The organism is Candidatus Sericytochromatia bacterium (genome assembly GCA_035285325.1).
GTDB lineage: Bacteria > Cyanobacteriota > Sericytochromatia > S15B-MN24 > JAQBPE01 > JAYKJB01.
The window spans coordinates 1-46,542 of record JAYKJB010000098.1 but is presented as its reverse complement, the minus strand read 5'-3'; the positions used below and the strand labels follow the sequence as shown (position 1 = coordinate 46,542).

The window sequence follows — 46,542 nt, the reverse complement described above, 5'->3', positions numbered from 1 at the left end:
GGTCGCGCGTGACGTCTCGCAACAGGGTGAGTCGTTCCTCCTGGGTGAAAAGGCCGCGTTTGCTGGTGTTCACCAGAATGGCGACGATCACCTCATCGAACAAACGACTCGCGCGTTCCAGAATGTCGAGGTGTCCGTTGGTGATCGGGTCAAAACTGCCGGGGTAAATCGCGCGGACCAATGGGACCTCCTCGCCATCAAGCGGGCAAGCGACAACCTGAGATGCTCCATTGTAGAGTTGACGCTCGCGGGGGGCAACGCTCGACCTGCCTGACCCGTGAGGCTTGAGGGCCAGCGGCCGGTTGGGCTCTCCGCCGGTTGCCAAATGCGGCGGCGCTGCTCATAATGGACCCGTCTTCCCTTGTGTGATCAGGGGGGGCAGTGCCGCACCAATTGTCGACCAAGAAGAAGGTCCAGTCATGGCAGACACCGCAGGAACCGCTCCGACATCGACCAGCGATGACATCACTCGCCGCAAATTTCTGAACCAGGCCATCAACGTGGTGGGCGCCGGTATCACCGCGATACTGGCTGTGCCCCTTACCGCTTACTTTCTGGACCCGGCGGTTCGCTCCTCGGCCAGCAAGAAGAACTGGGTCAAGCTGGGCCCGGCCAGCGATCTGACGGCGTCTCCCAAGGCGTTCAATTTCCAGACCGTGCGCACGGAAGGCTTCATGAAGCAAAACGTGAACGCCACCGCCTACGCGTTCATGGACGACGCGGGCCAACCACAAGCGCTGAGCAATACCTGCACCCATCTGGGCTGTCCTGCCGGTTGGGACGAAGCCAAGGGCAAGTTTTTCTGCCCGTGCCACGGGGGCGTTTACACCAAGGATGGAACGAACGTGGCCGGACCTCCTCCTCGCCCGCTTCCCCGTTTCGAGGCGAAGGTTGAAAACGGGGACGTCTACATCAACGCGTAATGCCGATGCCGCGATTTCCCTCGTCAAACGGACGAGATGCGGCCCATCTGTTGAACCAAGCCGGGGGCCTGACCGACTCAGGCCCCCGGCTTGATGAAGCGCCACCGCTTCCGAGGGGCACGTGACCCAGCCACTGCAAACGGTCAAAGGGACCAAAGACATTCTCCCGCACGAGACGCCACGGTGGCGGTTCGTGGAGTCTCGTGCGCAGGATGTTCTGGCGCGCTACGGCTATCGCGAAATCAGAACCCCGATTTATGAGGCGACGGAGCTCTTCGCCCGCGGCATCGGGGAGACCACGGACATCGTGGGCAAGGAGATGTTCAGCTTCGATGACCGAGGTGGTCGTCACGTCACCTTGCGGCCGGAAAACACGGCGGGCGTGGTGCGGGCTTACATTCAACACAAACTTTACACCCAACCCGCCCCACAGAAATATTGGTATTTCGGTCCCATGTTCCGAGCGGAGAACGTGCAGGCGGGACGTCAAAGGCAGTTTCACCAGCTCGGTGTCGAGTGTCTGGCCGCTCCCGATCCTTGTTGGGATGCCGAGTCGATCGCGATGGCGGCTCATTTCCTGGCTGAATTGGGTCTGAAGCCGCTGGATGCTTGGCAGCTTCAGGTCAATTCCGTGGGCTGCGACGGTTGTCGGCCAGCTTACCGGGACGCCCTTCAGCTTTTTTTGCGCTCTTGTCAGGCGGACCTGTGTCCGGACTGCCGGGTACGCACCGAGCGAAACCCGCTTCGCGTATTGGATTGTAAGGTGCCAGCCTGCCGCTCGCAGCTCCATCAGGCACCTCTGGTGGACACGGCCTGGTGCAATGATTGTCGTCAGGCATTTGCCCAGGTGGAGGAATTTCTCACCGCGGCGGGGGTCCCCTTCACCCACAACCCGCGCCTGGTCCGGGGCTTGGATTATTACAGCCGGACGGTTTTCGAATTCATCGCGTGCGGCGACCGATTGGGGGCCCAGAGCACCTTGTGCGCCGGGGGGCGCTATGATGCGCTGGTCGCGGACCTGGGTGGCCCCGCGAGCCCCGCAGTGGGATGGGCACTCGGCGTTGAACGGTTGTTGCTCGTTCTGGGAACGGAACTGCCCGGTGCCCAGCCTCCCGTCGCCGTGTTGGTCACGCCGCCGGGCACCCCGTTCAGCGAGACCTTCCGCTTGGCCTGCAGCCTTCGGTCCTGGGGCCTATCGGTGGAGATGGCGCCCGGTGGAAAATTGGAACGCCAGTTCAAACTGGCAGAGCGCTTGGGCGTTCCCTTCGCCCTGGTGGTGGGAGAAGCCGAGCTTGCCGCGGGTGAGGTCATTCTGAAAAATCTGACGACCCGCTCTCAGCAGCGAGTGCTGATCTCACGAGACGCGTTGCGCGCGGCCCTCACCTCATCGCTTCAGGAGGTCCAGTGATGCGCTCCAAGAAATTTGTGGTCGTGGCGGGGAACATCGGCAGCGGCAAGACGACGCTGACCCGATACCTCTCCAGGCACCTGGGCTTTACCCCGAGTTTCGAATCGGTGGAGGGGAATCCCTACCTGGCTGACTTTTACGATGACATGCCGCGCTGGAGTTTCCCCCTCCAGATTTATTTCTTGGGCAAACGCTTCGAGAGCCACCGACAGATCGTCGAAGGCCAGGAAAGTGTGATTCAGGATCGTTCGGTCTACGAGGACTGTGCCATCTTTGCGGAGAACCTTCGCCGAACGGGGCAAATGACGGAACGTGATTACGACAATTACCGTCAAATTTACGAGATCATGGGCAAGTTTTTTCGGCCGCCTGACTTGGTCGTCTACCTCAAGGCCAGTCTCGGCACCTTGCAAAAGCGTATCGCGATGCGGGGGAGAGATTATGAGGCGGCCATTCCCAGCGACTATCTGGCGCAGCTGAACACCCTCTATGATGACTGGATCGACAATTGGCGCCTGTCGCCCGTGGTGACGCTCCCAGCCGATGAGCTCGATTTTGTGCATAGCAGCCTGGACTGTTGTAACATCTTCGATCTGGTGGAGTCGGCCTTGGACCTTCCTCCAACGCTACCCGGACTGTTCCCTCGTCCCGAACGCGCCAGCATCTGACGGAAGCCGGGACAGTCCCTTGTCGAACGTGATTTAGCAGGACATCTGCTGGTTTTGTTCTCTGTTCACCGAGGTTTCTACGATGCTTGGCCTTTCGCTCGATGGCATATCGCTTGACGCGGTGCTCAAGATCGTCGTGATTGACCTGGTTCTGTCGGGCGACAATGCCGTCGTGATTGCCATGGCGGTCAAGTCATTGCCCCCGTCCATCGCGCGTCGGGCTGCGGTGATCGGCGCGGCCGGTGCTGTCGGTTTGCGGGTGATTTTTGCTGCGTTGGCCGCGTTTCTCCTGGCGGTGCCCTACCTGCAGGCCATTGGTGGCCTGGTACTGTTCTGGATCGCCTTCAAACTTCTGACAGAGGAGGAAGAGGCTGAAGAGCGGCATGGTGAGATCCAGAGTTTCTGGGAAGCGGTGCGTATCATCATCCTCGCCGATGTGGTCATGAGCCTCGACAACATCTTGGCGGTCGGCGGGGCTTCGCACGGCAACATCACGCTGTTGCTGTTCGGTCTGGCGTTGAGTATTCCGATCGTGCTGTTTGGCAGTCAGATTCTGACGGGCATGCTCCGCCGCTGGCCCTTGTTGGCCTATGTGGGGGCGGGGGTGCTGGCCTGGACGGCCGCCGAGATGGTGGTGCACGACAAGAAGGTCGGCCCCTTGCTGATCGCGACGGGAATACCCTATCTGGACTATGGCCTGGCTTTCCTGGCCACGGCGATGGTGCTCTTGGGGGGCTACTGGGTTACTCGCCGCCGGCCGGAAGCGGTGGAGACTTCCCAGGAGTCGGCGCTGGAGGCGGCCTCATCGGACCGCTGAGGGGACGAGACCGCACGGGCGTGCCAAGGCGCTGAATCTGTTCACCACCAACTCAGGTGGAACCGGTCGAAGGCCCTCACGGCCGCGATGATGCAGCGTTCATAGAAATCGGGTTTGACCACTGGGGTGCCTCGCTGGGTCCAGTCTCGCTCAAACATGGCTTCCAGTTCACTGGACACCGAGGGACTCAGCAGGTCGAGGTTGGTTTCGCGGAAGGTGCGGAACGCCTGATAGGTGTAGTTGGTCGAGCCCACCAGCGCCCGCTCTCCGTCGATCAGCGCCAGTTTCATATGTAACTCCTGGTCTTCCACCTGGGGCACGTACCATTTGATGGGGACTCCCGCATCTCTCAGGATATTGGCCGTCAACAGGTTCGGAGTGCCGTACAGTTTCAAGCTTTTGAAGGCATCCAGGTACTTGTGGTAGTTAGCGTTCTTATCTGCCAGTACCCGCACATCCACGTTGCGTTTGTAGGCTGCGACCAAGGCCTGCGCCACCTCCACATCCCCAAACTCAAAGATGGCCACATGCACGCTGCGTTTGGCGCCCTGGATGGCTTCAATCAGGACTTTCTTGGTGTCCTGGATATCGATGTCTGTCTTGGTCACGCGCGCCTGTCCGTTGGATACGTTTGCGGGCACGTCCAGGAGCCCAAAAAATGAAGGGGTTTTGGGGGTTTTGCTGGGCTTCGGGGTCGGTTCGGCAGGAAAGGTGGGCGGCAGACTTCCGCGCAGCCCCCAGGTGGCCGCATGAATGCCCGCCAGTTCGGCGGCGGCGGCACCCGTGACCCGGAGATAGACATCGTGGTTCATCACCCCGAGGTCTATCAGGTTCATCGTGCCCAGCATGGCCACCCGCTGGTCCACGATCACGAACTTGTTGTGGTCGATCTGGAAGCGGTTGGCCAGGGGATGCCCCGCGCGCCGGGGGAGATAGCCGATCGGGTAACTCTTGACCGAGATGCCGTTGGCCAACAGGTAGCGGACGACGGGCACGATCTGCTGGTGGGCTGAGCCGGCCAGTCCGTAGCCGGGGTCGTGCAGAATGCGGATATCGAGTCCTTCTCGTCCCTTGTTCACGAGCAACTCGGCCAATTTGCGCCCCTCGTTGCCGCCGAGCAGGAAAAGGTCCATCCAGACCGATTTCTGGGCTTGCTGGATCGTTTGGAAGACGGCGGGGAGGATTTGCCCGGCATCGATGAAAACATCGGCCTGGGTAGGGGCGAACGCCAGTGGATGGGCCACCTGATAATCTCCTGGGGCCAGCGGTAAGGGACGACTTTCGACCCCTTCAACCGGCCTGCGGGCTGCCGCGATGGCTGACATCGAGCGCCACACATCCTGGAAGACCTGCAGTTTCTCGCCGCGAGAGAGGCGACCGTCTCTGTCTTGGTCGAGTCCCTCAAAAGTCGCCTGACTCAGACCGCTCTGTGCGACGGTGACGGGAGGCCCTGCCAACACTCCCTGCAGTTCACCCAGCGCGGCCCGTTGCGCTTCCATCTCGCCCGTCGGGGAGCCACCCGCCTGCGGGGCGAGCGAACGATGGGGGCTGCTGGGATGGCTGCAGCCTGCCAACAGCAGGCCACAGATGAGGGCAAGGGAGAGGACCTGGCGGGTTGTGCGGGGCATGGGCGGTGGGGCTCCCCAGGTTTGGCAGGACTGCATGAGTTATACGCGTCCGGCCCTTGCCCCTGTCCTTTCTTTGAATTGTTTAAGCATTAATTAACCACTTGTTAACCATTTTGGGCGGCTCGTGGTAAGCAGGGGGGCCCTCCCAAGCGATGAGATCGGAAGGCCCCTTCACGGTCGGTTGACGTCGCGCGACGGGTCACTGATTCTCTGAACGTCGCGGTCGGGGCATCGCCCCCCCTGTCAGGCTCTGCCTGCGCCTCGCCTCCGGGAGGCGGGCGACCTCATCGGCGGGCCCGAGGCACCGAACGTGGAGGATGATGAAATCTTAACCATCAATCTCGAAAGAACTTGGTGGGGAGACTCATGATCCCATTATGTCGGCGTTCGTGGCCATTCGTGTCGTCGGCCCCCTTGCTCCAGTTTGTAACGGGATGTGTCCTGTCCAACCTTTGATCTGATCCGATCAGCAACCGGCCTGATCAACCAGATCCTTCCATTTCGCCTTGGGTTAGGCGCGAGACTTGAGTCGACCAAGGCGTCTGCGATCTGGATCACCGAATCAACGTTATGTTCACCTTCATGATGCTCGTGACGATTGGGCGGGGATTGCGTTCGCTCGGTGGCTCCCGTATAATCCTCCCTCGTTCCTCAGGGTTGGAAAACAAGGCGCCACCAGTGTTTCGCTGTGTTGATAGCTGCCTCGGACCCCTTGCCTGACGCCGGAGATTCACCTTGTTGAAGCTCCGGCGATGTTGTCCCATCCCCTCCCCCCACACCCCACGCGTGAGGAGAACCGCAAGATTATGTTGAGCAAGAACGCGGTTACAGTTCTTGAGAAGCGCTATTTGCTGAAAGACCAGCAAGGCAAGTTGTCTGAGACCCCGGAAGGCCTGTTCCGGCGCGTGGCCCGGGCCCTGGCCGAGCCAGACCGCAACTACGGGGCCTCCGACGCCGAGGTCGATGCCACCGCGGAAGCCTTTTTCAAGCTTACTTCCGAGCTTGATTTCCTGCCCAATTCACCGACCCTGGCGAATGCTGGAACCCGCACGGGGCAACTATCTGCTTGCTTCGTCTTGCCGGTCCCGGATGACCTGGCGGGAATCTTCGAGAGCATCAAGCACGCAGCCCTGATCCACCAGACCGGAGGGGGCACCGGCTTCTCCTTCTCGCGTCTGCGGCCGAAAAACGACCTGGTGCAGAGCACCAAGGGTGTCTCGTCGGGCCCGGTTTCTTTCATGGATGTTTTCAATGCTGCGACCGAGAGCATCAAGCAGGGTGGCATGCGGCGCGGCGCCAACATGGGGATCCTGCGGGTCGACCACCCGGACATCATGGACTTCGTGGCTCACAAGGAAGACCTGACCAAGCTGACCAACTTCAACATCTCGGTGGCCGTCACGGATGCCTTCATGCAGGCTGTGGAAGCTGGAACGCCTTACGATCTCTTCAACCCGCGCAGTGGCGAAGTGGTGGCTCAGTTGGATGCCCGCCACGTGTTCAAGCAAGTCGTGCAAAGGGCTTGGAGCACCGGTGAACCGGGCATCGTCTTCATTGATCGGATGAACGAATACTGCCCCGTGCCCTGGATGGGCCGCTACGAAGCGACCAATCCGTGCGGCGAGCAGCCTCTGATTCCTTACGAGTCGTGCAACCTGGGCTCGGTCAATCTCGAACGCTTTGTGGTGGATTCACCGGCGGGCCCGGTGGTCGACTGGGCGCGCTTGCGCACCGTGATTCACGGCGCGACCCACATGCTCGACAACGTCATCGACGCCAACCGTTACCCGATCGCCGAGATCCGGGACGTCACCCACGCCACCCGAAAGATTGGGTTGGGCGTGATGGGCTTCGCCCGGATGTTGTTCAAGCTGGGGATTGGCTATGGATCCGAAGAGAGTTTGCGGGTCGCGGAACAACTCATGAGCTTCATCGACTTCGAGTCGAAGGTCATGAGTCTCCAACTCGCCAAGAAGCGGGGGGCCTTCCCGGCTCGGGCTGGCCACGAAGCCGAGAGCAATGCGATCTTCAAGCGCATGTTCGAAGAACGTCAGGCCCGCAAACAACGCCATCCCGAGGCCGATTACGCTTCACTCTGGTCTGAAGTGGAAACCTTTGGCTTGCGTAACTCGACCACGACGACGGTGGCGCCAACCGGTACGCTGTCCATCATTGCGGACACCTCCGGTGGATGCGAACCGGTGTTTGCGCTGGCCTTCAAACGCTGGCAGGCCGACACGCACATGGTGGACGTGGATGGGGTGTTCCAGGAATATGCCAAGGCTCAGGGCTTCTACAGTCAGGCCTTGATGGAGGCCATCGACGCGAATCACGGTAGTCTGGTCGACCTGGTCGGCTTCGACGTTCCGCCGGACGCCGTTCGCATCTATCGCACCGCCCACGACATCTCCCCGTCCGAGCACGTCTTGATCCAGGCGGCCTTCCAGCATTACAACGACTCCGCGACCTCGAAGACCATTAACTTCGCGGAGGAAGCCACCCAAGAGGACGTGGAGACGGCCTATTTGCTCGCCTATCAGACGGGTTGCAAGGGCATCACGGTGTACCGTAACAACTCTCGGCAGTTCCAGCCCCTTTCGGTCTCTCAGGCGCCCGCTACGCCGGCTGCGACGTCTTCCCCCACCGCGTCGGATGCGGTGGCCGCCGCCAAGCCACGCCCTCGCCCTGAGGATTTGTACGGATACACTCGCACGACTCAGACCGGTGACGGCAAGCTTTACACGACGGTCAACTACGACGAGTATGGCATTCGCGAGGTGGTGACCAACATCGGTCGCAGCGGCGGTACCCTGTTCAGTCTCTCCGAGGCAATCGGGCGTTTGATCAGCCTCGCCTTGCAGCACAATGTCCCGGTGGATGAAATCTCACGCAGCCTGATCGGAATCCGCGGGGCAAATCCCTACGGATTTGGGGCGAACCAGGTCCTGAGCATTCCGGACGCCATCGGCAAGGTGCTGAAGGACAGCCCCCGGAATCTCGGCCAAGTGCTGGCGGCGCAGCCCGCTGTCTTGCCTGTGACCTCAAGCGCTGCGGTGGTGGCCAAGGCCGGCGCCGATCGTTATGGCATCGACGCGGTCCGGATTTATGGCGAAAGCCCGGAGTGTCCGGAGTGTGGCAGCGGGCTGGAATTCGGCGAAGGTTGTGTCACCTGCCGCAGCTGCGGCTACTCCAAGTGCGGCTGAAGCCTGAATTCGCCCCTTTTTGACACAAAAACCCCCTCTGCGTTTCGCGGAGGGGGTTTTCATAAAGGCTGTCTGCGCCTTGATCACACCGATCAAGAGGCGGAAAAATCAGGGTTCATCTGCACATGAAAGGCTTGCATCCCCGCAAGCCCCATGCTAACTTGATCTGCGTTAGGGATGAGGGCTGTATGCCCGGCAGGGTCTCACTGACAGCCTGCTCGCCTGCCGCCCGGTCAGAAGGAGTAAGGAATTGAACAAGGAAGAACTCGTCAACGCCGTTGCCGCCAAGACCAAGCTGTCCAAGAAGGACACCGAGTCCACCATCAATGCCACCATTGATGCCGTGACGGCCGCGTTGGCCAAGGGCGACAAGGTGACGCTGGTTGGTTTCGGCACCTTCCAGGTGCGCGAGCGCGCCGCCCGCGAAGGCCGTAACCCCCGCACGGGTGCTGTCCTGAAGATCTCTGCCAAGAAGGCGCCCGCCTTCACGGCCGGCAAGGGTCTGAAGGAAACCGTTGCTGGTGCCAAGAAGAAGGCTGCAGCGGGCAAGAAGTAAGCCTTCGGCTCGGACGATATTTCAAGGACGGCCTCCCCTCGGGGAGGCCGTCTGCTTTTGTCCGGACCACCCGCCACGCCCGGCGTGGCAGGGGGCTGCCTCAGACGATTCTTCCAGGGTCGTCGCGGAACCTCGACTTCAGCGTGTGATCTCCAGGATCGTCACGCTGGATTTGGGGAATACCACGCCCTCAAGCCGGTCCAGTGTTTCGGTTTTGAGCGAGGCGTTCGCCGCGTTCCAGCCATTCGGGTCGCTCAGCGTCCAGCGTGTGATGCGGCTGGGCGTCCAGCCCAGTGCGACGTCCGCAGTCACATCGGCGTCATTGAGGCGATGCACCACCATCACGTAGCTGGTCTGGTCTCGGCTCGAGGCTGATACCGCCAATTTCGGGAGGTCCAGACTGGTCGCCGCCCCAGCCACCTTGACGCTCGGCCCGCCTTGCACCTGGCTTTGCACGATCTGGTCGCCCCAATGTTCCGCCAGCATCTTCTGGAATTTGAAGATGGCGGTGGTGTTGTTGGGGTCGTTGTTGAAGAAGAACGCGGCGTCCGCCAGTTCCTTGTGCTCGAAGCAGAATTCCACACTCGTCAACAGGTTCAGATTGAAGGCCAGACTCAGCGAGTCGGCGGCGTAGAGCGCACCGAATAGCCCGCGGGAACGGGCCACGTCGTTGTACAGGTGGGTGAAGAACTCTGTGTTGGCGATGCGAATGTCTCGCCCTGCTCCGTATTGACGAATGGCCGGCTGGATTTCATTGGTGATTTTCTGCCGGTTCCATTCGTTCTGGGCCATCAGGGTGAGCAGGTCGCCACTCTTGTAGAGCGGCCAAGAGGGATACCCGTGGTAGATCAGGAAGTCCACCTGGTCTCCCATGATCTGCAGAATGTTCTTGACCGTCGTGACGCCCCCGCTCCAACCGTTGCCCAGCCAGTTCGAGTTGATCGAGGCCACCGCGCCAATCTGAATCGGCACATCCGAGTTTGCCCGCATCTGTTGGGCGAACAGCTTGGCGCGCTGGGCATAGACCGATTCATTGGGGGCATAGGTGTCATGTCCCCGCACCATGGTCCAGGGGATTTCGTTGCCGAGTTCGAACAGGCGCACGTTCTGCTGCGCATAGGGATAGCGGGCACGATTGGCGTCGCCCGCACGGTTCAGAAAACTGACATAACGTCCCGCCTCCTCCGGGGTGCCCGTGCCGTAGTTCACCACGTGCATTTGCTCGGCTCCCAAGGTATTGGCATCCTTGAGGCTGTAGCGAAGGTCGTCGTAGGGGTAGCCCCCGGTCTTGTTCCACACCCCCTCAAAGTGGAAGCCCGTCATGTAGCTATAGTCGTTCCGCCCGTCGGTCGGTCCGTGTCCGATTCGATAGAGATAGCGACGCTGGCCCCAGGTGGGGCTCAATTCCCGCATCTTGGCCAACTTCGCGGCCCCATTTGGAAAGTCGCTTTCGACGTGGTTGCGGTTGGTCCCTAGCAGGAATGAGTTCGCGGCATGCAAGACCCGGGTTGTGTCCACGAGGATGCGGGTCTGGGCCGGGTTTGGGCTGCCCGAGGCCATCGGGGTCGGGGTGGCCGAGGGCATGGGGGTGGCACTGGGAGCCGGGCTGGTGGTTGCGCTGGGGGTCGGTGACGCTGTCGGAGGCGCGCTTGGCGAGGGCATGGCGGTTGGGGTGGCCGTCGGTGACGGCTGGGGAGAGACCATGGGGGTCCCCATGGCGACCCACTCGAACAGCATCACGTTCTGTCTGTTGTTCGAGAAACGGAGTCGAATCCAGGATGCATTCGTGGCACTGGGAAACCGTTTGCTTTCCACATTCCACGAGCTGTTGCGGACGCCTGTCAGAACGGTCCGCCACCGGAGACCATCGTTTGAGACATCCACCGCGTAACTGCCAACCGGGTTGACCTTGATGTTCAGTTGGGTCAACGTGGCGGTCGCGGACAGTCTTCCCGTGAAGGTGGGGTTGGAGACCAGCCCACTGCTCCAGCAGGTGGCGAGATTTCCGTCGCGGGCAAGGTCCACATTGGCCCCGTTGCTACTGGCGCTGAGTTTGGCCCAGGCCAAGGTCTGAATATTGAGCAACTGCCGCGAACCCTGGCCAAGGCTGCGCTGGCTGCCCTCTGCCTGCGCTTGGTCGGGGTGGGGGCCGATCGGGGGCGAGATTTGACACGCGGCCAGCCCGGAGAGGGCGCTGGCGAGAGGGAGCCAGGAATGAATGATGCGTCGTGTACGCATGGGGGGAAGCCTCCTATCAAGGGGCGATGCGGCCCGGACGGCGCGCACGGCCCGGGGACTTCCTACCCCGCGTTATGTAAAAAAGTATTATGTTTAATATAACTTAATATATTCCTGGGGCTCCTCGGGTGAATGTGGTAGATTGGTAGACCCTGAAAGGTTCCATCCACCATGCCTCTTCCGACCGTCGCCATCGTGGGACGTCCCAATGTGGGCAAGTCCACCTTCACCAACCGTCTGGTCGGTCGTCGCGAGGCGATTGTGCATGATGAGCCTGGGGTCACGCGGGATCGTCAATACTTGAAGTCCGACTGGAATGGGCGGGATTTCATCGTCATCGACACCGGGGGAATTGTGCCCGGGGAACGCGAGGACGAGATCCTGCGCTCGATCCGCAAGCAGGCAGAGGCCGCCGTGGAAGAGGCGGATGTGATCATGTTGATGGTGGACGCCAAACAGGGCCTGACGCCGGCGGACGAGGAAATCGCTCAGTATCTTCGCTCGGCCAACAAGCCGATCTTCGTCGTGGCCAACAAGGTCGATAACGTGGGCCTGGAGGCCGACGCAGCCGAGTTTTATGAACTGGGCCTGGGGACGCCGTTTGGCGTCAGTTCCGTCCACGGCTTGGGCGTTGGCGACTTGCTGGATGAGGTGCTCAAGGTGTTTCCGCCGGTGGACCCGGACGAGGCCTCAGATGAACTGAAAGTGGCCATCGTCGGTCGTCCGAATGTGGGCAAGAGCTCCATCACGAACCGGCTGCTCGGCGAAGAACGGATGATTGTCAGCGACGTGGCCGGCACCACGCGAGATGCCATCGATAGCTTGCTGACCCTCGACGATAAGCGTTACTTGCTCGTCGACACGGCCGGAATTCGCAAACGCGCCAAGGTTGACTATGGCGTGGAGCAGTTTTCGGTCGTTCGCTCGCTCAAGGCCATCGAACGTGCAGACGTGGTGGTGATGGTGGTGGATGCCACCTCGGGCGTGACGGAGCAAGACCAGCGGATCGCCGGCATGGCGGATGATGCCGGCAAGCCCAGCGTTCTCGTCGTCAACAAGTGGGACCTGGTCCCCAAGGACACGTACACGATGGACCAGTTCAAGAAGGAGATCCGCGACAAACTGCACCATGTGGACTACGCGCCCATGATCTTCACGTCAGCTCTCACGGGCCAGCGCGTGTCGAAGGTCCTGGAAGCCGCTGATGCCGCCTTCGAAGAAGCCCAACGTCGCATCACCACCGGGTTGTTGAATCAGGTCATCACCGAGGCGATCGCCCTCAATTCTCCCCCCACCAACAAGGGGCGGGCGATGAAGGTGTACTACGCGACCCAAGTCCGGGTGGGGCCACCCACCTTCGTGCTCTTCGTCAACGATCCCGGACTGGTGTCCCAATCCTATGCGCGCTATCTGCAAAATAAGCTGCGGGAGGCATTTGGCTTCTCCGGCACGCCGATTCGGGTGGTCTTTCGGGAGCGGCGCGAAAAAGACAGACACAAGCGGTGAACCGTCCGCCAGCTTGAGCGACGGCTTGCCATCGGCGAGGAGAACCGCCCGTGCAACATCCCCCCTTGCGCCACCGGCCCAAGCATCGACTCGGGCAGAACTTTCTCGGTGATGCACGGATTCGAGAGCAGATCATCGAAGCCGCAGACCTTCAACCCGGTGACCAGGTGCTGGAAATCGGTCCTGGAAGAGGGTTTCTGACCGCTGGGTTGCTGGCGGCGGGGCCGGACCGAGTCGTTGCGGTGGAACTGGACCGAAGCCTGGCGCCCTTCTTGGAGCCAATTGCTGCTGACGCCTCCCACTTTTCAGTGGTATGGGGCGACTTTCTGAAGACCCCCTGGGACACCTACTCCTTTTCCGCGGCTTCCCCGGTGAAGGTGGTGGCCAACATCCCCTACTACATCACCACCCCGATTCTGCTTCGTTTGCTTCAGGCCGACCGCCTGGCCAAAGAACCGATTGCGGAGGTCCCCCCGCTCGCCGAACGCATCATCCTGATGGTGCAGTGGGAGGTGGCTCAGCGCTTGACTGCCTCGCCGGGCGGCAAGGACTACGGCTCGCTCAGCTTGATCGCCCAGTACGCCGCGGAGGTGTCCATCGTGACCCGGGTTCCGGCCGGCGCGTTTCGTCCGCGGCCTGCTGTGGACTCCGCCGTGGTGATGCTGCGGCCGCGCCAAACGGCCAGTGTCTCCGTCTCGTCGCCGGCTCTGATGTCTCGCCTGATTCGCTCGGCGTTCCAGCAGCGACGCAAGACCCTGCAGAACGGCCTGCTGGCTGGTGGTGTGCTGCGAGAACCATTGCAACACGCGGCTGCCCTGGCGGGCATCGATCTGGCGCGCCGGGCTGAAACATTGTCGCTGCAAGAGTTCGCCGCGCTGGCCAACGCGTTGCAAGCGGAGACATGATCGAGCTCCTGCGCGAGACGGTGCCTGCCGGCTGGGACGGTGGAACCGTGGGGCGCTGGTTGACCCGGCACCACCGATTCTCCACCTCGCTGGTGCGTCGCCTGAAGGCCCATCAGGGCATCCGGGTGAACGGCACGCTGACCCGTACGGTGGACCCACTGCGGCCCGGGGATGAGATCGTGTTGTGCTTGCCGGTTTCGCCCGCCCCCCACGTGCAACCTGAGCCACTCGCCATCCAGGTGGTCTATGAAGATCGCGACCTGATTGTTCTGGAGAAACCTGCTGGTCAGGTGGTTCATCCCACCCACGGCGTCTACGCGGGAACGTTGGCGAATGCACTGGCCTGGTATTTCCGAGCGCAGCCCGTCGGGATTCACCCGGTTCATCGCCTCGACCGCGACACCTCTGGGCTGATCGTCTTCGCCAAACACGCCTGGGCCCATCAGGCTCTCGATTCACAGTTGCGGGAGCGGTCCCTCCAGCGTACTTATGAGGCGCTCGTCTGGGGCCGGTTGGCTCAGTCTTCCGGGACGATCGATGCGGCGATCGGCTTGGCCGGGGACCATCCGGTTGCCCGCAGCGTGCGCGAGGATGGTCAGCCTGCCGTGACGCACTGGGAAGTCGTCTCGCGACACGAGCATTCCGACTGGCCTGAGGGGGTCACGCGTGTGCGGCTGAGGCTGGCGACCGGACGCACCCACCAGATTCGGGTGCATATGGCCTTTCTCGGCCATCCCCTGCTGGGCGATCGCCTCTACGGGGCGGCACACCCCCCCGTCTTCGCTCGTCAGGCATTGCATGCGGTGCAACTGGGCTTCAGCCATCCCCGGACGGCCGCCGCCCTGAATTTCGTCTCCCCCTGGCCTGCGGACCTCCGTCTCACGCCTTGATCGTCCGCTGGTCGCCGGCTCCTCGCGCCGGTCAATCAGGTGGATTCTCGGTGGGCAGCGTGACGGTTGCGGGCTCTGCTGGGGCGGGGCCCTCCAGGTAGGTCTGAAACGCGAAGTCGACGTTGGCGGGCATCCAAACACCTTCTGCTCCCGCGGAGAGAAAGCCATTGCCCTCAGGTTGGCTATGCTCCGGGCCGCCCACCACCCGCAGACGCATGCCTGGCTCTGGGGCCAGTACGACAGCATAGGGGCGGCCAGCCTCCAATGAAACCGGAGGATCCCAGTTGGCCAAGACCCAGCCTCCAGCGTTACCGGGGGGAAGGGTCAAGGCGGCGTGGCCAGCCAGGGGGACTCGTGACGGGTAACCTTCCGACGTGGTGGCGTGCAGCGTGAGCTGACCTCGAACCAGACGAGCCTCCTGTGGGCGAAGATGGAAGGCTGTCCCGACCAAACGGTTCGACGCCGTCAAGGTGAACGTTTGCGCCAGGCGGTCCGGGCTTGTCACGGCGAAGTCGAGGGTGCTCGCCATGATGGCGCCCGGACCTCGCACGGCCCGTTGGGCCAGCGCATCGGGGGAGGGTGCCACGTCATCGGGGCCCGGTAAACGCGTGCCGGGGAACGTCGTGGTGACCTCTTCTTTGAGGGTCTGGTCCACGATGCGGCTGCCTGGGGGAAGCTTCGACACCGGAACCGGCAGCGCTTCGGCGGGCCCCTGAGTCATGGCTGGGACGCGCTGAGCGCGCGTTCCCGGCGTGCAACCGGAAAGGTTGAGGAGGCAGAGGCTCAGGGCGATTCCAGCTGAGCGCGCGAGGTCGATCATGGGGTCCCCTGTGACTTATCAAGGCTCGCCCGGAACAGGTCCGCCGTCAAGATACCTCGGGGCGGTGGTCAGAAGGAAGGTCGGCCACGGCCTCCAGGCGATGAAGCACACCGGCCCGTTGGGCCAGTTCAATCACGAGGGCGGTGATCGGTTGCCCCGCGCGAACGATCGGGTGGCCCCGGAAGTCACTTAGCGTGACGCGGGCGGCCTGCCCGATCATATAGTCCCCATTCTCGCGCTTCGTGATCCCGCTATCCTCCTCGTGAGGGTCCTTCAACTCCCAGCTGGTTGGGAGGAACCAACCGGTGCCTTGCCAGGAAAGACCCTCTCGAAGCGGGAGATGGCAGGTGTCGCCAGCGGAGGTTTCAAGCTGCAGGGCGGTCAAGGTGCCGTCGAGCGGATCGGCCAAGGCATTGCGAATCGTGCCCACCAGGCGGTGATGGGGGCCGTAAAGTGGACGCTCAAACAGAGGTTCCGGCGGCGTTTGTCGGTCCGCCAGGGCGATTCGCCAGATGACGATCTCGTGCACGGGTTTCCCTGTCTCATCTCGCAAAAGTGCTCTCACCCAGCCGATGTGGGCTCCATTTCTCCCATCTCGAACCAGGATCTCCGGGCGGTCCCCGTGCGTCGCTTCCACTCCAGTCCTCCCCGTGGCCCCTGCGCTTCGCTTCTGACGATAGGCATGGGAGCGAAGCTGGCCAATGGCGGTGTTGGACAAGAGCCGCCGTTTCAATTGCATGGCTGGAACAGCCCTTGAGAGGGAGGCATGCTCGGGGCGGCCTCGCGCTACGCTGTTGTCTGTGAGGCCCAGATGGCGCATCCGAGGCGGACCATGGGAGCATGGTAAAATGCCTGAGGAGGCAAGAATGCAGGTCATTCGTGGGACGGCGGAGGTTCGCCAGCTGGTTCGGGCGTTGCAGCGGCAGGATCGAACGCTCGGCATGGTGCCCACCATGGGGTTTCTGCACGCCGGGCACGCCAACCTGATCGAGGCGGCCGTGGCGGAATCCGATGAGGCCGTGGTGACCATCTTCGTCAACCCGACCCAGTTCGGCCCGCAAGAAGATCTGTCGCGCTATCCTCGAGATCTCGAACGCGACCTGAACTTGTGTCAGGCGAGGGGCGTTCGGTGGGTCTTCGTGCCCGATACCGACGAGCTCTACCCCCGTGGCACGACCGGTGGGTGGACCCAGGTTTGCGTTCCCGAGACACTGACCCGTGGACTCTGTGGCGCGTGGCGCCCGGGACATTTCATCGGGGTGGCAACGGTGGTGGCCAAGCTATTCGCCCTGTGGCAGCCTCAGCGTGCCTACTTTGGCTTGAAAGATTTCCAGCAGACGGCCGTACTCCGCGCGATGGTGCAGGACTTGCTTCTCCCCGTGGAATTGCGCCTGCTTCCTACCGTCCGCGAGGCCGATGGCCTGGCCCTCAGCAGCCGAAACGTGTATCTGTCGGTTGAGGAAAGGCAACAGTCGCTGGTGCTGGTGCAGGCCCTTCAGGCAGGTTGGTTGGCGAGCCGGGGCCCCGATGCGACGCCCGAAGGAATCCTGGCAGCCGCGCGGCGGGTCTTGGAGCAGGAGCCCGGATGGTCCACCCAGTACCTGGAACTGGTGGACGCCGACTCGCTGGAACCGATCGAAACGATGAATCGTCCTGGCGTGCTCGCGCTGGCGGGCTTTATCGGGCGGACTCGCCTGATCGATAATGTGTTCTTGGGGGGGCCAGCGCCGCTGGACCGCCCCGCGGAACAGGCCGCGGGGAGCCTCGCGTGACCACTTTGCTAGAGAGGGAGGCGGACGTGGAACGAGCCGCGGGACGCGCGGGACGCTTGACGATCGCCATCGATGGCCCCGCGGGCGCCGGGAAGAGCACCGTGGCTCAGCGGGTGGCCACGCGCTTGGGCTATGTCTACATTGATACGGGGGCGATGTATCGAGGCGTGACCTGGAAGGCCTTGCATCTGGGCTTGGGATTTGAAGAGAGCGCCCTGATTGCCGCGATGGCGGCCGAGACCACCATTGCTCTCCTCCCGCCGTCGGACATGACCGGCAAACAGCACGTGCTGGTCGATGGCCACGATGTGACAGCGGAAATTCGCCTACCGGAAGTGAGTGCGCACGTCAGCGGAGTGGCGGCCGTACCCGCTGTTCGGGCGGTCTTGACGGCACAACAGCAGGCCATGGGCATGGCGGGCGGCGTCGTGATGGACGGGCGAGACATCGGAACGGCCGTTTTTCCCCACGCCGAGGTCAAGATCTTTTTGACGGCTTCCACCCGGGAACGCACCCGGCGTCGCTGGAATGAACTTCTGGCGCAGGGAATCGAGGTCGACCTGCACGCGCTTGAGCAGGACATCGCGGCGCGCGACCTGGCGGACAGCCAACGGGCGGTTGCCCCGCTGCGGCCGGCAGATGATGCGGTGATTGTCCATTCGGACGACCGCTCCATTGAAAATGTGGTGGACGCCATTTTGGGCATCGTGGACGAGCGCCGACGCGCTCACGTGCCTGCAACGCCCTGACGCCTCCCCTGCGGGGAACGCCCACGGTTTCTCAGCCCCACTCCTCTGGCAAGTCGATTTTTCCGGGCGTGGGAGGCTCTTGCAGGTAGATCCGCGCCGCGAGCCAGGCGGCCCGAGCCCAACTCGTGGGGTCTGCACCTGGGCAGCGGTCGGCGTTCCAAACGGGTGAGAAGTCCAACAAGAAGCGGTCCATGGCCCGTCGCGCCTGGGTGTAAGCGCCGCCCCCCAAGGTCCGCCAGATCGCCCAGAGGTCATCACGTGGAGAGCGTGGGACCCGATCCGGATCATCCAAGGCGGCCGCGCCGTCGGCGCTGCCGCCCGGGAATCGCCCGGCCAGGGCGAGGGCATCGGCCCATCCCACCGGCGCACTGGGCGAATCGAGCAGCTGTTGCCCCTGTTCCTCCAGCGCGGCCTCCCAATCCGTTGTTCCGGGTGCCAGGAGTCCTTGCTCCACCAGCGCCAGCGCACCTGCCAGGCCGGCCAGTCGCGCCAGGCGCGACTCCGGTGTGAGTTCACTCGTGAACTGCCGCGTGTGCTCGACCAGGTCATCCACCGCGTCGCTGAGGTGCTCACGGTGCGGCAGCCAAAGCGGGGCTGGAATCAGGCCGGTGCGCTCACCCTCTGCCAGGGTGTCCAACAGCCACGCGACTTCCTCCGCCGCCTCGCTGCCGCTCTCCTGGGTCTCCCGCCAGGCGGCCAAACACTGCTCGAGCGCCTGCTCGTCTCCCCACGCCGCCAGCGCGGCCGCCGCGAACATCGGTCCCGCCGAGGGTTGGCCGGCGGGGGCCAGCGAACCCCACGGGGCATTCCCGACCGCGCGCAGCGGGACCAGTAGATGCAGCAGATGGGAACGCTGAACCCCTTGAAACGGAATGCCCTGTGCCCAGGTGAGCCAATGGTCGAAAGTTCGGTCGAGCGCCCGTTCGGTGTCAGCCTGGGTCAACGGCTTGACCTCTGGATCGTCCCCTTGGTGGCACGTCAGCACGAAGACGCGCGTGTCCCCTCGTTGAAGGGAGAACGTTCCGTGGGCAGTCCCGTCGTTGTCCAGACGCACCTCTCCGCTGGTTTGCAAGACGAGCGTCGTATCATCACCCGTAAACAGCAGCCCGTGCGGGTCTTCGCTCAGTTGCGGACGCCGTCCTCCAGGGCGGGGGGCCAGGCGAAAGGACAGCTCCAATGCTCCGTCGAGCCCCTCGACCAAACGAATGAAGCGCGCCCAAGGCGCCGACGGCTCTCTTGCGTCGCCTCTTCTGCCGTTAACGAGCGGCACGAAGTCCGTCACGCTCGCGCTGCCCGTGCCCAGCCGCCAAGTGGTGTGGAGGACGGCCGTCTGGCCGACCATCTCGCACTGGGCTTCGGCTGGTTCAGTCGGGGACAATGCGAAGCGAACGTCGCACCCCATGGGGCTTCCCCCAGGGCTGATGCCTCCCAGCCAGTCCAGGCTGCCGCTTCGGTCGAGGGTGGCGCAGGTGTCCCCATTCCCTGTCATCGCAGCGGCGAAAGGCGGCTTCACGGTGTGGGTCTGCTCCGGGTGTGACACGGGAAGCTCCTGTCCAGTCCGAGGGGACGCCTCATTGTACCGTTGGAAGGACTGTCTCGCAGGCCCCCAACCGGGGAGGCGGGGCGTGTTAGAATACCCCACCAGGAGGTCCCATGCGTTCCCATCGATTCGTGATTGCTCTGCTGACGGCGTCTGTGCTGGCTGGATGTGCTGTCCTGTTCCAGGAAGGTCACGGTCACGCGCCGGCCGGGCGCGAACTGGCTCGTGCCCAGGCCGCGATTGCTGGTGATGGCATTGTGGGCTCAGCCACCCTGATCGAGGTCCAAAATGACGATGGTCGGGCGGTGCGCGTGGTGATCGATGTTCAGGGTAGCCCCGCCAAGCTGGCCCCAGGACGCCACGGCGTACACATCCACGCGGTCGGGGACTGCACACCCCCATTCAAGTCGGCGGGTGGTCACTTCGATCCTGGTCCTGCCGGCAATTCTGATCCCGACGTCAACCATCCTTATCACCTCGGCGACTTGCCCAACCTGGTGGTGGATGAGCGGGGACACGGTCGACTGGACGCTTGGACCACCCGGGTGACCCTGTCGGACGGACCGCTGTCAGTCTTTGATGCGGACGGCAGCGCCATTATCTTGCACAAGAACCCTGACCAGGGCATTTCCGGAGAACCCAAGTCGGGCATCAGTGGGGGGCCCCGCATCGCGTGCGGCGTGATTCAGCGCTGAATCCCCCCGCGGCGAGACGAGCGAACCTCGCCCTGCCCGCTCCCGCTTCCACCTCCCCCGCTACGGTGGCGTTGCCGGTGCTGCGTGCTGCTCCGGATGCGACCCGCTGGCGGCGCATTCTGCGGCGCACCTTGCAGGTGGTCTGGGTGGCCGTTCGCTTCGCCTGGGCCCGTCGCCAGGCCAGGCAATTGGCCGAGGACCCTGCGGCCTCCCAGAACGCCGAGCGCCGGCTGGCGGCTTGGCTGCGGGAGCAGTGTGTTGCGCTGGGCCCGACCTTCATCAAGGTCGGTCAAGCCCTTTCCACGCGGGTTGACCTGCTGCCTTTGAGCTTCATCGAGGAACTGGCCCACCTGCAGGACCGCGTTCCGCCCTTTTCGACGCCACTGGCTCGTCGGTTCATCGAAGAGGAACTTGGGCAACCGGTAGGGCAGTTGTTCGTCGACTTTCCCTCCGAGCCCATTGCAGCGGCAAGCCTGGGACAGGTGTATCAGACTCGCCTGCGGACTGGCGAGGAGGTCGCGGTCAAGGTCCAGCGGCCGGACCTGCTCGAGCGATTCGCGGTCGACCTGGCCGCCCTGCGTCTGCTGGCAGGATGGGTGGCGCGGTACACGGACGCTCTGGGGAGTTTGCCCCTGGTCGAGATTCTCGATGAGTTTGACCGGAATTTGCACGCCGAGATTGACTATCGTCGGGAGGCCGATAACGCTGACCGTTTTCGGGCCAATTTCGCACGCTTTCCTGGGGTGGCGGTGCCGAAGATGTATCGAGCCTATTCCTCACGTCGTGTGTTGACCATGGAATTCATGCACGGGGTCCGGGTCACGGATTTGCCGGCCCTCCATCGCCTGGCGATTGACCCTCCACGTCTGGTCAAGCACGCCGTTCACGTCAACTTGAAGCAACTGCTGGAGGATGGCTTCTACCACGCCGATCTCCACCCGGGGAACATCATGGTCGATCAGGCGGGCAGCCTGATCTTCATCGACTTCGGCCTGGTTGGCGAATTGCCGAGACCGATGCAACTGCGACTGGTCGACACCTTCTTGCATCTGGTGGATCAGGATGTGGATGCCCTGGTGGGCGACATGGCAGCGCTAGGTTTTATCGAACCAGGCAAGGACCCGGCTCCGTTGAAGCCGACCATTCGCTGGATTCTCGACGCCACCTATCAACCGCTGGGGCATCGCCCCACCTTTCGCGAGATGACAGAGCCGCTGGCAGACATTTTTTATCGCTATCGCCTGCGTGTTCCCGTCTCGTTCTCGATGATCATCCGCACCTTGATCTCCCTGGAGGGCATAGGCCTGCAACTTGATCCGCATTTTCATGCGCTGGATGTTTCCATCCCCTTCGCGGCCAAATTGCTGCTCACGGAGGGCGGAAAAGCCCTGCGGGACCGTTTTTTGCGGGAACTGGTGCGTGATGGGCGCCTGGACTGGGACCGACTGGAGGAACTCTTACGGCTGGCGAGGCGGGACCCAGATTTCCGAATCGGAGAGGTCCTGCAAGTCGGCGTCGACTGGTTCCTCTCCCCTGACGGCGCTGGCCTGCGCGAGACGCTATTCGAGGCTGTTGTGGGGGACCCCGATATTGACTGGGAGCGGATTGCCGCGCTGGGAGAGAACCTGCTGGCCGACCCCAGCATCGATCGAGAATGGCTCGTTCGACGCCTCACCTGTTGGTTGCTCAGTCCTGACTCCCAGCCGATGCGCCAGCGTCTGACGGCCGCACTCGCCTCTGATTTGCTGGCAGGGCGCTGGGCCCGCTGGCACGGTGCCACCCGTTGTTTGCGCTGGATGCGCTCAGTGGTCCCCTGAATCAGCGTTGCAGCAGTTCAGAGCTCCCGGAACCGGCGCGCAGGGGCGCTGATGCGGGTGCCGTCAGTCGAACTTGCCGTCAGGCCTGCAGATTGCTTTGCAGCCAGGCCATGGCGAGGACCCGACGCGGGCTGTCCGAACTCCATCTTCCGTCGTGATGATGCCAGAAGCCCAGTTGCCACCAGCTGTCTCTCAGGGGCACTTGCCAGGCTTTTGCCAGGCGCAAAGCAGCCTGGCCGCGTTCCCGGTACAACGGGTCGCTGCTCGGGAAGAGCAGGCGATCTTGAAGTCGCAGGCCTCCGCTCTGCGCGTATCCGAAGGTCGGGGCCTTGAATAGCAGGTGCCAGGGGCGAGGGGCGTGTTCTACCTGGATGTGCAGGCAAGGGGTGCCCTGTTGATGCCCACCGACCACCCACAGCCGTCGCGCAGGCTGTGTGCGTTCCGCCGTCACCTCGAGCACCAGTCCCACATCCCCGCCGGTTCGCTGAGATGGACCACATGTCAAAGGGTCGACATCGCCCTGGTAGCTGATACGCAAGGGGGAAACGGGGGCAAGTTCGGTTTCATGCACCTGACGCAGGGCTTGCAACAGCGAAAACGCCGCTGCCTCAGCGGTCTGATGACCGAGCACGGTCTTGAACATGGCGGTGTTGCCTCGCTTTGATCGCGTTCCCCTGCCCGCCTCAACACTAACGCGACGCCCTCGAGCCCGAAACGGCACGTGTCACACCGGAAGGCCTCAGCGCGGTTCAGGCGGAGCGGGCCTCAGGGCCTTCGGCGGTTCTCGCGCTGCTGTTGCAGGATTTTGGCAACCTGCAGCAGATCATCATAGCTGGCTTGATGAGCGGCGGTGTCGAGTTTGGCCTGTAAGGAGTCGATCAAGACGTTGACCTCGTGGGGCGGGACCTCCCATTCGCGACCGCGGTCGAAGTAGCGCAGGCGCGGCGGTTCCCGATGCACGACGAAGGTTCCCAAACCGAGCGTCATGATGAGTTCCGCATCACCCTGAAACCGCCCGACTCGTGTGATGGTTGCGGGATTTTCCGCGTCGGGCCAGGCCGGCAGCGCAGCCCCTCCCATTGGTCGGCGCGGGAGCGGCTTGGCCGCCCCAGGTTTGCCTTTGCTGGATTCACTGGGACGTTTGATTCTCCCTGAGCGGGCCTGCAGTTCAAACGAGGCGGCGTTCAAGAGGTCCACGTACTGGACCCGAAATTCGTCGAAGTGGCGTTTTTCCATCAAACAGGTGAACAGATGCCGCAATTCGGCTGTGGGAATTTCCGCCACGTGGCCTTGCAGGAAATAGCAGATCGTTGGCAATTCCCGGTCGACCAGGTAGGACCCCAGGCCCAGGGTTCGAACCAGTTCGCGTCCATCCGGCACGCGACCCACGTGGGTGATGGTCGCGGGATTGAGCGCATCGGGGTCAGTTGGTTTGGGCGTCAGCGAGGCGGCCGGGATGGGCCGCGGAGCGACAGGCGGGCGCCGCCCAGGGGAGGGCAGGCGGGAGGGCTCACCCCCGAAAAGTCCTTTGACGTAGTTAAAAACGCTTCGTCGTCCGGCCATGCCGCTTCGCCTTGTCACCTCGCCCCTTATACCCGCACGCGCCTTGGAGGGTGATGACACAAATTTAATTTGCCAGCTTGCGGTATCTCGCTTACAGTTTCTACAAGCCTAACCGGGATGCTTGACCTGTGCACATTTGCCGTCAGCTATCCGCCGGTTAGGTTTTTTTAATTGGTGACCGCCTGTTCGGGTTGCACGTGGCCCTCTCGTATAACGTCTGAAAGAACTGACGCTGGGGGAGGGACGGACGTGCAAACGAGGAGCACTCGCGCCAATCGTTCTTCGTCCAGAGGTCGGCAGCGGAGTTCTCCCCTGCGACGCCGTCTTGCCATCAGTGTGCTGGTCGGTGCGGGCGTGTTGCTCGCCGGGTCGCAGTGTTATCGTCTGGCCTGTCCGCAGGCTGTGAACCTGCTTGAGCCTCTCTGGGCGGTGCTGGGCTTGCTGCTCCTCGTTGCCGTGGTGAGCGTGTATGCACCTGGATTGCTGCAGCGCGCGTTGCTGGGCAGTCTGGCTGGCGGACTGGGGGGGGTGAGCGCCTTGGGCTGTCAGGAATGGATCTTACCCAGCCTGAGTTCTGATCCGATGTTCGCAGGGCCTCCGGGAGCCCCGAGCGTGTGGGTCGCCTGGGGCCTGGGAGGACTCACGCTGGGTTTTTCGTATGGATTGTGGGGGGGGCGCCATCGCCTGCTCTGGGCTGCGGCTTTCTGCGCCGTGGCCGGCAGCCTCGCGTTTGCGGGAGCAGTCCTGCTTGGCGATGACACCTCTGTTCAACTCACGGTCTGGTTGCTACTCGCCTTGCTGGGTGGGGTGATGGGAGGAGTGACCAAGCGCCTCCAACCCCCCAGGGGAGCCAAACTGCTTCCCTTGGCTGAGTATCGAACACGTTTTCCGCGGCCCGGCAGAGGGCCGCGTGCCCCATTCAGATGACCAGGGGAGGCTCCGCGTGGCCGAGCTGGAGGTTGGTGAAACGGGCTGCCACGAACAGATAGTCAGAGAGTCGATTGATATAGATGCCGATCAATGGCTCAATGGCCTCTTGCCGGGCCACCGTGACAATGTGCCGCTCAGCCCGTCGCGCCACCGTCCGCGCCACGTGGATGGTGGCGCCTACCGGATGCCCACCGGGCAAAATGAAGGTGGTCATGGGCGGCAAGATCCCGTCCATGGCGTCGATGGCCTGTTCCAAGCGATTCACGTCGGCCTCTTCGATTTTCCAGGCCGGTGGTTCATCGCCCAGGGTGGCCAGTTGGGCTCCGAGGCAGAAAAGATCTCGCTGAACTCGCCGCAACACACTGTAAACGTGTGCTTCCAGGTCATCCTGGGGCGGCGCGAGTGAGAGGGCCTGCCCCAGAATGGCGTTCAATTCGTCCAAGGTTCCGTATGCAGACAGGCGGGCGGCGTCTTTGGACACGCGTCCTCCGCGGTAGAGGGAGGTCTCTCCGCGGTCTCCGGTTTTGGTGTAGATGCGCACGTTGGCTTCCCTTCAGAAATTCGTATGCATGGCGGACGGTGGGATCCCACGTGCGTGAAGTTTTGCCTTGGCCGCTTCGACCATGGGTTTCATGCCGCAGAGCATGACGTCGGTCTGCTCAGCCACCAGGGGGATGGTATCGAGGATGTCCTGCACGTGCCTCAGCCCGGGGGAAGCTGGAGTGGCACTGTAAACGAGCGTGGTGTCAATGCCTGCCTCCCGCCATTCCGCCAGTTCACCTTCATAGGGGCAGTGAGCCATCGACTTGAGGCCCCAAACAAGGCTCACCGGGCCGAAATCGCCCCTTGTCAGGCGAATCGATTGGATCACGGCGCGCAGCGGGGCAATGCCGGAACCGGCTGCCAGCAGGAGCAGGTGGCGACCCCGAGACGCATGGAGTGGAAAACCACGTCCCTGGGCGGCGCTGACAGCGAGACGTTCACCGGGTGACATCGACGCGACCTGGTCGGCCGCCCCGCCCCCCCCCGTTTTCAGCAACAATTCGAACACCGGGGCACCCGGCGCGGAGGCCAGGGCCACAAACAAGCGCTGGTCTCCAGGCGTGAGAACCACGAACTGCCCTGGGACTTGAAATGAGTCGTTCAGGGCCGGGTCGCTGGCGTCCAGTTGCAGGGAGACGAGATCGACGGCGCTGCAAGCGCGTTGCAGCACCGTGACTTCGAAGGGTTTATCGGGTGTCATCAGGTCACTCCCCTGGCCAGTCTGGCCCGTTCAGGGGCATCAAGCGCACCCAGCTGGACGCGCTGCCGCCGTGGCCGCGTCGATGTTCCCTTCGCCGGCCCAGCGGAAATTGGGCTTTCGGGCAGCCGTCGCTTCATCAACCCGACCAACGGGCGCCGTGTGAGGCGCTTGGGTGACCAGCGCGGGATCGCGCTCGACTTCCTCCGCGATCGCCCGCATCGCCTCCACGAAGGCATCCAGGGTGGCCTTGCTTTCCGTCTCGGTCGGCTCGATCATCAGCGCCTCCGGGACGACCAGCGGGAAGTAGATGGTCGGAGGGTGATAGCCATAATCGATCAAGCGCTTGGCCAACGCCAGCGTGTTGGCGCCCGCCTTTTTCTGACGGTCGCCAGAGAGGACGAATTCGTGCATGCAGACCTGTTCGAAGGGCAGTCGGTAGGTTTCTTTCAATTTGACGCGCAGGTAGTTGGCGTTCAGAACGGCATCCTCACTCGCCTGTCGCAAGCCATCTCCGCCCATCATCAGGATGTAGCTCAGGGCCCGCACGTGCATACCGAAATTGCCGTAGAACGCTTTCACCCGGCCGATCGACTTTGGTTGGTCGAAGTCGAGGTCGTAGCGCTGATCACGCTTGATGACCCGCGGGGTCGGCAAATAGGGGACCAGAGACTGGGAAACACCCACCGGGCCAGAGCCCGGCCCGCCTCCCCCGTGGGGGGTGGTCATGGTCTTGTGCAGATTGAGATGCACGATGTCGAAGCCCATATCGCCCGGCCGCACGAGGCCCATGATGGCGTTGAAGTTGGCGCCGTCGTAGTACATCAGCCCGCCGGCGGCGTGAATCATGCCCGTGATGGCTTCGATGTTTTCTTCAAAAAGCCCCACCGTGTTGGGATTCGTCAGCATCATGCCAGCGGTCTGAGGTCCGACCACCTGCCGCAAAGCTTCGAGGTCCACCTGGCCGCGTGCATCCGATGGAACGGTGACGACCTTGTAGCCTGCCAGGGCCGCCGTGGCCGGATTGGTGCCGTGAGCCGAGTCGGGTACGATGATCTCCGTTCGCTGGTGGTCGCCACGGTCCTGATGGTAGGCCTTGATCACAAGAATTCCAGTGAGCTCCCCGTGGGCCCCGGCGGCGGGTTGCAGCGTGACGCGGGCCATGCCTGTCAGCGCAATCAAGGCTTGTTCCAGTTCCCACATCACGGCCAGCGCCCCCTGCACGGTATGCACGGGTTGGTAGGGATGCAACTGGGCGAACCCGGGAAGTCTCGCCATCAGCTCATTCACCTTCGGGTTGTACTTCATGGTGCAGGAGCCGAGCGGATAAAATCCGGCATCGATGGCGTAGTTCTTGCGCGACAGCCGGGTGAAGTGTCTCACCACCTCCGGTTCGCTCAGGGCTGGCAGCGCGAGTGGCTTGCTACGTCGCATCGTGGCGGGTAGGCTCGTTTCCCAGGCCGGCGCATCGACGCCGGCGGGGGGCACGCGCATGCCCAGGCGACCGGCGTGGGCTTTTTCAAACAGTGTGGGTTCGGTCGGCACGGGTTTGACCTCCTGGACCCCGCGATGACCTACCTGCTCCGCGGGCTCGAGGGTATCGTATCAGGGCGCTGCAAAAGCTGTCCAATACAGGCAATGGGCCTTGCGATGCGCTTGCCTCTCGCCATCGATTCCGTGCTATGATCGACGAGCGACTTGCGCCACGTGCTGAGACGACGCGGTCTCTGCCCCCCTTTTTCGGAGCGTGACGATGCCTATTTACGAATACCGTTGTGAGCCCTGCCACCACTCCTTCGAGGTGTTCCTTGCCACCTCTGGGGAGCAAGCCGTTTGCCCCAAGTGTCACGGGGTCCGTTTGCAACGTCTGCTCAGCACCTTTTCGGCCAGTGTGCCGGGGGGATACAAAGCCTCCCAGGCCGTCTCACCATCGTCGACCGGTTCCGTGCCGCCGGCGCCCTCTGGTGGCTGTGGCGGTGGGTGCAGCTGCCATTGAACCCTCCCCACGCTTCGGGGCGCTCACCTCGGCAAACGACTCGTCGAGGGGGGGCGCTGCCATCAGCGGTTCTGCTCCAGCCAGGCAATCAGCTTGCTGAAATGAGCGGGGGGCTCGGCCTCAAACTGAACGTCTTCTCCGGTTCCTGGGTGCGTGAAGTGCAAACGGCGCGCGTGCAGGGCTTGGCCTGCCAACTTGACGGGCAGCTGGCGTTCCCCACCATACACCGAATCGCCGACGAGGGGGTGGCCGAGATGGGCCATGTGGACCCTGATCTGATGGGTGCGACCAGTTTCCAGGGTGCAAGCAACCCAATCGTAGCCTCGAAAGGAGCGCAATACCTCCCATTGCGTGGCTGAAGCTCGCCCACCCGCGACCACGGCCATCTTCTGTCGGTGCTGGGGATGCCTGGCGATGGGCGCATCCACACGACCGCGGGGGGAGGGAAGGTGCCCGCCGACGACTGCCCAGTAAAGACGAAAGGCCTGTTTGGCGGCTAGCTGCGCCGTCAATGACAGGTGGGCGCGCTCTGATTTGGCCACCACCATCAATCCAGACGTGTCTTTGTCCAGACGATGCACGATGCCCGGCCGGGCGACCCCCCCGATGCCGGAAAGTTGGCCTTGACAGTGATGTAGCAGGCCGTTCACGAGGGTTCCGCTGGGGTGACCTGGGGCCGGGTGAACCACCAGCCCGGCAGGCTTGTCGACCACCAGCACGTCAGCGTCCTCAAAGACGATCTCAAGCGCCATGGGCTCCGGGAGGATCGTCAGCAGGTCCTCGGTGACCGGTGGGGCAATGCTGACTTGTGCGCCCGCCTTGAGGCGCATACCAGCCCTCCCCAAGTGTGAGTTCACGCGAATATGGCCGGCCTCGATCCACGCCTGAATGCGGGCTCTGGAGACGTGTTCCACGACCAGCTGGCTAAATTGGTCCAGTCTGAGGCCCGACTGCTCGGATGAAACGACGAAAACCTCCCCCTCGTCGGCGTGAACGCAATTGGAGGTGGGAGGTTTGATCGGTTCCATAGAGAAGGGAAGGAAAGCAGGAGGCCAGCCTCCCAGCCTTCAAGAGCCCGCTTTGGCGGCCACCTTTTTGGCCGGCGCTTTGCCCTCGGTTTTCTTGGCTGCGGCTTTCGCCGTTACCGTACCGACGGCGGCCTTGGCAGTGGCCTTTTCGGCTGAAGCCTTGGTCGCGGTCTTCTTGCTCGGTGCCTTGGCCTCCGCCGTTGCGGGCTCCGCCTTGACCGTGCGTGCCGTCTTGGCCGTCGCCGCCTTGCTGGCCGTCTTCGCTTCCGCAGCCGGAGCTGCCTCACTCACCTTGGAGGCTGCCGGTTTCTTGGCGGCAACCTTCTTGGCGGTGGCTTTGACGGCTGTCGCTCCCGCCGCATCCGTGCTGGTTGCCTCGGCCTTGCCGGCCGCTCCGCTTGGGGCCTTCTTGACCGCTTTGGTGGTCTTTTCAGGCGCCTTTTCCGCGACGGACGGCTTGGCGGAGGTCACCGTGCTCGCCTTGGCGTCTGTCTTGGTCTTGCTGGCGGCTTTGGTTTTGCTGGTCGGCGCCGGCGTGGTCTGTCCAGCATCCTCACCCGACATGCCCAACAGGGCATCCAGGCTGGGGCGTTCGGAGCCCTTCTTCTTCAGGACAAACACACCTGGGACAGCCGTCTCAGCGAGTTCTTCCGGCACGGGCAGAGGCTTGGGTGCCGGACGGGGCTTCTCGGCGGCCACGCTCCGTTGAGCAGGCACCACAGGGGCGACCGCCTTCGGTGCCGCAGGTGCAGACGCCGGGGGGGCTGCCGGCGCTTTGGCCGCCGGGGCGGGGGCTGCTGCCGATGGTTCGTGCCGCTCCACGCGACGAGCCGTGATCGGGGCCTCAGCCCCTTCTGGACGACGTTCCACCCGCCGTACCCGCGGAGCAGGTGCGGAAACGTGCAACGAGCCACTGGCCTCAGCCGCGACGGTCGGTTGCGCCGGACGGGCTTCGCCGCCTGCGGGGCGCTCCCGACCACCGAACCGTTCCCGTCCTCCGACGCGATCGCGATTGCCGAATCGGTCGCGATCGCCGAAGCGTTCCCGCCCGCCGCCGAAGCCGCGGTCGCGGCGACCCTCCCGGCCGTCACGTTGGCGGCCACCTTCGCGCCCGCCCTCACGACCACCGTCGCGCCCACCGTCACGGCCCCGCAAATCGCGGGCCCCAGCATCACCGAACAGATCCACTTCTTCTACGAGGCCGAGCTCATCTTGGTCGAGCCCTCTGGGCGCGCTGGCCTGCGCGGGACGAGGGCCGCGCTCCTGACGGTCACTTCCTGGGCGCCCCTGGCGTTCGCCGCCAGGACGGCCCGGGCGACCGCGGGCGGGTTGCGCGACCAGCACCGGTTCCCCCGAGAACAGCTCTTCTTCCATGATCATCGCATCGCCAGGTTCGGACAGAATGGGCCCGACCGAAACCTGCTCCGCACCGCCACGGCCGCGGCCACGACGGCGGCGACGACGACGGCGACGGGGGCCGTCTTCTCCCTCACGTTCTCCCACGCCCGCCTCGCTTCCCTCGCCGAGGTCAAGCAGCAGGTCTTCCTCTTCGCCGGCTTCCATCTCTTCAAAGATCTCGGCGGCTTCCTCACCCATTCGGTCCACGCGCTGCGCGTGTGCCACCGGGGTCTCTGAGAGCAGGTGGCTGGCTTTCTTGCGGCCCGTTCCCCCGCACAGATCACAGGGAAGGGTCAGCTGCTCCAGCAGGTTCTGCCCCTGACGGCGGCGGCTCACTTCGATCAGACCGTGCTCGGAGAAATTGGTCACCTGAGGCCGGCTCTTGTCTTGTTTGAGCGCTTCCACAAAGGCCTGGTAGACCTTTTGCCGGTCTTTGCTCTCATCCATCGAGATGAAGTCGATCACGATGATGCCACCGATGTCACGCAAGCGCAGCTGGCGCGCAATTTCGCCCGCGGCTTCGATGTTGGTCCTCAGGACCGTCTCCGCGAGCGACTTGCTCTGCGTGAGGCGGCCGCTGTTCACGTCGATGACGGTCAGCGCTTCGGTATGCTCCAGGACGAGGTAGCCCCCGCTCGGGAGCCAGACCTTTGGCGAGATCGCAGCGTCCAACTCTTCACTGATCTTGTAGCGTTCCATGATCGATGGGGCTCCCTCGTGCAACTCGACTTGGTCCACGACCTCAGGCATCCAACCTTGCAGGATTTCACAGGCCTTGTGGTAGCCGTTATGGGTATCAACGATAATTTTGCTGACATCGCCCGTCAGCGCGTCACGCAGGACGCGGTGTATCAGGTCGCTGTCTCGGTGCAGCAGCGCCGGAGGATCGACAATCTGGACCTGGTGGAGGATGTCGGCCCAGATCTCGATCAGTTCGTCGATGTCCTGACGAAGCTCCTCCTCGGTGCGGCCAATCGCTTCAGTTCTGACGATCAGGCCGTGACCTGGGTCCTTGAGGTTCAAGGTGAGGTTGCGTAGGCGCTCGCGCTCTGCTCCCTCCGTGATGCGCCGCGAAATCGAGACGCGGTTGTCGTGGGGCACCAGCACCAAAAAACGTCCCGGAATCGTGATTCGGCCGGTCAAGCGCGCGCCCTTGCTGCCTGTCGGCGCTTTGGCGATTTGAACCAGAATCCGATCTCTGACCTTGATGGTCGGTTTCTTGGGGGCAGACTGCTTGCGCGGCGCTTGCATCGAAGGCAAGTCCGCCACATGGATGAAGCCGTTCCGTTCTTGCCCGATGTTGACGAAGGCTGCTTCGATGCCGGGAACGACGGCGTCCACTTGGCCCCAGATGATGTCACCCACCAGCTGGTCACCGTGTCGTAGAAAAAACTCGGAGGCGCGTCCGTTTTCAAAGACGACCGCGAGGTCATTGGCCTCGCAAATGACAATTTCTTTGTTGACCTTGGTCTTGGACTTGGATGGAGAGGTTTTCCTCATTCTTCAACGCTTGCTGGAAGGGAGCGCTGTCCAGACCCCCACTGCGGGGGCAAGCCCAATCCACCTTGGTGCATCAGGCCGGGACAATCGCTCGAGCGCCGCGACGACCACCAAGGGACGTCAGGGCTGCGGGGCGCCATAAAGGAAGGGCAGGACGCGTCCGAAGGTTCGGGAGGCAAATTGTTTCGTGGGGCACGTGTCAGGTTGAACCACCCGCTGGGTCGGCAGCCTCACCTCGCAGGCAGGCTTTCTTCGCCGACTCGTCATCCGATGACGGACCATCGTCCAAGGCCAGGGAGCCTGCCGTCGCCGCTGCGATGACTTTCTGTGTCCTTCGACACGGATGCTCCTGATAGCACTCGTGAGAAGTATACCATTTCGGCGCACGGGTGCAAGGCGATTCGGGCCGCGGGGGGGGCGCTGCATGGTAGGATACTGAGCGTTTGTCATTGGGGGTTGACGACTGTTTCGCGATGGCGCCGTGCGGCTGCCAGCTGGCGCGGATGGCCTCCACCGAATGTTTGAGGAACACGCGATGTTGAATTCAGTGGTGCTGGTGGGACGTGCCGGCGCAGATGCGGAAATCAAGTACTTCGAGAGCGGTCGGGCCAAGACCACCTTCAGTTTGGCGGTGGACAGACCTGTCAAGCGGACGGAGGGCGCCGAAACCACGGATTGGTTTCGCATCGAGTTGTGGGACAAACGGGCCGAGTCGGCCGCAGAATGGGTCAAAAAGGGCAAGTTGCTGGGTATCACGGGTCGCCTGGAAAATGCCTCGTGGACTGATGCCGCAGGTCAGAAGCAGCAGATGCCCGTGATCGTGGCCAACGACTTCCGCCTGTTGGGCTCTAAATCTGACAATGCCGGCGGCGGCTGGGGAAGCGGCGACCGGCGAGGAGGCGGAGACTTCGATCCCGGCTTCTAAAGTGGTCCCTTGCGTCCTTCCGGCGGGCGCACGGGTCTGGAAAATGCTCCCTTTCGCGGCTGCGATCTGCGGCTGAAGTCCGGGTATATCGTGGAAGCGTTCTGCGTCTGTTTCGAGCTCCGACCATTCGCCTGATGGCCTGCAACAATGGGGTTGCGAGCGGGGACGACGTGCCCATCTGGAAAGGATTGACATGCGCATCCTGATGCTCTCCTGGGAATACCCCCCTCGCATTGTCGGCGGCATTGCACGCCACGTGGAGGAGATCTCCGAAGCGCTCGTCCTTCAGGGCCACGAGGTGCACGTGGTCACCGCCGACCATCCGGGAACGGCTGAGAGAGAGACCGTCAACGGCGTACACCTCCACCGCGTCAAGAATTTTCCGTTTGACCCGCCCGACTTCCTTTCTTGGGTCATGCAGTTACAGCTTGGGATGGTGGCCTACGCCTTGGAGGCCCACGCGGTGGCGCCGTTCGATCTGGTGCATGCCCACGACTGGCTGACCGCCCATGCGGGCATCACGCTGAAGAAGGGCCTCGGGATTCCACTGGTGGCCACGATTCATGCGACAGAAGTGGGGCGGAATCGCGGCCATCTGGTGTCGGACTTCTCCAAATTCGTGAACCAGATGGAGTGGCGGCTCTGCTTCGAAGCTTGGCGGGTGATCGTGTGTAGCTCCTTCATGCTGAACGAGGTTCGGGGCGCTTTCGGCCTGCCGGATGACAAGCTCGACGTGATTCCGAACGGCGTCAAGTATGAAAAATTCGCGCCCTCGATGACGGCGACCGAGCGCTTGCAGTTCCGCCGCCATTTTGCGGCCGACCATCAGAAACTGGTCTTTTTTGTCGGTCGCATGACGCCGGAAAAGGGCGCCCAAGTCCTGCTCGAAGCGGTGCCCAAGGTGCTGGCCGAATACGGCGAAGCGCGCTTCGTGATCGTGGGCAAGGGGGGGTTCCTGGCCGACCTGAAACGCCGGGCCAACGAACTGGGGGTCGCTCCTTACGTCAACTTCACTGGCTTTGTCTCTGACGCGGACCTGCTCAAGCTTTACCAGGTCATTGACGTGGCGGTATTCCCCAGCCTTTATGAACCGTTCGGGATCGTGGCCTTGGAGGGCATGGCGGCTCGGGTTCCGGTGGTGGTTTCGGATACCGGCGGTCTCGGCAGCATCGTCGAACATACCAAGAGTGGCATCACGACCTTTGCGGGCAATCAGGATTCCCTGGGTTGGGGGATTCTTGAGGTTCTCAAAAACCAGGAATATGCCGGGATGCTGGCCGCCAACGGGCGCAAGCGCGTGGAACAGGTCTTCAACTGGCCGGCGATCGCCAAGTCCACAGGGGCCGTCTATGGGCGGGTGTTGAAGGAATCGGGGGGCGCCCAGGCGGCCCCGCGCACCGACAAGGCGGAAAAGACCCTCGAGGTCGGGGCCGTGGTGTCACAAGCGAGACATTGAGGTCACGTGTGTGGCGCAAGCCAGGCACGGGGCGTGGATGACAGCAGGAGGGAGCAGGTATGAAGGCAGTTCTCATGGCGGGCGGCTCGGGGACGCGATTGCGGCCGCTGACGTGTGACATTCCGAAGCCCATGGTTCCCATGCTGAACAAGCCGATGGCGGAGCATATCATCAACCTGCTCAAGCGGCACGGCATTTCCGATGTCATCATCACGCTCTTCTATCTGCCCCACGTGATCCAGAACTATTTCGGCGACGGCCATGACTTTGGCGTCAAGATCAGCTACGCCGTCGAAGAAAAAATGCCCCTGGGCACGGCAGGCTGCGTCAAGGCGATCGAGGATCTGCTGGATGACACGTTTCTGGTCATCTCGGGTGACTCCCTGACAGACATTGACCTGACCCAGGCGATCGCCTTTCACCGGGAGAAGGGGAGCCTGGCCACCATCGTGCTGAAGCGGGTCACGAATCCCCTGGATTTCGGCGTGGTCATCACGGACGAAGACGGGCGGATTCAACGGTTCCTGGAAAAACCTTCGATGTCGGAGGTCTTCTCGGACACCATCAACACCGGGACCTACATCCTGAATCCTGAGGTTTTGAAGCTTCTGCCCGCCGAAAAGGAAGTGGACTTTTCCAAGGACCTCTTCCCGCTCCTGCTGGAACGTCAGGATGCGATGTACGGATATGTGGCAGACGGTTACTGGGAGGATGTCGGCAACCTGCAGAGCTACCGACAGGCCCACTACGACATTTTGGACGGCAAGGTGGCCGTCTCCCTGGAATACACCCGACATGCCGACAACATCTGGGTGGGCGAAGGCTCCGTGATCGCGCCGAGTGCCAAGATCAACGGTCCGGTGGTGATTGGCCATAACTGCCAGATCGGGCCTGGGGCAGTTTTGACGCCTGGGACCGTGATCGGGGACAACGTGATTGTCGGCGAGGGCTGCTCGCTCAAACGCCCCATCATCTGGAACAACGTCTACCTCGGCGAGGAAGCGCAGTTGCGGGGCTGCGTGATCGGCAAAGGGTCCAGCGTCAAGCGCGGCGCGATGATCCTGGAGGGGGCCATCGTGGCCAACGAGTGTGTGGTGGGTGAAGAAGCGCAGATTCGCCCCGAGGTCAAGGTGTGGCCCAACAAGACGATCGATGCGGGGGCCACCCTGACGAGTTCGCTCATCTGGGGCTCCCAGGCCCAGCGCACCTTGTTCGGGGCTACGGGCGTGGAGGGTTTGGCCAACATCGAGATCACGCCCGAATTTGCCGTCAAGCTCGGAGCGAGTTACGGTGCCACGCTGCCCCTGGGCAGCTCGGTCACGGTGAGCCGCGATTCCACGCCGGCCAGTCGGATGATCAACCGAGGTCTGATTTCGGGCCTCCTCTCGGTGGGGGTCAACGTCCACAATCTGGAGTCGACCAGCCTTCCGATCACACGCTTCTTTCTGCCTGAGCTGAACGCGCGCGGTGGCGTTCACATCCGAATGTCGGCCGACTCCGAAAACGAGGTCATCTTGGAGTTTCTCGATGCACGAGGGCTGACGATCTCCAAGGCCGAAGAGAAAAAAATTGAATCGAACTTTTTCAAAGAGGATTTTCGGCGGGTGGGACTCGCTGACATCGGCAACATCTCGTTTCCCGCGCGTGTCATGGAACATTATGCGAGCGGCTACAACCAGGCCATCACGCCCGAAGCGTTGCGTCGTCTGCGTCCCAAGATCGTCATCGACTATGCCAACTCGTTCAGTAGCGTGATGCTGCCGGGCCTGATCGGGCGAATGGGGGCCGAGACGGTGGTGCTGAATGCGCATGCCGCGAGCCAGCCGCCGAATCCCCGTCAGCGGGGTGAACTTCGCCAGCAACTGGCCAACATTGTGACGGCTCTGAAGGCCAACTTTGGCTTTCAGGTCGACGACAATGCCGAACGGATCCACCTGGTCGACCCCCGCGGGCGCATTCTGGGCCCCACTCAGTTGCTGGTGCTGATGGTGCGCTTGATGGGCTTGCTTCATCGAGACGGCAAGTATGTGGTGCCGGTCAGCGCCCCCTCGATCCTGGAGGCGATTGCGGCAGAGTCGGGCGGCAGCGTGATCCGAACCAAGGTCAATTCCCGTGCCTTGATGGAGTCGTGTCGTCACGAGGGCGTGGTCTTCGGCGGCAATCTGGACGGCAAGTTTATCTTCCCAGCCCTGCACCCAGGCTATGACGCCATGCTCACGGCCGGTCGCCTCGCCGAGGCCCTGGCGGTTTCGGGTCGTTCTCTGGCTGAACTGGTGGATGACCTCCCTGCCTTCCACCACATCCACGAGGAAGTGCCCTGCCCCTGGGAGCAAAAGGGCACCGTGATGCGGGTGCTGGTCGAGCAGAGCAAACACGGTCAGACCGAGTTGATCGACGGGGTCAAGGTGTTCGTACAGGGCGGCTGGGCCCTGGTCTTGCCCGACCCGGTTGATCCCAAGGTCCACCTGTTCGTCGATGCGACCTCGGCGATGCGCGCAGACCAGATTCTCGAAGATTACACCGCACTGATTCGCAAGCTGACCCAACCGGAAGAGGTGGCGGTCTAAAGGCGCTGGCGTGGCAGGGCCCCTCGGAAGCCAAGGCCAGGGATAGTTTTCTTGGCCTGACCCGTTTGCGTGGCCCTGCCATCCCCTAGCGAGGTGCCTTGCGCTGGGAACGCCTGGGACGAGCTCCCGGCGCCATGGGCGATGAGTACTTCACTTGACACGGACAGACTAAAGGCTTACTGTGTTAGCACTCGGAAGTGATGAGTGCTAAGATTGCGGAAGCCATGCTGCTGACGTCACGTCAACAAGCCATTTTGAAGGCGATCATCGAAGACTACATCCTGACGGCGGAGCCCGTTGGGTCGCGTTTGTTGGCCAAAAAATTCGGGTTTGGCTTGTCCCCCGCCACCCTGCGCAACGAGATGGCTGATCTGGAAGAAGGTGGCCTGCTGCGCCAGCCGCACACCTCGGCCGGGCGGATTCCCTCCGATGCCGGCTACCGCATTTTCGTGGATGTGTTGATGGAGCGGCCGACCCAGGTTCCGGCTGAAGAAATCGGTGCGTTGACGCGTTTCTCGTTCGACCAGCGCGATCTGTATGACATCCTGCAGCAGACCGCCAAGGTGACGGCCCTGCTGGCGGGATGCACGGCCATCGTGCGCGCCCCTCGTCAACAAGCGGCGCGAGTTCAATTGCTACAGCTGGTCTCGCTCGGGGCCGATGAGGCGATGGTCATCATCGTCACAGACCGGGGGGGGACCCTGCATCGTCGGGTCCAGCTGGGTCATCCGTTGTCGGAAGATGAGCTGGTTCGACTCAGTGGATTCCTGAATCATCACCTGCGCGGCCAGCCGCTGGACGGCGTGACGGGGCGATTGATTGTGGAACTCATGACCGACATGGAACGCTACGCCTCGGTGCTGCAACAGCTCCTGGAACGCATCACCGCTCCGGACGCCGGTTCCGAGCGTGTCTTTGTCGCCAATGCCAGTTACTTGGCTGAGCAGCCGGAGTTCGGTGAACTGGACAAGATTCGTTCGTTGCTCAGTTTGCTGGAGCGGGAAAACGCCTTGGCTGAGCTTCTGACGCACGTGAGTTCCCAGCAGGGGGAGGCGGTGCGGGTGGCCATCGGTCGCGAAATTCCGCTGGTAGACCTGCAAGCTTGCAGTGTGGTGATGGCTCCCTATGCGGTCGGTGGTCAGGTGTTTGGCGAGATTGGCGTGATGGGTCCCACGCGGCTTGGCTATCCACGGGCGATCGCCGCAGTCGAGGCGATGGCCAGACATCTCAGCCACACGCTGACACGGGTGTTCGGATACCGAGAGCCTTGAAACCGGGATAAAGGCGTTTGAGTTTGTGTTAAAATGACGTGTTTCCCCATTCGGACAACTTGGCGAGTCGGGCCCCTTGCCCGAGTGCGTGAGGTACAACCATCGTGAGTGTCGAAGAACTGCGACAGAGCAATGAAGGCGCCGTGGAAGGCGTCGTGGATGCCCAGGTGCCCGCTCCAGGGAACGTGGATTCAGCGGCGGACGCCCCGGACGCCTTGAGGACGCCTGTTTTCGCGGAGGCAGGGGGCGGCCTGGATGCCTCCATCTTGGCTTCTCGCGTGGCCGAATTGGAAGCGCAGTTGGCAGCCAAGGAAGAGCTCTACCAGGATGTCCACGGGCAACTGCGCCGGCTGGCGGCCGACTTTGAGAACCACCGGCGCCGCCAGGCGCAGGAACGTGAAGCCTTGGTGAAGTCGGCGGCAGAACGCGTCTTGGAGCAATTTTTGGAAGTGCTCGACAACTTCGAGCGGGCCATTCAAGTGGCTGAACGGGCCACCGAACCGCAACAGGTGGTCACCGGCGTTCAGATGATCTACAAGCAAGTGCTCGATTTCCTCGGCAAGGAGGGCGTCACGCCGATGGACGCCAAGGGGAAGGGCTTCGACCCCAACCAGCATGAGGCCGTTCTGCAAGAGGAATCGGACGACCAGCCCGATCAGACGGTCCTGGACGAGTTTCGCAAGGGATACCTGCTTCACGGTCGCGTCTTGCGGCACGCCCTCGTCAAAATTGCCAACAACCCTTCGATGCCGGCGCTGGCGCCCGCATCGGAGTCATCTTCAGGTCAGACAGTCACACAAGAGACGGCTTCACCCGACTCGGTGTCTTGAGCCTCAGTTCAACGTAAGGAGTCCAAAACCATGAGCAAAGTGATCGGTATCGATCTGGGCACGACCAACTCGTGCGTCTGCGTGCTCGAAGGTGGTAAGCCCGTCGTCATTCCTAACGCCGAGGGCAACCGAACCACACCTTCGGTCGTTGGTTTCACCAAGTCAGGGGAGCGGTTGGTCGGGCAGGTCGCGAAGCGGCAGGCCATCACCAACCCCGAGAACACCGTGTTCTCGGTCAAGCGCTTTATCGGGCGCTCCTGGGATGACACGTCGGCCGAGCGCTCCGTGGTGCCCTACAAGGTGGTCCAGGGTTCGGGTGGCGCGCCCGTGGTGGCCATCGGTAGCGATACTCACACGCCGCAACAAGTGTCCGCCATCATCTTGCAGAAGTTGAAGGCCGATGCGGAGGCCTATCTGGGCGAGAAAGTCACCAAGGCCGTGATTACCTGTCCGGCTTACTTCAACGACGCTCAGCGTCAGGCCACCAAAGACGCGGGCACGATTGCCGGTCTCGAAGTGCTGCGCATCATCAACGAGCCCACGGCTTCAGCCCTCGCCTACGGGGCGGACAAGGGTCACGACCACACCATCATTGTGTTCGACCTGGGGGGTGGAACCTTCGACGTGTCGATTCTCGAACTGGGCGACGGCGTGTTCGAGGTGAAAGCGACCAGCGGCAACAACCACCTGGGTGGTGATGACTTCGACAACAAGGTGATGGACTGGCTGATCAGCGAGTTCAAGAAGCAGGAAGGCATCGACCTCTCCAAGGACAAGATGGCGCTGCAACGCCTCAAGGAAGCGTCTGAAAAGGCCAAGATTGAGCTGTCCGCCACGGTGACGACAGAGGTCAACTTGCCCTTCATCACGGCCGATGCCTCCGGTCCGAAGCACCTCAACCTGACCCTGACCCGCGCCCGTTTCGACGAGATGACGGCCGACCTGGTCGAGCAGACCATGGGGCCAGTGCGGCAGGCCATGGCCGACTCGGGTCTCAAACCCGAACAGATCGACAAGGTGTTGCTGGTGGGCGGCTCCACGCGAATTCCCGCGGTGCAGGACGCCATCCGCAAGTACCTCGGCAAGGAACCCGACCGGTCCGTCAACCCGGACGAAGCGGTGGCGCTCGGGGCCGCCATCCAGGCCGGCGTGTTGGCGGGCGAGAAGAAGGACCTCCTTCTTCTTGACGTGACGCCACTCTCGCTCGGCATCGAAACCTTGGGCGGTGTGTTCACCAAGCTGATCGAGCGTAATACGACCATTCCCACCAGCAAGACCCAGACCTTCTCCACCGCTGCCGATGGCCAGACGGCGGTCGAGGTTCACGTCTTGCAGGGCGAACGTGAAATGTCGGCCGATAACAAGACCTTGGGCAAGTTCCACCTGACGGGCATCCCAGCGGCGCCCCGTGGCGTTCCGCAGATCGACGTGACCTTCGACATCGACGCGAACGGCATCGTGCACGTTTCGGCCCGCGACAAGGCGACGAGCAACGAACAGAAGATCACCATCACGAACAACGGGGGGCTCTCGAAGGCCGAGATCGAGCGCATGAAGGAAGACGCCGATCGCTTTGCGGATGAAGACCGCAAGCGTCGCGACCTGGTTGAGACCCGTAACCTGGCGGATACCTCGATCTACGCTGCTGAGAAGACCCTCAAGGAAGCGGGTGATCGGGTCAGTCAGGAGAACAAGGACAAGCTGTCAGCGGCCCTCGAAGAGGTGAAGGCCAACCTGGAGACCACTGACTACAACCTCCTGAAGTCCAAGGCGGACGAGTTGCAGAAGGCACTCTATGCCGTGAACGCCTCCCTCTATTCCCAGACCGGCGGCTCCTCTGGTCCCTCGCCGGATGGCGGCTCCAGCGGTGGAGGCGGCGACGACCACGTGGTCGACGCGGACTACGAAGAGGTCAAGTGAAACGCTCGGAGCCCGCGTCTTCGACGCGGGCTCCGCTCCCTTGGTGAGCTCAATCCGAGCTGACCTCACTCCTTTGGTAAGTAATGATGAAGGCGGATTACTACGAACTGCTCGGTGTCTCCAAGACGGCGAGTGAGGACGACATCAAGAAGGCCTACCGCAAGCTGGCCCGCAAGTACCACCCGGATGTCAACAAGGAAGCCGGGGCGGAAGACAAGTTCAAGGCCATCACCGAAGCCTATGAGGTGCTGGGCGATGGGCAACGTCGGGCCCACTATGACCAGTTCGGTCATGCGGGTCCCGGTTTTGGCGGTGGTGGCTTCGAGGGTGGGTTCGACTTCTCGGGCTTTGGTGGCGGTGGCCTGGGTGACATCTTCGAAGCCTTTTTCGGCGGCGGGGGTGGCGGTCGGATGCGTCGCCGGGGCCCTGAACGAGGTGCCGACCTGCGCCTGGACCTCGAAATTGGCTTTCGCGAGGCCGTGTTTGGGGCGGAGAAGACCGTTGACATCAAGCACCTTGAGGTGTGCTCACCCTGTAGTGGTTCCGGGGCCAAGAAGGGCACGCAAACCGTTACTTGCACCACCTGCAAGGGACAGGGTCAGGTTCAGCAGGTCCATCGCACGCCGTTCGGCCAGTTTGCCCAAAGTGCACTTTGTCCGCGCTGCAAGGGGGAGGGCCAGAGCATCGAGCACCCGTGCCCGGCTTGCCGGGGCGAGGGCAAGAAGCCTTCTGACAAGCAATTGAAAGTCAAAATTCCTGCTGGAGTCGATACGGGGGCGCGCCTCCGCGTCACTGGAGAGGGCGATGCTGGAAGTCGCAACGGGCCGCCGGGCGATCTGTTCATCGTGTTGCACGTCGCCGCCGACAAGCAGTTCAAACGTCGTGACACCGAGCTGTTTATCTCGGTGCCCGTCTCCTACACCCAGGCCGTATTGGGAGCCGATCTGGAGATTCCCACCCTGGAGGACCCGCAGTTGCTGAAGGTGCCGAGCGGCACGCCCACCGGCATGGTGTTCAACCTCAAGGGCCACGGCGTCCCCCATCTGGCCAATCCCTCCCGGCGAGGCGATCTCCATGTCGAGGTCGTCGTGCAGGTGCCAACCCAGGTCTCTGCGGAAGAAACGGAATTGCTGGAACGGTTGGAGGAACTGCGGGTCGGCAAGCACGACAAACGCTCCCATTCAGGGATACTCGATGGGCTCAAGAAAGCCTTTGGAGGCTGAACGTTGGCGACCTTGTTCGACTGGATGGATGCGGTTCGTGAAGACGCCCTGGCGATCTTCGAGAAGGATCCTGCGGCTCGTAACTGGGTCGAAGTGTTGACGTGTTACCCGGGCCTTCACGCGCTGGCAGCCCATCGCGTGGCGCATGAACTTCATCGCGTCGGGTTGCCGGTGCTCCCCCGCTTCATTTCCCACGTGAACCGCTTTTTGACGGGCATTGAAATTCATCCGGGGGCTCGCATCGAAAAAGGCGTCGTGATCGATCACGGGATGGGCGTGGTGATCGGAGAGACGGCCGAGGTGGGACGCGGTTGTTTGATTTACCAAGGGGTGACCTTGGGGGGGACGAGCCTTGAACCCGGCAAGCGCCATCCCTCGATTGGGCGCAACGTCGTGCTCGGCTCCGGGGCCAAAGTTCTTGGCTCGTTCAACGTGGGAGATGGCTCCTTCATCGGAAGTGGTTCGGTGGTCACCAAGCCCGTCCCCCCTGGTGCCACGGTGGTGGGCATCCCTGGCAAAGTGGCTGCGATCGAGGGGCGGCGTCAGACGCCGACGCCTGATATGCAGGCCCAGCTACCTGACCCGGTGATGTCCTTGTTGGCCGCAATGCAGGACCGCCTGTCCCAGCTTGAAGCAGAGGTCGATCGCCTGCGTCACGAGAACCGTGAACTTCGGCGGGGGAGCTGACCGGGGTCGTGTTGCGCTTATACAACAGTTTGACGAAACGCCTGGAAGACTTCATCCCGCTTCACGCGGGGCGCGTGTCGATGTATGTGTGTGGCCCGACGGTCTATGGACTGCTGCACATCGGCAACGCCCGTACGATCATGTTCTGGGACATCGCTCGGCGCTATCTGGAACATTGCGGATACCAGGTCGACTACGTCCAGAATTTCACGGACATCGACGACAAGATCATCAAGAAGGCTCAGGCCGAGGGGGTGACGGCCGAGGCGATCGCCTCACGCTACACCGAGGCTTATTTTGCGGACATGGATGCGCTGGGCGTTCGGCGCGCCACTCATTACCCCTGCGCCACCGACAGCGTCGGGGACATGATCCGGCACATTGAAGGCTTGCTGGAAAAGGGTCTGGCCTACGTGGTGGATGGCGACGTCTACTTCCGGGTGGCGGGATTCCCGGATTACGGGAAATTGTCCGGGCGCGCGGTGGAGGATAACGAGGCCGGGGCTCGCGTCGAGGTGGACGACCGCAAGCGGGAACCGGCTGATTTTGCACTCTGGAAAGCCGCCAAACCTGGTGAGCCTGCTTGGGGAAGCCCCTGGGGACAGGGACGTCCGGGCTGGCACATCGAATGCTCCGCCATGGTGCGCCGGGTGCTAGGCGATACCATCGACATTCACGCCGGTGGCAAGGACCTCAAGTTTCCTCACCACGAGAATGAAATCGCGCAGAGTGAAGGTTTGACCGGGCTTCCATTTGCCAGGACCTGGATGCACACCGGATTCCTCAATATGGGCACCGAGAAAATGAGCAAGTCACTCGGCAACATTCGGACCACGCGCGACGTCGTGGCGGCATTTGGCGCACAACCCCTGCGATATTTCATGCTGCAGACGCTCTATCGAAGCGACCTGGACTTCACGGAGGAGGCGGTCAAGGCTGCCGCAACCGGTTTGGCGAACTGGCGGGACACCCTCGCTCGCTTGTCTGGTCAGGCGCACGGTGACAGTCCAGACGAGCGGGAGCAGGCGAACGCCTGGCTGACTCGCGTGGACCAGGGCTTCAGTCAGGCCATGAACCAGGACCTCAATACCGCGGCTGCCCTCGCTCATCTTCAAGCGCTCACCCACGATATGCGCCGGGCGTTTGCTGATGGCAGCGCCTCCGGTCAGTCATCCGCCGTGTTTCAGCCCGCCATCGCGCGTCTCCGCGACCTGGCCTCGACGGTGCTGGGTCTCGATCTTTCTGCGCCGGAGCGCGCTGTGGCGACGCTTGACGGGCAAGCTTCGGCCTTCCTCGATCTGCTGGTCTCCCTGCGGGCCGAGGCCAAAACCGAGCGCAATTGGGGCTTGGCCGATCGCATTCGGGACCGTTTGCTGGCCTTGGGCGTGCGCCTGATCGACCAGAAGGACGGCACCACCACCTGGGAGGCTGCGACGCCAGCGGCGCTCCCGTGAGCGCCGACGCTGCCTGGCATCTGGCACACGTGCGGGCCTTGGCCTACATGGGCGATGCGGTGTACGAGATGCACGTGAGAGAGCGCGTGTTGCGGACCAACCCCGGTATGGTCGATGCCTTGCACCGCACCACCGTCCGACGGGTCAGCGCGGAGGGACAGGCCGAGATGGCTGAGCGCCTCTTGCCTTTGCTTTCTGAAGAAGAACAGTCGATTTATCGGCGGGCACGGAACCACAAGGGCATGGCCAGTACAGGCCGGGCCTCGGCACGGGCTTACCGACTCAGCACAGCCTTCGAGGCGGTGCTGGGGTATTTGTATCTCAAGCCGGCACCAGGGCGCCTTGCGGAACTGCTCGCCCTGACCGATACCTGGACGGAGGAAATGACAGATGCCCCATGACCGTGGCAGCCGGGGTTCCGGTTCACGCCCCACCACCGCTTCACGCTCGGGTGCCGCTCGCCCCGGTTCAGCCAAAGGGGCGAAGCCCGGGAAATCTCAGCTGAGCGCCTCCGCTGGCCGGAGCGCGTCGTCACGCGCGAACGGCGAGGCACGACGTTCACCGCAAGCCAAACCTGAGCGTCCCGGCCGCCCGCCTCGCAAGGAGTTTGCGCCTGCGCCTCGCGGAAGGGCGGTGGGGCCGGCGGCTCGGGCCAGGGGGGAGGGAGCTGCTCCCGCTCCCGCCTCTGCCCCTCCCTCGCCCCGCCCGCGGGTGGAAGAAAGCAGAGACTTCGGGCAGGCGGATATCCTCTACGGGCGCCATCCGGTGCTGGCTGCACTGGAAGGCGAGCGCGCCGTCAACAAGGTATGGGTGCTGCGGGACTTGCAAAACCAAGCGTTGGTGGCGCAAGTCCGTCAACTGGCCAAGGCGAAAGGAGCCAGCGTTCAGCAGGTGGAGCGTCAGAAGCTCGATAGCTTGACCTCTGGGGCCAATCACCAGGGGCTGGTGGTCTCGCTGGCCGAGGCGACTTACGTCGAACTGGATGACCTGATTGAACGCGTTCGGTCGCAACCTTACCCGGCCTTGCTGATGCTCGATGGCATCGAGGACCCGCAAAACCTGGGCGCTCTGATTCGAACCGCCGAGGGAGCGGGTTTTGGTGGGGTGATCATCCCCAATCGGCGGGCGGTAGGCTTGACTCCGGTGGTCGCCAAAGTGGCGGCGGGAGCCTTGGACCGTGTCCCTGTCGCACGTACGGGCAACCTCAGTCAGGCCGCCACCCGTCTGAAAGAGGCAGGTTTCTGGCTGGTGGGTGCTGATGCGGCAGGGGAATCACTGCCTTATGCGCTTGACCTGACCCGTCCGCTGGTCTTGGTGCTCGGCGCCGAGGGGCGAGGTCTGGCTCGTCTGCTGGCTGAACGCTGTGATCATCGCGTCAGACTTCCGCTCGCTGGGGAGCTGGAAAGTCTCAATGCCTCCGCGGCGGGGGCGGTGTTGATGTACGAGGCGGTGCGCCAGCGGCTGCTGGCCGCTCCGCCGGCTTGACGACGTAGTTCTGTGCCCCGTTCATCTCGTTTGGCTCTTTGGGGGGTGCTGCTGCTGGTTGCCGGGTTGTTGGGCCTAGCCTACCAGTGGCGCGCTGGCATGGCCCCGCAGGGGGGCACGCTGTGGATCGCCGAACCCTTGAGTGACCGTCTCGCGTTGGTGGATCTGGCGAGCGGTCAGGTCGTGCAGCGAATTGAGGTGGGGCGCTTGCCACACCAACTCTCCTTGGGCCCCAAGGGGCAGGTCTACGTGCTGGAGAGTGGTTCGCAAAGTGTCAGCATCATCGATCCGCTGCGGCGCAAGACCGTGCGGCAACGCATCGTGGGGGAACTGCCAGACCACCTCTCCCACCGCGCGTTGGGGGAGGGCCAGATTCGCGCAGCCACAAGTTGCAAGACCTGTCATGCGCAATCGATTGCCGGCTCCCTGCCTGGGAGCATGGCCTTCGGTCATTCTCCAGCCGCCCTCTGGGTGACGGAGCTGCGCGCGCGACGCATCTCGCGATTGCAGCCTGAGGCGCTGCAAACGGAGGGGCAGCTGGCCTTGCTCGGCGATGACTCCAGCCCGACCCAGGTTCTGGTTCAGCCCAAAACGGGCCATCTGGTGGTGGTCGCCAAGTCTTATCGGGGAGACATCCCTGGCCAGGGAGGCATCGGCGACACGGGGTTGCGGATCAGCATGGACCCAGAGCATGCAGGTTCCCTGGGAGGCAGCCGTTTGACGGTCTTCGACTCTCGCCTGGAAGGGGTGCTCGGCCGGCTGGAGTTGCCCATGGCGGGTGCCTTTGCGGGGGTGTTCTCCTCGGATGGCAATGAGCTTTATCTGGCTTGTCGGGGCGCCGATGAGATTGCGGTCTTGTCCCCGGTTCCTCCGCGTTTGCTTCGCCGTTTGCCCGTTGCGCCGGGCCCCGCGGCCCTCGCCTGGATTGATTCGC

40 protein-coding genes are annotated in these 46,542 nt (G+C 62.8%); 27 read left to right on the top strand and 13 right to left on the bottom strand.

All coding sequences use genetic code 11. The annotated features are described in order from the left end of the window. Positions 1 to 181, bottom strand: a 181-nt coding sequence (locus VKP62_12805; GenBank protein ID MEB3198073.1) for an adenylyltransferase/cytidyltransferase family protein, incomplete at its 3' end; no start/stop codon positions are given. Between the two features lie 238 nt (positions 182 to 419). Between VKP62_12805 and VKP62_12800 the strand changes: the two genes are divergently transcribed. The 4 genes from VKP62_12800 (at position 420) to VKP62_12785 (ending at position 3,816) form a co-directional block, all read left to right on the top strand. Further along, complete coding sequence (locus VKP62_12800; protein MEB3198072.1) at positions 420 to 923, top strand: ubiquinol-cytochrome c reductase iron-sulfur subunit; 504 nt, start codon at positions 420 to 422, stop codon at positions 921 to 923. 121 nt (positions 924 to 1,044) lie between these two features. Further along, positions 1,045 to 2,331 (top strand): histidine--tRNA ligase, encoded by a 1,287-nt coding sequence (gene hisS, locus VKP62_12795; GenBank protein MEB3198071.1) that lies wholly within the window; start codon positions 1,045 to 1,047, stop codon positions 2,329 to 2,331. Then, the gene (locus VKP62_12790) at positions 2,331 to 2,999 is read left to right on the top strand and encodes a deoxynucleoside kinase (protein MEB3198070.1); all 669 of its coding nucleotides are present in this window, start codon (positions 2,331 to 2,333) and stop codon (positions 2,997 to 2,999) included. The genes hisS and VKP62_12790 overlap by 1 nt, the downstream gene beginning before the upstream one ends. Before the next feature lie 82 nt (positions 3,000 to 3,081). Then, complete coding sequence (locus tag VKP62_12785; GenBank protein ID MEB3198069.1) at positions 3,082 to 3,816, top strand: TerC family protein; 735 nt, start codon at positions 3,082 to 3,084, stop codon at positions 3,814 to 3,816. A 41-nt stretch (positions 3,817 to 3,857) separates the two neighbouring features. Here VKP62_12785 and VKP62_12780 read toward each other — a convergent pair whose 3' ends face one another. Continuing rightward, a complete protein-coding gene (locus tag VKP62_12780) occupies positions 3,858 to 5,444 on the bottom strand; it encodes a phosphatidylserine/phosphatidylglycerophosphate/cardiolipin synthase family protein (protein MEB3198068.1) in 1,587 nt (528 codons plus the stop codon). A gap of 752 nt (positions 5,445 to 6,196) precedes the next feature. On the opposite strand from VKP62_12780, the gene VKP62_12775 reads away from it, so the two are divergent. Together VKP62_12775 and VKP62_12770 are read left to right on the top strand one after the other, a co-directional pair. Beyond that, entirely contained in the window at positions 6,197 to 8,647 is a 2,451-nt protein-coding gene (locus tag VKP62_12775; GenBank protein ID MEB3198067.1) for a vitamin B12-dependent ribonucleotide reductase, read from the top strand. 250 nt (positions 8,648 to 8,897) lie between these two features. Continuing rightward, positions 8,898 to 9,203: an HU family DNA-binding protein gene (locus VKP62_12770; protein MEB3198066.1), complete on the top strand. Its 306-nt coding sequence runs from the start codon at positions 8,898 to 8,900 to the stop codon at positions 9,201 to 9,203. Between the two features lie 138 nt (positions 9,204 to 9,341). Here the strand turns inward: VKP62_12770 and VKP62_12765 are convergent, their stop codons facing one another. Next, positions 9,342 to 11,441 (bottom strand): discoidin domain-containing protein, encoded by a 2,100-nt coding sequence (locus VKP62_12765; protein MEB3198065.1) that lies wholly within the window; start codon positions 11,439 to 11,441, stop codon positions 9,342 to 9,344. A 171-nt stretch (positions 11,442 to 11,612) separates the two neighbouring features. On the opposite strand from VKP62_12765, the gene der reads away from it, so the two are divergent. Genes der through VKP62_12750 form a run of 3 tightly spaced genes read left to right on the top strand, consistent with a single transcriptional unit; the run spans position 11,613 to position 14,742 of the window. Continuing rightward, a complete protein-coding gene (gene der, locus VKP62_12760; protein ID MEB3198064.1) occupies positions 11,613 to 12,947 on the top strand; it encodes a ribosome biogenesis GTPase Der in 1,335 nt (444 codons plus the stop codon). A gap of 50 nt (positions 12,948 to 12,997) precedes the next feature. Then, positions 12,998 to 13,852: a 16S rRNA (adenine(1518)-N(6)/adenine(1519)-N(6))-dimethyltransferase RsmA gene (gene rsmA, locus VKP62_12755; GenBank protein ID MEB3198063.1), complete on the top strand. Its 855-nt coding sequence runs from the start codon at positions 12,998 to 13,000 to the stop codon at positions 13,850 to 13,852. Next, the gene (locus VKP62_12750) at positions 13,849 to 14,742 is read left to right on the top strand and encodes an RluA family pseudouridine synthase (GenBank protein ID MEB3198062.1); all 894 of its coding nucleotides are present in this window, start codon (positions 13,849 to 13,851) and stop codon (positions 14,740 to 14,742) included. Before rsmA ends, VKP62_12750 begins: the two co-directional genes overlap by 4 nt. Positions 14,743 to 14,773: 31 nt before the next feature. Here the strand turns inward: VKP62_12750 and VKP62_12745 are convergent, their stop codons facing one another. Next, positions 14,774 to 15,463 (bottom strand): hypothetical protein, encoded by a 690-nt coding sequence (locus tag VKP62_12745; GenBank protein ID MEB3198061.1) that lies wholly within the window; start codon positions 15,461 to 15,463, stop codon positions 14,774 to 14,776. Between the two features lie 145 nt (positions 15,464 to 15,608). Continuing rightward, positions 15,609 to 16,091: a hypothetical protein gene (locus VKP62_12740; protein MEB3198060.1), complete on the bottom strand. Its 483-nt coding sequence runs from the start codon at positions 16,089 to 16,091 to the stop codon at positions 15,609 to 15,611. A 337-nt stretch (positions 16,092 to 16,428) separates the two neighbouring features. Here VKP62_12740 and panC point away from each other — a divergent pair, with 337 nt between their 5' ends. Beyond that, positions 16,429 to 17,334, top strand: a complete 906-nt coding sequence (gene panC / locus VKP62_12735; protein ID MEB3198059.1) for a pantoate--beta-alanine ligase — start codon at positions 16,429 to 16,431, stop codon at positions 17,332 to 17,334. After that, complete coding sequence (cmk, locus tag VKP62_12730) at positions 17,331 to 18,083, top strand: (d)CMP kinase (protein ID MEB3198058.1); 753 nt, start codon at positions 17,331 to 17,333, stop codon at positions 18,081 to 18,083. Before panC ends, cmk begins: the two co-directional genes overlap by 4 nt. Before the next feature lie 31 nt (positions 18,084 to 18,114). Here cmk and VKP62_12725 read toward each other — a convergent pair whose 3' ends face one another. Further along, on the bottom strand, positions 18,115 to 19,623 hold the full coding sequence (locus VKP62_12725) for a hypothetical protein (protein MEB3198057.1): 1,509 nt from the start codon (positions 19,621 to 19,623) through the stop codon (positions 18,115 to 18,117). A gap of 113 nt (positions 19,624 to 19,736) precedes the next feature. Here VKP62_12725 and VKP62_12720 point away from each other — a divergent pair, with 113 nt between their 5' ends. Both VKP62_12720 and VKP62_12715 read left to right on the top strand, forming a co-directional pair. After that, positions 19,737 to 20,318 (top strand): superoxide dismutase family protein, encoded by a 582-nt coding sequence (locus tag VKP62_12720; GenBank protein MEB3198056.1) that lies wholly within the window; start codon positions 19,737 to 19,739, stop codon positions 20,316 to 20,318. A gap of 77 nt (positions 20,319 to 20,395) precedes the next feature. Further along, positions 20,396 to 22,135 (top strand): AarF/ABC1/UbiB kinase family protein, encoded by a 1,740-nt coding sequence (locus VKP62_12715; protein ID MEB3198055.1) that lies wholly within the window; start codon positions 20,396 to 20,398, stop codon positions 22,133 to 22,135. A 79-nt stretch (positions 22,136 to 22,214) separates the two neighbouring features. Here the strand turns inward: VKP62_12715 and VKP62_12710 are convergent, their stop codons facing one another. Both VKP62_12710 and VKP62_12705 read right to left on the bottom strand, forming a co-directional pair. Next, the gene (locus VKP62_12710) at positions 22,215 to 22,778 is read right to left on the bottom strand and encodes a hypothetical protein (GenBank protein MEB3198054.1); all 564 of its coding nucleotides are present in this window, start codon (positions 22,776 to 22,778) and stop codon (positions 22,215 to 22,217) included. 122 nt (positions 22,779 to 22,900) lie between these two features. Next, positions 22,901 to 23,698: a hypothetical protein gene (locus VKP62_12705; GenBank protein MEB3198053.1), complete on the bottom strand. Its 798-nt coding sequence runs from the start codon at positions 23,696 to 23,698 to the stop codon at positions 22,901 to 22,903. Between the two features lie 249 nt (positions 23,699 to 23,947). On the opposite strand from VKP62_12705, the gene VKP62_12700 reads away from it, so the two are divergent. Continuing rightward, complete coding sequence (locus tag VKP62_12700; GenBank protein ID MEB3198052.1) at positions 23,948 to 24,625, top strand: hypothetical protein; 678 nt, start codon at positions 23,948 to 23,950, stop codon at positions 24,623 to 24,625. Here VKP62_12700 and VKP62_12695 read toward each other — a convergent pair. From VKP62_12695 to gcvPB, 3 genes are read right to left on the bottom strand one after another with little or no spacing between them, the layout of a single operon-like run. Next, positions 24,618 to 25,169, bottom strand: coding sequence for a cob(I)yrinic acid a,c-diamide adenosyltransferase (locus VKP62_12695; protein ID MEB3198051.1), 552 nt, complete (start codon positions 25,167 to 25,169; stop codon positions 24,618 to 24,620). The genes VKP62_12700 and VKP62_12695 overlap by 8 nt on opposite strands. A 12-nt stretch (positions 25,170 to 25,181) precedes the next feature. Next, complete coding sequence (locus VKP62_12690) at positions 25,182 to 25,871, bottom strand: hypothetical protein (GenBank protein MEB3198050.1); 690 nt, start codon at positions 25,869 to 25,871, stop codon at positions 25,182 to 25,184. 39 nt (positions 25,872 to 25,910) lie between these two features. Then, positions 25,911 to 27,362: an aminomethyl-transferring glycine dehydrogenase subunit GcvPB gene (gene gcvPB / locus VKP62_12685; GenBank protein MEB3198049.1), complete on the bottom strand. Its 1,452-nt coding sequence runs from the start codon at positions 27,360 to 27,362 to the stop codon at positions 25,911 to 25,913. 259 nt (positions 27,363 to 27,621) lie between these two features. Here gcvPB and VKP62_12680 point away from each other — a divergent pair, with 259 nt between their 5' ends. Next, positions 27,622 to 27,864 (top strand): zinc ribbon domain-containing protein, encoded by a 243-nt coding sequence (locus tag VKP62_12680; GenBank protein MEB3198048.1) that lies wholly within the window; start codon positions 27,622 to 27,624, stop codon positions 27,862 to 27,864. A 62-nt stretch (positions 27,865 to 27,926) separates the two neighbouring features. Here the strand turns inward: VKP62_12680 and VKP62_12675 are convergent, their stop codons facing one another. Then, a complete protein-coding gene (locus VKP62_12675; GenBank protein ID MEB3198047.1) occupies positions 27,927 to 28,892 on the bottom strand; it encodes an RluA family pseudouridine synthase in 966 nt (321 codons plus the stop codon). A gap of 39 nt (positions 28,893 to 28,931) precedes the next feature. After that, the gene (locus VKP62_12670) at positions 28,932 to 31,790 is read right to left on the bottom strand and encodes an Rne/Rng family ribonuclease (GenBank protein ID MEB3198046.1); all 2,859 of its coding nucleotides are present in this window, start codon (positions 31,788 to 31,790) and stop codon (positions 28,932 to 28,934) included. 535 nt (positions 31,791 to 32,325) lie between these two features. Between VKP62_12670 and ssb the strand changes: the two genes are divergently transcribed. The 12 genes from ssb to VKP62_12610 form a co-directional block, all read left to right on the top strand. Continuing rightward, positions 32,326 to 32,715 (top strand): single-stranded DNA-binding protein, encoded by a 390-nt coding sequence (gene ssb, locus VKP62_12665; GenBank protein MEB3198045.1) that lies wholly within the window; start codon positions 32,326 to 32,328, stop codon positions 32,713 to 32,715. Between the two features lie 193 nt (positions 32,716 to 32,908). Further along, entirely contained in the window at positions 32,909 to 34,171 is a 1,263-nt protein-coding gene (locus VKP62_12660) for a glycosyltransferase family 4 protein (GenBank protein ID MEB3198044.1), read from the top strand. A gap of 59 nt (positions 34,172 to 34,230) precedes the next feature. Continuing rightward, positions 34,231 to 36,738, top strand: a complete 2,508-nt coding sequence (locus VKP62_12655) for a mannose-1-phosphate guanyltransferase (GenBank protein ID MEB3198043.1) — start codon at positions 34,231 to 34,233, stop codon at positions 36,736 to 36,738. 200 nt (positions 36,739 to 36,938) lie between these two features. Beyond that, positions 36,939 to 38,009, top strand: a complete 1,071-nt coding sequence (gene hrcA / locus VKP62_12650) for a heat-inducible transcriptional repressor HrcA (GenBank protein ID MEB3198042.1) — start codon at positions 36,939 to 36,941, stop codon at positions 38,007 to 38,009. Positions 38,010 to 38,113: 104 nt separating this feature from the next. After that, a complete protein-coding gene (grpE, locus tag VKP62_12645) occupies positions 38,114 to 38,839 on the top strand; it encodes a nucleotide exchange factor GrpE (GenBank protein ID MEB3198041.1) in 726 nt (241 codons plus the stop codon). Positions 38,840 to 38,869: 30 nt separating this feature from the next. Then, positions 38,870 to 40,759, top strand: a complete 1,890-nt coding sequence (dnaK, locus tag VKP62_12640; protein ID MEB3198040.1) for a molecular chaperone DnaK — start codon at positions 38,870 to 38,872, stop codon at positions 40,757 to 40,759. Positions 40,760 to 40,845: 86 nt separating this feature from the next. Further along, positions 40,846 to 41,982, top strand: a complete 1,137-nt coding sequence (gene dnaJ, locus VKP62_12635; GenBank protein ID MEB3198039.1) for a molecular chaperone DnaJ — start codon at positions 40,846 to 40,848, stop codon at positions 41,980 to 41,982. Positions 41,983 to 41,985: 3 nt separating this feature from the next. Continuing rightward, positions 41,986 to 42,669 (top strand): serine O-acetyltransferase, encoded by a 684-nt coding sequence (gene cysE / locus VKP62_12630; protein MEB3198038.1) that lies wholly within the window; start codon positions 41,986 to 41,988, stop codon positions 42,667 to 42,669. Positions 42,670 to 42,677: 8 nt separating this feature from the next. Continuing rightward, a complete protein-coding gene (gene cysS / locus VKP62_12625; protein MEB3198037.1) occupies positions 42,678 to 44,123 on the top strand; it encodes a cysteine--tRNA ligase in 1,446 nt (481 codons plus the stop codon). After that, a complete protein-coding gene (locus VKP62_12620; GenBank protein MEB3198036.1) occupies positions 44,120 to 44,524 on the top strand; it encodes a ribonuclease III domain-containing protein in 405 nt (134 codons plus the stop codon). The genes cysS and VKP62_12620 overlap by 4 nt, the downstream gene beginning before the upstream one ends. Positions 44,525 to 44,756: 232 nt before the next feature. After that, on the top strand, positions 44,757 to 45,608 hold the full coding sequence (rlmB, locus tag VKP62_12615) for a 23S rRNA (guanosine(2251)-2'-O)-methyltransferase RlmB (GenBank protein MEB3198035.1): 852 nt from the start codon (positions 44,757 to 44,759) through the stop codon (positions 45,606 to 45,608). Between the two features lie 12 nt (positions 45,609 to 45,620). After that, a partial coding sequence (locus VKP62_12610) for a hypothetical protein (protein ID MEB3198034.1) occupies positions 45,621 to 46,542 on the top strand: 922 nt, incomplete at its 3' end.

What these genes read in the sequence shown, in the direction of transcription:
- VKP62_12800 (MEB3198072.1), top strand. Translation starts at nt 420, where the DNA reads ATGGCAGACACCGCAGGAACCGCTCCGACATCGACCAGCGATGACATC.
- VKP62_12790 (MEB3198070.1), top strand. Translation starts at nt 2,331, where the DNA reads ATGCGCTCCAAGAAATTTGTGGTCGTGGCGGGGAACATCGGCAGCGGC.
- VKP62_12785 (MEB3198069.1), top strand. Translation starts at nt 3,082, where the DNA reads ATGCTTGGCCTTTCGCTCGATGGCATATCGCTTGACGCGGTGCTCAAG.
- VKP62_12780 (MEB3198068.1), bottom strand. Translation starts at nt 5,444, where the DNA reads ATGCCCCGCACAACCCGCCAGGTCCTCTCCCTTGCCCTCATCTGTGGC.
- VKP62_12775 (MEB3198067.1), top strand. Translation starts at nt 6,197, where the DNA reads ATGTTGTCCCATCCCCTCCCCCCACACCCCACGCGTGAGGAGAACCGC.
- VKP62_12765 (MEB3198065.1), bottom strand. Translation starts at nt 11,441, where the DNA reads ATGCGTACACGACGCATCATTCATTCCTGGCTCCCTCTCGCCAGCGCC.
- der (MEB3198064.1), top strand. Translation starts at nt 11,613, where the DNA reads ATGCCTCTTCCGACCGTCGCCATCGTGGGACGTCCCAATGTGGGCAAG.
- VKP62_12750 (MEB3198062.1), top strand. Translation starts at nt 13,849, where the DNA reads ATGATCGAGCTCCTGCGCGAGACGGTGCCTGCCGGCTGGGACGGTGGA.
- VKP62_12745 (MEB3198061.1), bottom strand. Translation starts at nt 15,463, where the DNA reads ATGACTCAGGGGCCCGCCGAAGCGCTGCCGGTTCCGGTGTCGAAGCTT.
- panC (MEB3198059.1), top strand. Translation starts at nt 16,429, where the DNA reads ATGCAGGTCATTCGTGGGACGGCGGAGGTTCGCCAGCTGGTTCGGGCG.
- VKP62_12720 (MEB3198056.1), top strand. Translation starts at nt 19,737, where the DNA reads ATGCGTTCCCATCGATTCGTGATTGCTCTGCTGACGGCGTCTGTGCTG.
- VKP62_12710 (MEB3198054.1), bottom strand. Translation starts at nt 22,778, where the DNA reads ATGTTCAAGACCGTGCTCGGTCATCAGACCGCTGAGGCAGCGGCGTTT.
- VKP62_12705 (MEB3198053.1), bottom strand. Translation starts at nt 23,698, where the DNA reads ATGGCCGGACGACGAAGCGTTTTTAACTACGTCAAAGGACTTTTCGGG.
- VKP62_12690 (MEB3198050.1), bottom strand. Translation starts at nt 25,871, where the DNA reads ATGACACCCGATAAACCCTTCGAAGTCACGGTGCTGCAACGCGCTTGC.
- gcvPB (MEB3198049.1), bottom strand. Translation starts at nt 27,362, where the DNA reads ATGCGCGTGCCCCCCGCCGGCGTCGATGCGCCGGCCTGGGAAACGAGC.
- VKP62_12680 (MEB3198048.1), top strand. Translation starts at nt 27,622, where the DNA reads ATGCCTATTTACGAATACCGTTGTGAGCCCTGCCACCACTCCTTCGAG.
- VKP62_12675 (MEB3198047.1), bottom strand. Translation starts at nt 28,892, where the DNA reads ATGGAACCGATCAAACCTCCCACCTCCAATTGCGTTCACGCCGACGAG.
- VKP62_12670 (MEB3198046.1), bottom strand. Translation starts at nt 31,790, where the DNA reads ATGAGGAAAACCTCTCCATCCAAGTCCAAGACCAAGGTCAACAAAGAA.
- ssb (MEB3198045.1), top strand. Translation starts at nt 32,326, where the DNA reads ATGTTGAATTCAGTGGTGCTGGTGGGACGTGCCGGCGCAGATGCGGAA.
- VKP62_12660 (MEB3198044.1), top strand. Translation starts at nt 32,909, where the DNA reads ATGCGCATCCTGATGCTCTCCTGGGAATACCCCCCTCGCATTGTCGGC.
- VKP62_12655 (MEB3198043.1), top strand. Translation starts at nt 34,231, where the DNA reads ATGAAGGCAGTTCTCATGGCGGGCGGCTCGGGGACGCGATTGCGGCCG.
- hrcA (MEB3198042.1), top strand. Translation starts at nt 36,939, where the DNA reads ATGAGTGCTAAGATTGCGGAAGCCATGCTGCTGACGTCACGTCAACAA.
- dnaK (MEB3198040.1), top strand. Translation starts at nt 38,870, where the DNA reads ATGAGCAAAGTGATCGGTATCGATCTGGGCACGACCAACTCGTGCGTC.
- dnaJ (MEB3198039.1), top strand. Translation starts at nt 40,846, where the DNA reads ATGAAGGCGGATTACTACGAACTGCTCGGTGTCTCCAAGACGGCGAGT.